Below are 57,320 nucleotides of genomic sequence, written 5' to 3' on the forward strand. Positions count from 1 at the left end.
GCACACCATCACCGGCCTCGACGCCCGCTATCGCCGGACCCGAGTGCTGGCCCCGGAACGCACGACCAGTGGACCCCAGCGAAGCCAATATTCAGCTCATGCTCTCTCCGCCTCCCAGGCGCTTAGCTGTGCATCTATGCGCACATCCATCCATGCCGGGAAATCTTCGTAATCCAGCGCCGCGAGTTCTTCTGCTTCCAAGCTTCTGTTCAGTTCTTCCCAGACCCCAGGCACCCAGGCTTCGAGGGGTTCGGAGTCTTCTGGGAGCTTCTCTCGGAAGGCTGTGAGCGTTTCTAAGAGGGCATCTACATCTGAGCGGGTGAGTTCCAGCACTTCAATAGTGCTGCGCTCCTGGGGCTCTCTGGCGGTTGCGCAAATAGCTTCCATGGTGGCATCCCACTCTTCGCGGCTGCGTGCGAGAGATTCGTGTTCGTAGGCTTCCTGTTCGTGTGTGCTCATGGCTGTTCTCCGTGGTTGTGGGCTCACCGGCTTTCTAACGTGTTCGAGTATTTTGCCAACGGGCGCAAAAAAGCCCCGGTGGGTCAGATTTCACCGGGGCTTTTCTACGTATGCGGTATACATAACGCGGGACTGAATCCGCTGGTTCTAATATCGGAGGGCTATGAGCATTTCAGCCGTACCGGTTCCAGCGTCTCGCCGTCAGCAGTGGTCAGCGTGGCAGTCGCAAAGTCCGTGCTGTCCGCAATGTTCTTGTTCGAGAAGAGATGGTCTCGTTTCATAACGTTCCCTGTGGTGAGCCCTGTATAGCCCACTCGGAGGCTCAGCGTGGAGCCAGCCGGAGCAGTCCATGACACGAACACGTTCCCGTTAGCGCGCTTGGAGCAAGTCAGAAGCTTCACGTTCTCACCGGGGCACTGAGAGCCCACATCCTTGTAGATTTCTCTGTCGTCGTTCCACATCACGCGGAGGCACGAGGTGTCGGCGTATCTGTCCGCCCACTCGAACCAGAAGTCTTGATGCTTGCGCCGCAGCTCGTTCATTGCCTGAGAGCGGTAGTAGATGTCATCGGGTTCATCGTTCAACGTGAACTCTTGAAGCACGGTGCGTGCGGTGCTGTCCACGGCGGCTTGCTTCGCCTGAGTTTGAAAGCCGTTGTAGAGCGGCACGGCGATGGCTGCGATCACGGCGATGATGATTACAACAACGATTAGTTCTATCAGTGTGAAGCCGGTGTCAGTGGTCACGTTCCTTTCTTTCATGGTGTTTCTCCTGCTTGGGGTTGTGCTGGTTTTCTAACGGCGCACGGGAGTACATAGGGAAAAGAAAAAAGAAACGGGGCGGATATGCGGGGTGTGTGGTGCCCTCAGGCTTAGCAACTTTCTACGCGGCGCGGAGACTGTCAGAGACTCCAAGGGCTTCCCGAAAGCTCTACGGTGTTCGGCGGTGCGGCTGTTACATAGGCGGTGTTCCCCCGTACAACGCGCCAGAGCACCTGAATGTTGCCCCGTGCTATTCACTCGTTCTTCCATGCCGGGAAGCGCTTCTGCGTGTTCACAGTTGTTGGCACCGTGGGCATTGTGTGCAGTGGTGGCATGTGTCCATGTCTGCAAAGTGCTGGTGTTCAGTTCCGGGCTCGGGCTGGAATGTGCTGGTTCTCAGATGCCGGCATCGGTGGCATCGGTGGCATCGGAGTGTGTGTTCTCAGATTCTCGTTCTCAGTGCTTACCCGGTAGCAAGCTGTGTGTTCACAGTTGTTGGCGGCGTTAGCAATGTGGAGGTTCACAGATTGGAGCTTGGGGCTTCAATGTTGTGGTTCTCAGTTCTTGCTCTGTGCTCTGTGATGTGTGGTCGGTTTCAACGGCAGCGGCGGTGAGTAGGTGGTTTCTTGATATGGCGGCGTCAGTGGTCATGTCTCTTTGGGGGTTGGGTGGGATCAGATAGCGGCGGGGTGCGTGTGTCTCGGGAAGGTGCCCTCTTTTTGCTCTTCGCCGTCCGGTGGATCGGTAGGGGGTGGGTACGTGGAGGCGACCCCCGTCGTTTCTCTGAGAGTTGTGTGCGTGTTTTTGGAGTCCTCACGGAGCTTCGTGCGCGTTTTCCCTGAGCGCTCACAGAGTTTTGTGCGCGTTCTATCTCGGGTGCTCACGGAGTTGTGTGGGCGCTTCGTGTTAGATACCACTGCGAAGCCCTCGAAGCATTTCGAGCAGCAAGCACCCCAGGAGGGAACGATCATGAGCGAAGGGAACCCATTTAGCACCAAGACAGGCGCAGCACGAAGCATGCCCAAGGTGGCACCGCAGCCGAAGGCGGCACAGAGCATGCCTCCACAGAAGCCGAAACCGACAGCAGCGCAGAAGTCGAGAGCAGGAGCAACACGGGTGCAGCATGCGGCAGCCCCGAAGCCTCAGACGCCAGTTCTGAACGCAGTTGCCGTGGAAGAAGCGAAGCAAGAAAGAGCCAATCCTGCACCACTCACCGAGAACGAAGTCGGAGACTTGGGCAAGGTTGGCAAGGACGGAGTGTTCTACCCCAAGGGGTGGAACAAGAAGAAGAAGAGCGTGCGCAAGTTCTACGGAGAGCAAGATTTTCTCGTTCTCGCGTTGTGCGCGCTTGCCGGGGTTATTACCAAGCGAATGGCTTTCCAGCTTCTGGGGGTGAAAGAAACCACGGCATACAACAGACTGGGCGCTCTCGTGCGCTCGGGAATGCTGGAAGCCGTTCAGGTGCCACCTACACAGGTGTATGTGTTGAAGCGCAAGGCACTGAGCCTCCTGAACTCCTACGGTTTTGAGGAAGAGCACGCAACGCTGATGACCGCCGAACAGGTGTTCGGCGGGAGAGAAACGAAGCACATTTTGGCGCGTGGGCAGTGGTTGGCTTCCACCATTGCCGCTATGCCAGAGGAAGACCGACTGCCCTACCTCACCGGGGAGAGCGGCGAGAGTGGCTTCTTCATTTCAGAGACGGCTATCAAGGCGGATGCCCTCACAGTGTGGGGAAAGGAAGACGGGGCTATTCAACGTGTGGGCGCAGTGCGGAGCGCACAGAGTTCGTGGAGGGCTTCTGGGCACTCCGAGGATTACTTGTTGGAGAACCTGCGTGCGTTTCAGTATTGCCAGAGCATTGACCGGCTCGGCAGACCGGACGGGGTTGTTTTCGACGGCGAAGGCAGGCACGCCGCTATCGAGATTGAGACAAGCAGGAAGAGCACGCCGGAGTATGACCGGATTCTCGGGTTCTTCGCCCAAGAGAACAACGGCAGCCCCTTCGCTGGGGTCATCTATGTGGTGACCGAAGAGAAAGTGGAGCGCGCGATAAAGCGCAGCAAGTTCTACGAGGAGCTTGCCGCACAGAACATCGTTCAGATACAGCGGTTGAAGAACGCTTACGGCGAAGAGGTACGCTCCACCCGCGACGTGTGGAAGCTCTGAGTTAGATATTCACCCAAGAGAAGTTCCTCCTTCTTGGGTTGACAAGAGCCCCGGTGAACCAAGCGTTCACCGGGGCTCTTGCTATGAGGTCAAGCCTCAGTGGGACTGCTCCTTGTGCTCAGCCAGCCCTTTACCGCCAGCCGACCGGATCTTCTTGGTGCTGCCCTTTGAGAGCTTCACCGCGTCCTTGCTTGCTTTCCGAGAACCTTTGCCCGGCACGTAATCACCCCCTCCCTATATCACATCCCATGATATCAGGCGAGTAGAACATATCTGCTATGACGTCCTGAGTCGAATAGCACATAGCTTCGACTGCCCATCAGGGTATAGCGCGCTGGGCACTGCTGGTTAGAAACCATAGTGCGCCCAATGAAGTTCATTGCGCGGCTGTTGGGCACATGTGCCAAGCAGATCTAAACCCTATTGGGAGGAAGGAACATGAAAGTTGCATACATAAGAGTTTCGAGCACTTCGCAGAACCCGGCACGGCAGCGAGAAGCCATAGGCGAAGTTGAGAGAGTGTTTGAAGACAAACTCAGCGGCAAGAACCGCCAGCGCCCAGCACTGCGGGAAATGATTGATTTCGTGCGTGAGGGTGATGAGGTCGTTATTGCCAGCATTGACCGCCTGGCGCGCAGCCTTGCAGACCTCTTCGGGATCGTTGAAGAACTCACGGGAAAAGGCGTGCGTGTCCGGTTCCTGAAAGAGAACCTGCTCATTAGCAACGAAGAGCAGGATTTCACCGGCAGGTTGGTTCTCTCTATTTTTGGTGCCATCGCAGAGTTCCAGCGCAAAGTTATTCGGGAACAACAAGCAGAAGGTATAGCAGTCGCGAAGCGAACCGGAAAGTACGCGAAGCCGGGGGCTCTAAGTGTGGAACAAGTGGCACAAGCTGAGGCATTGGTTTCTCAGGGCATACCCAAGGCAGAAGTGGCGCGGAGGTTAGGCGTGGGCAGAGAAACTCTCAGAACGGCTCTGAACCGTGCTGGCGCATATGCCTCCATGCCGAAAGCTGAGGGGGTGGCGGCATGAGGGTGTGCCACGGGCTCGGCGCAGCAGCCATGGTTTCCGAGCATGAAGAAGATTTTCCCCAGTGCTGTTTGCTGGTGGGGAACCCAGAAGAGCAGCGCGTTCACAGGAAGTACCTGCTGGTTGTTGGGCGCAAGTGCCGGTTCTGCGGCATCTTGAAGGTTATTACCAAGTGCCGCTTCAACATGTTCACCGGGCGTTTGGAAGAAGTGGTGTTGCCCGAATACAACGGCATGTTGGTTTCGGAGGTTGAGCAATGAATATTGGCGAGTATGACCAGATGCTTGCGGAGATGCTGAACGGTGCGGAACTCAGGTGGCACCTGATAGTGCGTGCGGAAGCCGAGAAGCGCGAGCTGAGGTTCCCGGAAGCCGAACTGCGCCCGGTGCTGGCTGAGTACATGGCAGGGCACTTCGTGCTTACCTGGCAGCTCTGGCGGCACAAGGTGGTTCTGCTGGCACGAGCGAGGGCGAACGGGGAGCTGGGGCAAGAGCACGTGGAAGCCAACATGTGGGCGCTCTACGTGGAAATGAGCGAAGCCGCGCGCACCGAGTTCGAGCACTACATAGACCTTCGGTTGTTGGAAGGGGTGTGCGTTTCGGTGCACTGCGGGTGTGGCACGGACTGGCGGGAGGTGTAGAGCAGCACGACGAAGAGCCCCGCTGGGTTGAGTTCCAGCGGGGCTCCCTTGTGCCCGTGCGTAGACTTTTCTCATGGCGATGCGAAAGTTCCCTCTTACTGACACGGACTCTCTCGGGCAGTTCTCAATGGTCAGCCCCGACGGTGAAATACAAACGGAAGTTGTCACAGGGACACTCAGGCTGGTTGATACAGAGGTGACCCTCGAAGTCAGTCCAGAGATCACGCCCATGATGGAGTATCACAAGGCTCCTAATGGAATGATTATTGGTCAGCCGAGAGCAAGTGAGCCCGCCGGTTTCACGGTCATTGGATCGCTGGCTATGACCCCAAGATTGGTTTCACTTTGGGGAACAGACATAGTCCGCACTACACGAGTTGACTTCGCAGCACCCGGAGAACTTGCCTCCGGAAATCAGGAAATGCGTGTGAGGTGGTGCCTTACGGGAGACGCCCTTCGTGACCCCGGCATGCTGTTCGATACTGCGTACTTGGACATCACGAATCTCCATGACTGGACTGCCAACTCCTACTTCACACGGACGATATCGAACTCCCACAATGGGATGCCACAGACGTGGACGCTCGATTTCCCTGAACGCGAATCGATCGCACTCCGAGACGGAGGCGAACTATCACTCTCAGCTCACGCACGAACCTCTGCGCCCTCCATAGGTGGGTTCGACGCACAGACGAATACCAAGGCAAAAATCGTCCTTCAACCAGGGGCTCCACTTGAAACGATAATGACCGAGTTCGCCACACCCCTGGAATCACTGATGACTATTCTCTCTGGCAAGAGAAGCCCCATACGTGGGGTTCAGTTGAGAAAGGGGGAGGAAACGGCGGTGGACGCCTACGGGATTGGCGTAGACGCTTCTGCCCCACAGTCCTCGGGCGAACTGCTGTTGCGGAAGGGGGATGTAGAACAGAGCCTGTTGGTCAACTGGCTGGGAGAAGCTGACCTACTCTCTCCGGTACCCCAGATCCTGGCGTCCGTATGGGCTGGCTCCATACCAACAGCCGAAACGGAATCGCTGACTCTTGCGACGACCACAGAAGCACTCCACGAACTGCTGTACCCGAAAGAAGAGCGTTTTACCGCCGAAGAGATTCAGGAGTCCAAGACAGCTATCGAAGCCGCAGAGATGCCCCCGAAGATCAAACAGTCACTCACGGGTGCATTGAACAACTACCGGTATGGGAAGCCCTACAAGCAGCGAGTAGAAGTGTTGGCGGAACCAGTGGCGAAGGCAGTGCCATCATGTATCGGCGATCTATCCAAGTGGAGAAACGCGGTTGTAGATGCCCGTCACCGACTGGCACACGGTGCCACGGGGGCTATCGGCGAGCCGGAGGAGTTCTTCCGCTTGGTGGCACTCACTCGATCCTTGCGCTGGATGCTTACCTTTCGGCTACTGCTTCACTGCGGAGTCTCGGCAGAAGAGCTTGGTGCGGCAGCGGCTCGCAGCGACAGATATAGGAAAGATCGCCGGAAGTGGGAACACTTCTGGACGAAGATCTACGCCACCGAAACTGAATAGTGTCGGTGGACTCAGCGCCAGCCGCGCTCTTGTCTGGGAGTCTCCGTGTAGCAAAACGACCTAACTAACGTCTCGCCATGGGCTCGACTCAGTCTCGCAAGCTGTCTGGGTTGCCGCGCTCGTAGGTCTCCAAGAAGTCATCGATGTGCCGAGCGTGACTGTGGTTGGCATCTGTGGGAACCCAAAAGAACTCGTAGCCGTCAAGGCGTGCTGACCGCAGATCCTCGGCGACCATGTCCAGGTAGTAGGGGAGTGACTCTCTACTCCCGTTGTGCTCGATGTCGTATTTGAGCGTGCGCCAAGAGCCTTGCTCAGCAGCAGCCGGCTCTGACTCGTGAACAAGCGTCCACTGAGTCCGACGGATTGGTAGGGGTTCCATAAAGTCCTCTCGTTGGTCGGGCTCTCACACTACGGCGACCGCCGAGAAACTGAAACGGCGTTGGCAAGATAACCGTATGAGAAACTTTCAAAGCGGTGCCAATCGCTACACGGAATGCTACATACGGCGGTAAAACCGCTAAATACCGGTGAATACGGGGGTGTTTCGAATCCCCTTACCTCCACCAGAGTGGGTCAGGTCCGGAGTCCGCACAGGACTCCGGACCTTTTTCGTGTGCCCACCCGGCTCGGCGCTGAGGAGCGTGTTGTTCTCTGTCAAGCCGGTGCGCACATACCCGTGAGGTGTCAGTGGCATGTCGGTGGCGGGTTCCCGGGCAGGAGTAAGGTGGAGGCAGACGTCACACCCACTCTCGGAGGTTCTCCCATGCAGCATCGTGTCCTCGGCCGCACCGGCCGCGAAGTGTCCACCATCGGTCTCGGCACCTGGCAGTTCGGCGGAGACTTCGGTCGCGTCGAGGAAGCCGATGCCAACGCCGTGATGGATGCCGCAGCCGAGCACGGCGTCACCATCTTCGACACTGCAGACGTCTACGGCGACGGCCTCTCCGAGCAGCTGATCGGCAAGTGGCTGACCAAGAACCCGGAATGGACGGGCCTGGTCGCCACCAAGATGATCCGCCGCGCCGAAGCACCCAGCCTGGCACACGCCACCGCCGAGAACTTCCAGGCCTGGATCGATCGATCCCGGAAGAACCTCGGCCGAGACACCCTGGACCTGGTGCAGCTGCACTGCCCCGATGACGACGTCTTCAGCTCAGACGCCGTCTTCGATCGTCTGGATGCCCTGGTCGAATCGGGTGCCATCGCGCACTACGGGGTCAGCGTGGAGACCGTGGACCAGGCGCTGAGCGCCATCGCCCGCCCCAATGTCGCCTCGGTGCAGATCATCCTCAACGCCTTCCGACAGAAGCCCCTGGAGAAGGTGCTGCCGGCGGCGAAGGAAGCCGGAGTCGGGATCATCGCGCGCGTCCCGCTCGCCAGCGGTCTGCTCAGCGGGCGCTACACGAAGGACACCACCTTCGAAGACACCGATCACCGCAGCTACAACCGCTCCGGTGAGGCCTTCGACATCGGCGAGACCTTCTCCGGAGTGGACTTCGGCACCGGTGTCGAGGCGGCCGCGCAGTTCTCCGAGCTCGCCGAGCAGGAAGGGCTGAAGCCGACGACGGCGGCGCTTGCCTGGATCATCCAGTCCTCCGGCGTGAGCACCGTCATCCCCGGGGCGCGCAACGCCGAACAGGCCCGCCAGAACGCCGAGGCAGGTTCCGCACCTCAGCTCTCGGACGATTTCCGCGCCGCCGTGCGGAAGCTCTACGCCGACAAGATCGCTCCCTCGGTCCACGAACGCTGGTGAATCCCGCCGCAGGGACGTCCCGCACTGAGCACCCAGACCAGACACCACCGAGCAGGAGAACCTATGCGCATCGCCGTCATCGGAGCCACGGGCAACGTCGGAACAGCGGTGCTGCGCCACCTCAGCACCCGTCCTGAGGTGGACAGCGTGCTGGGGATCGCGCGGCGACTCCCTGACACCGATGCCGCACCGTACGCAGAGGCGCAGTGGCAGCGCGCGGACATCCAGTACCCGGAGGTCGTGCCGGATCTGGCGAAGGCGCTCTCGGGCTGCGACGCGGTGATCCATCTGGCCTGGTTGATCCAGCCCAACACTCAGCGCAGCGTGCTGCGTCGAGTGAATGTGAACGGCACCCGGCACGTGCTCGACGCGGCGGCCCAGGCAGGGGTGCGCCACGCCGTCGTCGCCTCCTCGGTCGGGGTCTACTCCCCGGCCGAGGACGACGTGGCCCACGATGAGCAGTGGCCCACCGAGGGCATCCCCGGGTCTCACTACAGCGAGGACAAGGTCGCCCAGGAGCGCGTCATGGACGAGTTCCTGGCCGAGCATCCAGACTTCACCCTCGCCCGGCTGCGCCCGGGGCTGGTCTTCCAGCGCGCGGCAGGATCGGAGATCCAGCGCTACTTCGCCGGCCAGATGGCACCGGTGCAGCTCCTGCAGCTCCTCCGGCCCCCGGTGGTCCCGGTACCTGGCGGCATCCGTACCCAGGCGGTGCACGCAGATGACCTGGCCGCGGCCTACGCACAGGCCGCGATCCTCGGCGCCGAGGGCGCCTTCAACATCTGCGCCGATGACCTGCTCGACGGGGACGCCATCACGAAGGTCGTCTCGGGCGACAAGACTTCCGGACTGAAGCTTCCACTGCCTGGCGCAGCGCTGCGTCCGCTGATCAAGGCCGCGCACCGGGCTCGGATCCTTCCGACGGACGAGGGCTGGCTGGACATGGGGCTGCACGTCCCGGTGATGGACAGCTCCCGGGCCAAGAAGGAACTCCAGTGGGCACCGGCCTACTCGGGTGCGCAGGCGCTGGAGGAGCTCGTCGAGGGCATGGCCGCAGGCGTCGGTGCCGCGTCCGTGCCGCTGCGCCCCCGGAACCTCGACGAGTCCGAGCGGCCCGAGCTTCCCGGCGCCGAGCACGAGATCGGTGAAGAGGTGGACGCCCTGCTGCTGCGTCAGTACATGGCCGACCACCTGGCCGGGGCCACGGCCGGAACGAACCGGATCAAGCGGATGGCGGCGGACTATGTTGACACCCCGGTCTTCCCGGAGATCTCCGAGGTCGCCGAGGCCATCCGGCGTGAACGCGGCTTCCTGGTCAAGCTCATCCAACGTCAGGGCTTCCCCACCTCCCCTGCCTCCACCACCATCGCCTGGATGGGGGAGCGGGTCGGCCGGCTCAAGCCCAACGGCCGTCTCCCCGGCGGACGCTCTCCCTCCACTCTGGTGGTCGAGGCGGAGATGATGATCACGGCCGTGACGGGCAAGCTGCATGGGTGGAAGGTGATGCGGGACCACGCCGACGCGCTCGGGGTCGATCCGCAGGTGTTCGAGGGCCTGATCCTGGATGCCGAGAACCAGCGGGAGCAGCTGGAGTCGGTCCACGAATACGCGCGCCATCGGGCGTTCCGGAAGGACCGCCGCACCTTCGAGAAGACACGCTGAGCGACTAGTTCTGAACTACTCGTAATAACTAGTTGATCTTGCTAAGCTCAAAGGGTCCACCCCACAGGCCTGCTCGTGAAGAGTCAGGCTCGTCAGAGCGCCCTTCCGTCCACGACGCAAGGGACCTGGCTGCAGCGAAGAGGAGAGCGAATTGGCACAGACCGATCCGATCCTGACCACTCGACAGGGCCACCCTGTCGCCAATAACCAGAACCAGCGCACCGTGGGCAACCGCGGACCCGCCACGCTGGAGAACTACCAGTTCCTCGAGAAGATCAGCCACTTCGACCGGGAGCGCATCCCGGAGCGCGTGGTCCACGCGCGTGGATTCGTCGCCTACGGCGAGTTCGAGGCCACCGGCATGATCGGTGATGAGCCGGCGTCGAAGTACACCCGCGCCAAGCTCTTCCAGGAGGCTGGCAAGAAGACCGACCTGGCCATCCGCTTCTCCACCGTCATCGGCGGCCGTGACTCCTCCGAGGCGGCCCGCGACCCCCGCGGCTTCGCCGTGAAGTTCTACACCGAGGACGGCAACTGGGACCTCGTGGGCAACAACCTGCCCGTGTTCTTCATCCGCGACGCGATCAAGTTCCCCGACGTGATCCACTCGCTGAAGCCGGATCCCGTCACCTTCCGCCAGGAGCCCAACCGCATCCTGGACTTCATGAGCCAGACTCCCGAGTCGATGCACATGCTGACTCACCTCTTCAGCCCCCGTGGCATCCCGGCGACCTACCGCCACATGGAGGGCTTCGGCGTCAACACCTACAAGATGGTCAACGCCGAGGGCGAGACCGTCCTGGTGAAATACCACTTCCACCCGCGCGCCGGCGTGGCTTCGATGACTGAGGCTGAGTCTGCCAAGGTGCAGGGCCAGGACCTGGGCCACGCGTCGAAGGACCTCTTCGAGGCGATCGAACGCGGCGACTTCCCGCAGTGGGACGTCCACGTCCAGATCATGGAAGATCATGATCACCCCGAGCTCGGCTGGGATCCGCTGGATGACACCAAGATCTGGCCCGAGGATCAGTTCCCGCTGCGCAAGATCGGCGTCATGACGCTGAACCGCAACGTGGAGGACCACCACAACGAGAACGAGCAGATCGCCATGGGTACCGGTGTCCTGGTCGACGGTCTCGACTTCTCGGACGACAAGATGCTGGTGGGACGCACGTTCTCCTACTCGGACGCCCAGCGCCACCGTGTGGGTGCGAACTACCTGCAGCTGCCGGTCAACCAGCCCAAGGGCCGTGACGGCAGGGTCTACACGAACCAGCGCGGGGGACTGATGTCCTTCGGCAACGACGTGCACCCCGAGCAGAACCCGCACGTGAACTACGAGCCGTCCATCCACAACGGACTGCACGAGTCACCCGAGCCGCAGCCGAACAACCCGCCAGCCGTGGGCGGACACCTGGTCCAGGCGAACCTGGATCGTCGCAACGACTATCTCCAGGCTCGGGGCCGCTACAACACCATCATGGACTGGGAGCGCGATGAGCTCATCAACGTACTCACCGGCATGCTCGAGCAGTCCGAGCGCGATGTTCAGGAGCGCATGGTCTGGCACTTCTTCATGATCCACGACGACTATGGTCAGCGGATCGCGAAGAACATCGGCCTCACCGTCGAGGACGTGAAGCACCTGCAGCCCCTCGCGGTGCAGAACTTCACCGAGGAGGAGGAACAGCGCCTCGCGAACCTCGGAAACAACGGCGACACCATTGATCCCGCTCCGTGGGGCTCCTGGACCGGTTCCGTGGAGAACCGCCAGGCCGCCGGAGAGGACGTGCTCGCCGGCAAGCTGGGAAGCCCCAGCTACAGCGAGTGACATCCCGCTGCCTCTGAGCACCAGCTGAGACAGTGATGGCCGGGAACCCCGCGGGGTTCCCGGCCATCACTGTCTGCGGATCGACATCGCGGGACAGCCTGAGCCCTGTTCGTCAGTGTCGCGCTTTCTCTACGCTGCTCAGTGGTTGCGCAGCGCGTCGATCAGTTCGTTCTTCTTGAGCTCCGAGTATCCGGTGAGGCCGAGCTCCTTGGCCCGGTCCCGCAGCTGGGCCACGGTCCGGTCCTCGTAGTTCGAGGCCTCCCCGCCCTTCTCGCCCTCGCTGCTGCGACCTTCTTTCGCGGCGGCGTTGGCGATGCGAGCAGACTTCTCCTTGGAGTTGCCCTCCTCGCGGAGGCGTTCGTAGAGCTCCTCATCCTTCACGCTTGACCGTGCCATGATGAGAATCCTTTCCTAAATCGAGCGGGTACGAGGCGCAGCGGGTCAGAATCCCTTGCCGCCGGTCACGGGAATGACCGAGCCGGAGACGTAGGAGGCCTCTTCGCTGGCGAGGTAGACGTACGCCCCGGCAAGCTCGGCTGGCTGCCCCGGTCGACCCAGGGGAGTGTCCTGACCGAACTGAGCAACACCGTCGAACCCGGTGGCAGGGATCAGCGGAGTCCAGATCGGACCCGGTGCCACCCCGTTGACTCGGACGCCCTTCTCGGCAAGCTCGGCCGCCATGGACTCGATGAAGGCGACCTGTGCTGCCTTGGACATCGCGTAGTCGAAGAGCTCCGGTTTGGGACCGACCGCCTGGATCGAGGTGGTCACGATGATCGACGCACCCGGGTTCAAGTGGGGCACCGCCTCGCGAGTGATCACGATGTGCGCGATCAGGTTCGTCTCGAAGACCTTGCGGACCTCTGCCGTGGGTGTCGAGTCGACGCCGTGGCGCGCCCGCTGATAGGCCGCGTTGAGGATCAGCACATCGATGCCGCCGAGGTCTTCGACAGTGCGGCGCACGATGCCCACTGCGGCGTCCTCCTCGGTGATGTCCACCGGGTAGGTCGCGCACTGTCGGCCGGTCTCGCGGACGTGCCGCGCGGAGACCTGGGCATCTTCCTCTTCCTCGGGGAGATAAGCGATCGCGATGTCGGAGCCCTCGCGGGCGAAGGCGATGGCGACCGCGCGACCGATGCCTGAGTCGCCGCCGGTGATCAGCGTCTTTCGACCCTTGAGCCGGCCGTGGCCGACCCAGCTCTCTTCACCGTGATCCGGTTCCGGACTTGTCTCACCGGTCAGCCCGGGCTGATCGGACTGCTCCTGCTCGGGGAGGTCGCTGTGCCGGTACTTGGTCCGGGGATCCTGCTGGGTGTACGGATCTGTCGTCATGACTGAATCCCTTCGAGAGTGATGGGTCGGGCCCGGGGGCCGACTCAGGCGGGTGATGCGCTCGCTCAGACCGCTGACTTGGTGGGATCCAGGACGACCTTGATGCAGCCGTCTTCCTTCTTCTGGAACATCTCGTAGGCGCCGGGGGCGTCGCTCAGCGGCAGGGTGTGCGTGATGAAGTCATCCACACCCAGCGGATCTGCGGGGTCCTCGAGAAGCGGCAGGATCTTGTCGACCCAGTTCTTCACGTTGGCCTGACCCATCTTGAAGGTGATCTGCTTGTCGAACATCGTGATCAGCGGGAGCGGGCTGGCCGCTCCGCCGTAGACGCCGCTCAGCGAGATCGTGCCGCCGCGGCGGACGAGCTCGATCGCGGAGTACAGGGCCGCCAGGCGGTCCACGCCCACGGTCTGCATCATCGCCTTGCCGGCTGCATCCGGGAGGAACTGCGCCGAGATCTGGGCCGCCTTGGCGATGGGGGAGCCGTGGGCTTCCATGCCCACTGCGTCCACGACGCCGTCGGGACCGCGGCCGCCGGTGGCCTCGCGGATCTGGTTCAGCGACTCTTCGCCGATGTCGAAGACCATGACTCCGTGTCGAGCAGCCATCTCGCGGCGCTCCGCCACGGGATCGATCGCGTAGACCTTCATGCCGTGGTGCTTGGCGATGCGTGCTGCGAACTGGCCGATGGGGCCGAGTCCGATGATCGCGATGCTGTCCCCGCGCTTGAGCCCGGTGTAGGCGACGCCCTGCCAGGCGGTGGGGATCACGTCGGAGAGGAAGAGGTAGCGGTGGTCCGGGAGCTCGTTGCCCACCTTGATCGGGCTGTAGTCGGCGTGGGGCACCCGGAGGTACTCCGCCTGGCCGCCCGGCACCGCACCGTACATCGCGGAGAAGCCGTAGAGTGCGGCCCCCATGCCCTGATCGCGGACCTGGGTGACCTCACACTGGGTCTGCAGGCCGCGCTGACACATGAAGCAGCTGCCGCAGGAGATCTGGAACGGGATGACGACCCGGTCACCGGCGGTGAGGTTCGAGTCGGGACCCGCCTCGACCACGCGGCCCATGGGCTCGTGGCCCAGGATGTCGCCGGGGGTCATGAAGGGGCCGAGCACCTCGTAGAGGTGGAGGTCAGAGCCGCAGATCGCGGTGGAGGTGACCTCGATGATGGCGTCGTTGCTCTGCTGGATCTGCGGATCCGGAACCGTCTCTACACTTACCTTGTGATGGCCCTGCCATGTCACTGCTTTCACGTCGCGTCTCCTCCAAAGTTCTGTTGCGAGGCATACCGGGGAGAAATGTCATTCTTCAATCCCTTAATCCCCCTTACAGTCTCTACGGTATCGACTACGACCTGGACGTGGGCTGAACGGGAGCCGTGCGTTAGCCCCGCTGCGTCGAGCGTAGGCGCAGGAGCCACCCGCTCAGCATCCGCCGACCGATCAACAGGATGCTCAGCACGCCTAGTGCCACAAGGACGAAGGACCATTCGGCGCCTCCGCTGCCGCTGAACACGCGCGCCGTCATACCCAGGGCCACGGTGCCGAGGATCACCAGGACGGCGTCTGGCCAGAGCCGCGAGGGATGACGCCAGAAGCGCACCGCCAGCGAGCTGATCAAGAGTCCGAGCAGAAACGGTGCGGCCGTGCCCGACACGTCAGCCAGTGCGAGTCCGCTCTCGTGGGAGCGGTTGCCCAGCGCGGCGAAGCCCACCACCAGGAGGCCGTCCAGCGCCAGGAGCAGCCAGGGGAGTGCGGCAGGGCCGCGGCGCGAGGATGCCACGTGCTGGGAGGGGGAGGAGCGCATGTGCCGAGTCTAGGACGCCCCGACCGGATCCGTCGGGGCAGCCCGGTGATCGATCGAGTCGGTGCACGCATCGATGCGTTCGATCGCGGTGGTGAGCGTCTCGACGCTGTCCCAGAGCCTGGGGTGCTCGGCGTGGATCTCGTCGAGCGTGGAGCCCGAGGACTTCAGCGTGGCCAGGTCGAAGCTGGCATTGGTCCGCGCGCCGGCGACGGCGGCCCGCAGGGCACCGAAGGCGACGACGACGTCGGCGATCACCGCCCGCTTGCCGTGCTCTGCCAGCCAGGACAGGTCATCGATCGCGGCGACGGCGTGGTGGCCGAGCTCGGCCGAGGACTGGGCCGCCCCGATGGCGGCCCGACGGATCGCCTCGTCGCGTTCTGGGCCGGGGTCCACCTTGAAGGCGGCACCGAAGGCACGAGAGGCGGTCGCGTCGTCGTCGGCCAGCTGCAGGGCTGACTCGCGCAGGGTCGCGGCTCGAGCCAGTATGGCGGCCAGCCGGTCCGCGCGCTCTGGGTCAGCCTCGGTGTACCCGGCGACCATCGAGGTCAGTGACGCTGCGATCGCCAGCATCACCCCGGCCCCGGCTCCGCCGCCCGGTGAACCGGTGGACTGGGACAGACCTACGGTCCATTCATCGACCGTCGACCGCTGCGTGGTGATCTTCTCGGCATCAGACATGGGCCCAGTGTGTCCTAGAACTGCGCGGAGCGAAACGCAGCCGGGCTCGGGCTCAGGCCGCTCTCCAGGGGTCCTCGATGCCCAGGTACTGGGTGGTGGTGTACTCAGCGATGCCTTCGGCCCCGCCCTCGCGACCCAGTCCCGACTGCTTGACCCCGCCGAAGGGGGCGGCTGCATTGGAGATCACTCCGACATTGACACCCACCAGGCCGAATTCGATGCGATCACCGATGCGGAGCCCGCGGGAGAAGTCTTCGGTGAACACGTAGGAGGCCAGGCCGTACTCGGTGGAGTTGGCGAGGGCCACCGCCTCATCCTCGTCACTGAAGGTCAGCACCGGGGCTACGGGGCCGAAGATCTCTTCACCAATGACTCGAGCCTCGGCGGGCACGTTGCGCAGCAGGGTCGGCTCGTAGAAGTAGCCGGGACCGTCCCCGCGTCGGCCACCGACGACGACCTCTGCACCGCGCGCCACGGCATCACTGACAAGCTGCTCCACGGAGTCCCGGGCCTTGGCATCGATCAGCGGCCCGACGTCGACCCGGTCATCCGTCCCAGAGCCCAGGGTCAGCGCGGACATCTGCTGGGCCAGCCTCGCCACGAACTCCTCAGCGATCGACTCGTGGACCAACAAGCGGTTGGCCGCGGTGCAGGCTTCCCCCATATTGCGCATCTTGGCCGCCATAGCACCGGCGACCGCCTTGTCGAGGTCTGCGTCTTCGAACACGAGCAGCGGGCCATTGCCCCCGAGCTCCATCGACGTGCGCAGCACGTTTTCGGCGGCGACCTTCATCAGATGCTTGCCCACTGCGGTGGACCCGGTGAACGAGATCTTGCGCAGTCGCGGATCGGACATGATCGGCTCTGAGACGGTCGCGGCCGAATCGGTGGGGATCACATTGAGCACACCTGCAGGCAACCCGGCGTCGATCATGATCTGGGCGAAGTAATTGGCGGTGAGCGGGGTCAGTGCGGCCGGTTTCAGGATCATGGTGCATCCGGCGGCGATGGCCGGAGCGACTTTGCGCGTGGCCATCGCCAGTGGGAAGTTCCACGGCGTGATCAGCAGACACGGGCCCACCGGCTTATGGGTGACCACCATCCGCAGGTTGCCCTCCGGGACCGGTGCGTAGCGTCCGTAGTCCCTGACCGCCTCTTCGGAGAACCAGCGCAGGAACTCTCCGCCGTAGACGACCTCGCCGTGCGCCTGAGCCAGAGGCTTTCCCATCTCCAGGGTCATCAGGAGGGCCAGGTCCTCGGAGCGTTCGTGGACGAGGTCGAAGGCTCGACGCAGGATCTCGGCTCGTACCCGTGTCGGAGTTCGGGCCCAGGACTCCTGGGCGTGCGCCGCCGCGTCCATGGCCGCCGAGGCATCGGCGGCGGTGGCCGAGGCCACGGTCGTCAAGATCTCACCTGTGGCCGGGTTCTCGACCTTGAAGGTGGAGCCGTCAGAGGACTTCTGCCACTGTCCATTGATCAACAGCCCGGTCGGGGTCCGCGCCAGCACAGCGGCGGCGCGTTCCTTCTCGGGAGCGGACGCTGGGTCCTTGTCCAAGATGCTCATGCGATTTCCTCTCGAGTAGTCAATTGGTCAGTCCTTCTCGGCAAACGTGCCGTCGTCCTCACCCACGAAGAATCGACGTCCGTAGATGACCGCGCACAGGAAGGCGCCGACGGCCAGACCCCAGCCCGCTCCCATGAGGGCCAGGGCGCCTGCTGTCACGCCGGCGATCCCGAGGTCGCGCTGGCTGCGGGCCTGCATGATGCCGATGCGCACACTGACGAAGGCTTGGATGAGGAGGGTCAGGGCGAGCGCGACACCGAGGATCGGCTCGACGAGCGTGACGATCGGCAGCAGGAGAAGTCCTGTGTTGGTGCCCCAGCGGAAGGATCCCATCCCGCCGTAGAGGTTCTTCATCGCCTTCTTGCCCTCTTTGTAGCGCTCGGTGACCACCACCAGCATCGCGGCCCAGACGGGTCCCGCCATCGCCACGTCGGGACCGATGACTCCCATCAGCGCATTGCGGGCTCCGAAGATCATGTGTGCACGGTCAGGGTTGTATTCGACCTTCTGGTCGGGCCGGGCCTTATCGGCTTCCTTCAGAACCGCGTCTGCCTGCAGCGAATCCCCGAAGACGACGATGTAGGTGGCCAGCACCGTGGGGATGGCCAGGAGGAACATCGACAACGGGGGCAGGCCGAGGCCGAACACGGTGTATTCCTGCCACAGGGTCATGAAGTCCGGCTGGATGAGTCCCCACTCGACATCGGACCATTCAGCTTCTCCAGCCAGGGGAGCGACGACCACCGCGACCAGGATGCACGGAAGCACGCCGAGCTTGCCGATCTGCATGGCAAACCTGTTGCGTCCCCGCCACGACGCGAAGCCGCGGGAATACATGAGGAAGAAGGCGAGTCCCACGGCGATCGTGATCGTGACGGGGAAGTCATGGAACTCCCCGCCCTCGGCGAAGATCCGCTGGACGGCGGCGATCCCGGCGCCCATGAGGACGCCCGCTTTGATGGCCGCCGGAATGGCCTTGACCACCCGTCTGGCCAGGCCGGTGACTCCGAGCATGATGGAGAAGAGCCCCAACAGGATCTGGAAGGAGATCAGGGCATGGATTCGTTCCTCGCCCTCCGGGAAGGTCTCACAGTACGCCATCACCAGCGGGATGGCAGGAGTGATCCAGCCTGGCACCACCGGGTCGCCCAGGAGGTGGTGGGTCAGGTAGAGCAGCCCGTTGAGAAGCACGACGGCGAGCGCGACCTCGAAGGGCATGCCCAAGAGGTTGACCATGAGGGGGATGGCCGCCAGGTCGACGGCGCACATGAAGAGCCCCTGGGTGTAGTCAGGCCACTCGATCCGATAGTGCACGAAGGGCAGCCGGACATCGAAGGGTCCCGCCTTCCAGTGCGGCGAGGTCGCCGGGTCCCGCGGCCCGTCATCCTCGGGAGTCGATCCAGTGTTCTGCAGGGTGTCTGACATGGCTAGTCTCCCAGTCCTTCGAATTCGATGACCTGCCGGACGGCTCGGCCTGCGGCCAGGTCGTCCATCGCCTGATTGATGTCTTCCAGTCGGATGCGGGAACTGATGAGCTTCTCCACGGGCAGCCTGCCCTCGCGCCAGAGTTGTTCGTAGTGCGGGATATCCCGGCTGGGCACTGAGGACCCGAGGTAGGACCCGATGATCGTGCGGGCCTCGGAGGTGATTCTCAGCGGCGAGATCGTGGCGACGGCCGAGGGATGCGGCAGGCCTGTGGTCACCGTGCGTCCGCCGGGACTCGTGGCGCCGAACGCCGTCTCGAAGGCCATGGGGTTGCCGGCACATTCGATCGCGTGGTGGGTCCGGATCTCCTTCTGCTCCACCTCCTGGGGGGTGTAGACCTCGTGGGCGCCCAGCGCGCGCGCCATGGTCAGCTTGTCCTCTGACATGTCTACGCCGACCACGCGTTCACAGCCCTCGGCCAATGCTGTGATGAGCGCGGCCATGCCGACGCCGCCGAGGCCCACGATCATCACGCTCTGTCCTGGCGCCGGTCGGGCGGCGTTGATCAGTGCACCGCCACCGGTGAGCACCGCGCAGCCGAGCACCGCGGCCACCGCCGGAGGGACGTCCTGACCCACGGGCACGACCGAGGCACGGTCGGCCACGACGTGGGTGGCGAACCCAGAGACACCCAGGTGATGATGCACGGGGTCGCCCCTGCGGCTGAGCCGGCGGGCGCCGGAGAGCAGAGTCCCCTCGTTGTTGGCCCGGGAGCCCGGGGTACACGGCAGCTGACCTCCGACCAGGCAGTTTTCACACCGCTCGCAGCGCGGCAGGAAGGTCATCACCACGCGCTGTCCCACCGGGATGTCCTCGACGTCCTCGCCCACCGCTTCAACGATTCCCGCGGCCTCGTGTCCCAGCAGCATCGGCACCGGCCGCGCGCGGTCGGCGTTGACCACCGAGAGGTCGGAGTGACACACGCCGGCGGCCTCCATGCGGACCAGCAGCTCCGACGGACCCGGTCCCTCCAGGTCCAGAACGTCTACGCTGATCGGCCTGCTTTCCGCGTACGGACCAGAACGGCCGACTTCTTCCAGTACTGCGCCAGTGATGCGCATGAGAGTCCCGCTTCCTTCCCCCTGAGGAGGATTGTGATGATGCTCACGACTCGAAGCGATACAACCAGGATCGGGGGAGCGAGTCCACCGTCGGGCATGGCACTAGTGGCCACAATCCGGCATAGAATATGTCCATGATTGACATGCCCTCCAGAAACCGGGAAGCGTTCCTCCGAGCGCTGCTGGATATCGCGGCAGAACTCTCCAGCCTCCACGATGTGGAAGCGGTGCTGCTCTCGATCGTCCGGCACACCCGGCAGCTCGTCGGGTCGGATATGGCGTACATCAGTCTCAACGACCACTCGACCGGTGAGACCTATATTCGGCAGTCAGACGGCGTGGTGACCAGCGAGTACCGCACCATTCGGATGCCGATCGGCACGGGGATCCTGGGGATGGTGGCTTCAGGAGACGCCCACTATCAGACCACCGACTACCTCAAGGACGAGTCGGTGCCGCACATCGCCCGGATCGACGAGATCGTAGGAGCGGAGGGGGTGCGGACCATCATGGGGGTCCCGGTCCTCGTCCGCGGACGAGTCATCGGTGCTCTGCTGGCCGCGGAACGCACCCCGAGGGTGTTCAGTCCTGACGAGGTGGACATGATGACCTCCCTGGGTGCGCATGCGGCCATCGCGTTGGACAATGCCCAGAAATACGGGCAGGCGCTGGAGGACGCCGAGGCTCTGAGCCGCCAGAACAACGAGAGTCTCCAGGAGGTCCTCTCGTTGAGACGCACGTCTGAGTTCGACGACGAACTCATGCACCAGCTCCTGCAGGGGGAGACCGAGGAAGGGGTGCTCCGCGTCACGGCCGCTGCGCTGGGCGTCTCGGTGTGGCTGCTCGATGAGTCAGGCAGTGCCGTCTCCATGCGCTCACCCTCAGCAGCCCCTCTGGGGAACAGCCCCGGCCTGCAGGTGCCGATCTCGATGAGCGGCAACAAGCTTCGACGCTCCCTGAACGCCGCCGCAGCCACAGGCCGCGCACAGCTGCTGCACGGCTCCGACGAGGCGGTGCTGGGCACCCTGGCGCCGGTTCGCAGCGGTCGCAGCCCGATGGGGTTCCTCTTCACCTCGGCGGAGCTGGCACCGGCCCAGCAGGCCCTGCTGGAACGCTCAGCAGTCCACTGCGCCTTGGCGCTGTTGTTCGTCCAAGCCGAGGAGGATGCGCAGCACCGCATGCAGCTCGACGTGTTCGAGGAGCTGCTCTCGGGAGACACGATCTCCGCCCTACGGCTTGACCGAAGGCTTCGACCTTGGGGACTGACTTCGAGGGAGCCCGTGCGGGTCGCCGTGATCCGCCACCAGCAGGTATTGGCACGAGATTTCCAGCGTGCCATCCGAGCGATCACCAGCACACGGTTCATTGCTCCGGCGCAGGAGGATCTGTGCGTCATCTTCACCGAGCCGGAGTGGGTGACGGATCTGGAGAGCTTGGAACGGAGTCGAGGAATGGGACTGCTGGCCGCGGTCACGGGCCCGATGACAGACATCACGGAACTGCCAGCCTCGTTCAGGCAGGCGCAGTCGGCTCTGTCGGTGCTCGAATACTCGGGGCGGACAGGAATCATCGATTCGAGCTCGGTAGGGCTGGTGGGCACGGTGATCCATCTGGCTCAGGAGTCGCGCAGCGTCGACCTCACCGCCGAGGTGCGGGCTCTGACGCAGTATGACGAGACCCGAGGAACCTCGCTGTCGAAGACTGCGCTGAGATTCTTCGACTCCGATCGACGCATCGATCGGACTGCGGAGTCCCTCTACGTCCATCGCAACACGGTCAAGCAGCGTCTCGGGGCGATCGAGAAGCTGCTGGGCGCTGGATGGGACAGCGCCCCCCGATCCCTGGATGTGCACCTGGCACTCCGGGCATGGTGGCATTCATCCTCGGCGCGTGACGACCGAACTGGGACACGCGCGCGCTGATGCGGAGACCGTGGACCCAGGGGAGTGGACGCCGAGGCCGCGGTTGAGCGACGCCGACTGCGGGGACGTCGTCCCACAGCACTGACGAGTTCCACCCTTGACTTCTCTGCTGGGCGTCGTCACTCTTGTCGACAACGGGAGGGGCATCCATCCGCTCCCGGTCCAATGGAGGATTCCGATGATCCGTGCCAGGTCGTTGATGCGCTCCGCGACCTCCGGAGACCCGGTGACTCGTCTTGAGCTGTTCTTCGACCTGGTCTTTGTCTTCGCGCTGTGGCAGCTGTCCCATCACCTGCTGGAGCACCCCTCCTGGGTCGGGGCCGGTGAGACGTTCGTGCTCCTCCTTGCGGTCTACAAGGTGTGGGTCTACACCAGCTGGTCCGCGACGCTGCTGGACACATCCCGGCTTGAAGTGCAGTGGATGCTGCTGATCGTCATGCTTGTCACGCTGTTCATGAACGCCTCGCTCGGCGAGGCGTTCGACGCCTTCGGCTGGCTCTTTGCTGCGAGTTATCTCCTGGCCCAGCTGGGCCGGGGCGCCTTGATGCTCACGACAGGACTAGACCGCACCACCCACAACCATTTCGTGCGCACTCTCATCTGGGGGTGCATGAGCGCCCCGTTCTGGATCGCCGGGGCTTTCTTCGGCCCGGAGCTGCGCCTGGTCTTCTGGGCTGTCGCCGCCGCGATCGATCTGGGCGGCCATATGCTGGCCCACCGGCTGCCGGGGCAGAGGACCGAAGGGCGCCGGGTCCCGCTCCCGGGGGAGCGGATCTTTGAGCGATTCGGACTGTTCTACCTGATCGCGCTGGGCGAGACGATCCTTTCCACCGGCCAGGGGATTGCAGGCAATCTGGATGACCCCTTGATACTCGTGACCGGCACCATGAGTCTCGCCGGAAGCGTCGCCATCTGGTGGTGCTACTTCCAGGGCCTCGAACAGGAGATTCTGCGGAAGCTCGACGCCGTGGATGATCAGTTCCGGCCCGGAATATTGGCTGGCAACATCCTGGTCGTGCTGCTCGCCGGCTTGATCCTGGTGGCGGTCGGTGATCGGCTGGTGATCAGCGACCCCGGCACCCGCCCTGATCTGTCCACGGTTCTGCTCGTCTACAGCGGACCGGTCCTTTTCCTCGCCGCTCGAGGCTTCCTGATTCGACAGGTGCTGGGCCGGCGCGCACCCTCTGATCTCGCCGGCATCGGAGCACTGGTGGTGCTGGGATGTCTGAGCGTCTTCCTTCCCGCGTTCCTCGCCGCAATGGGGGCCGTACTTCCACTGATCGGCGTCGCAGCCTACGACACCCTCGATCGCCGTCGTCGAATCCAGCGGGCAGCTCGCTGAGGATCCAGTCGATCAGGCGCGCAGAGCTGTGGAGCATTGGTCTGCCGCAGGGGTGAGGGGGCGAAGTGCGTCCGAGAGGGGCTCCAGGAGGGACAACCTGACATAATGTAGATTATCGGCGTTAGAGTAACACCGTGCTGTGCTCGTGTTCTTGCCGACTGGCTGCCGACGCTCCGGCTCGCTGGCCGCCCGACAGCACGCCTCCCGGGATCATCGCCCGACATCAACCGCGAAACCGATCGCCAGCCACGGCCGTCGTCCCCGTCCCCGTGCCGGGACCAACCCGCTGTGCATTGCATCAGCGTCACGTGATCCGCAGGCGTAGCGAGAGCATCGTCAGGTGTTCCATCGACACCCGCCGCCCCGCATGGAAGCCGCGCTGAGGCGCACCTGGCCTCGTGCGCCCACTCAAGGACTACGGCCCCACGAACAGGCCGTCCTCCGGCTAGCCTTGAGACCGTGACCTCACCCTGGCCTCTGACCTGCCCTGCGTGCGCAGCCCCGCTCAAGCCGACCCCGGAGTCGTCTGCGGCGATCCAAGCGCTCAGCTGCCCCACGGGGCACCGTTTCGACGCAGCCCGACAGGGTTATGTCAACCTGCTCTCGGGTCGCGGGACGCGGTTCACACCTGATTCGGCGCAGATGATCATGGCGCGCGAACGCGTTCAGCACGCCGGAGTCTTCGCGGCTCTGAGCACCGAGCTGGCACGGCTGTTCGCGCTGGAGGTGCCCGCCGATGGACTCACAAACAGGCCCGATCCGACGCTGCTCCTCGACTGCGGCGCCGGCACCGGGCACTACCTGCACCAGCTGCTCGACACGACTCCGCATGCGCGGGGCATCGCGCTGGATCTCTCCGTCGCCGGGCTGAAACGGGCAGCCCGCCACCCTCGAACCCTCGCCCTGGCCTGGGACCTCTGGCAGCCGCTCCCCCTCACGTCAGATTCGGTTGACCTGCTGCTCGACGTCTTCGCACCCCGCAACGTGAGCGAGTATGCCCGCGTGCTCCGTCCGGGTGGACTGGCGGTGGTCGTGACCCCGGGTGACGCGCACCTGAGAGAGCTGCGGGCGGCAGGTCTGCTCACGGTCCAGGGCCAGAAGCTGCAGCAGCTCACCGACCAGATGGCCCCCGCGTTCGGCGGCGCGGAGCTCAACGCCCAGGTCACCGCCACGGTCCCGGTGGACGCAGAGCTCGCCGCTGACCTGGTGTTCATGGGTCCCGCCGGACATCACCACGAACATGACGCACTGCGCGAGGGTCTGCTGGCCAGCGGCGTGTCACAAGTCACCGTCGACCTCGACGTCAGCCTGTGGCGCGGATAGTCTGAAGTCACGCGTATATGGGCTGATGAGGAGCTGAGATGATCGAATGGTTCGGCGATAACCTCTGGGCGCCCTGGCTGGCACTGGCACTCGGACTGCTGGTGCTCGAAGCCATCACCCTCGATCTGCTCTTCCTGATGCTCGCGGTGGGAGCCGGCGCCGCCACAACAGTGGCGCTTGCCGGCGGTGAACCCTGGCTCCAGGTGCTGGTCGGCTGCGCCACCGCCCTGCTGATGCTCGGAGCGGTCCGGCCGATCGCTCTCAAACACCTCAAGAAGGGCCCGGCGAACCAGCTGACGAACATCGACCGGATGACCGGGATGGAAGCTCACGCACTGGAGGCCGTCACCGGTGACGCCGGCCTGGCCGAGGTGGACGGCGATACCTGGACCGCCCGGACCACCGGCGACGTCCGGATCGAACCCGGCATGGACGCCGTCGTCGAATCGGTGGAGGGCGCCACCGTCTACCTGCGCCCGACGCGACAGATCAACTGGGATGAAGCTGGACCCGACACCTTTGGGCCCAACACTCCCCGACCGGAAGGCGCCTGAGAGACCTTCAGGCGCGCCACTGATACAGAACGGAACGTCATGGAAGTCACTGCACTTGTAGTCCTCCTGGTCCTCGTCGCCCTGGTGGTGATCATCATCGCGCGCAGCGTGCGCATCGTCCCGCAGGCCCGTGCCGGACTGATCGAACGCCTCGGCAAGTACCAGCGCACCCAGGGACCGGGACTCACCCTGCTCGTACCCTTCGTCGATCGGCTGCTGCCGATGCTGGACATGCGCGAGCAGGTCGTCTCCTTCCCGCCACAGCCGGTGATCACCGAGGACAACCTGGTGGTCTCCATCGATACGGTGGTGTACTTCCAGATCACGGATCCGAAGGCCGCCACCTACGAGATCCAGAACTACATCATCGCGGTGGAGCAGCTCACCACGACCACCCTGCGCAACGTGGTCGGTGGACTGAACCTCGAAGAGGCGCTGACCTCGCGTGACCGCATCAACGGCCAGCTCCGTGGCGAGCTGGACAAGGTCACGGGACGCTGGGGCATCCGCGTCGCCCGAGTGGAGCTCAAGGCCATCGAGCCGCCGCACTCCATCCAGGACTCCATGGAGAAGCAGATGCGCGCCGAGCGCGAACGCCGCGCCGCGATCCTCACAGCCGAAGGCACCAAGCAGGCTGCGATCCTGACCGCTGAAGGTGAGCGTCAGGCCTCGATCCTCGCCGCCGAAGGTGACGCACAGGCTCGCATCCTCGGCGCCAACGCCGAGGCGCAGGCCATCGAGACCGTCTTCAACGCGGTCCACGATTCCGAGCCGGGCCCGGAGCTGCTGTCCTACCAGTACCTGCAGATCCTCCCGGAGATCGCCAAGTCCGAGTCCAACACCATGTGGATGATCCCTGGCGAGTTCGGCGACGCGCTTAAGAACCTCGCCGGAGCCTTCGGCGGACCCGAATCTGCGCAGCAGTCAGGCATCAGTCTGGAAGATCGCGAGACCGAACGTGCAGCTCGCTCGGAGCGGCTGAAGCAGCGTCGTCTGGAGAAGGCCCAGGAGTCCGAGCAGAACAAGGGCAAGCCGGCCATCTCCTCCGCCATCGCCGATATGGCCGAATCGGCCCGCAGCACCTCGGTCACCGACGAGAACCCGCACTACACGAGCCGCCAGGAGATCGAGCAGGAGGCCCGCAAGGCGCAGGTCGGCAACGCAGAGGTCGCGGAGTCACGCACGCAGACCCCGGCATCGGAAGCCGCCGAGCTCACCGAACAGCCGGTCTTCCAGCAGCAGCCGGAACCTCTGGAAGACCCGCAGCGCTGAGACGAGATGGGAATAACTCCGGGGTGCTCTAGAGTTGTAGCCTAAGAACGACTCTGCCCATCACACTGGAGGATTATCGATGAGCGATCGCAGTCTGCGCGGAATGCGCCTCGGCGCGCAGTCCATGGAAACCGAACAGGGCGTCGAGCCGGCGCCTCGCCAGGAGATCGAGTATCTCACCGAGGACGGCGAGCGGATGCGGGTGATGTTCTCCGCAGAGGCCGACGTCCCCGCCACCTGGGTCTCCCCCACCGGCAAGGAGGGCCTGCGCGTCGACGTCGACAGGCCCGAGGCCGAGCCGGTCAAGCCGGTCAGAAGCCACTGGGACATGCTGCTGGAACGACGTTCCACAGAAGATCTCGAAGTGATCCTGCAGGATCGGCTCAAGCTGCTCAAGGAGCGTCGCGGCGAGGCCGCCTGACCCTCCTGCGCTGACCAGACAGCGACGGCGTCCCTCCCGAGTAATCGGGACGGACGCCGTCGCTCTCTGGTCTGTGCTGAACCTCAGGCTGTGCTGAACGGGAGCCTGTGCTGAACCTCAGCGCCGGCGCAGCTTCTGCCCCAGCGTGCGCGCGCGGGCGCTGAGTCCCCAGCGGGTGACGTTGATCATCGCTTCGACAACGATGTTCGAGCTCATCTTGGACTCGCCCTGGGTGCGCTCCACGAACGTGATCGGCACCTCGGCGATGGTCTTGCCCATTCCTGCCACCCGGAACGTCATATCGACCTGGAAGCCGTAGCCGACAGACTCGATGCTGCTCAAGTCGATCTCCTCGAGCACCGAACGCCGGAACGCCCTGAACCCTGCGGTGATGTCGCGGACCTTCAGGCCCAGCATGGTCCGGGAGTAGAGGCTTCCCGCGCGTGAGATCGCGATCCGGTGCAGCGGCCAGTTGACCACCGAACCGCCCGGCACCCAGCGCGATCCGATCACCAGATCCGCCTCGTCGATCTTCGCGAGCAGCTTCGGCAGCTGCTCGGGCTGATGCGAGCCGTCCGCGTCGAGCTCGACGAGCACGTCATAGCCGCGCTCGAGTCCCCAGCCGAACCCTGCGATGTAGGCGCCGCCGAGCCCGTTCTTCGCGGTGCGGTGCAAGACGTTGATCTGAGGGTCCTGGGCGCTGAGCTCATCGGCGAAGTCTCCGGTGCCGTCAGGGCTGTTGTCATCGACGATGAGCACGTCCGAGGTCGGAACTGCCGCCCGCAGACGGGCGACGGTGCCCGGCAGGGCGTCGATCTCGTCATAGGTCGGGATGATCGTCAGGATCTTCACGAGTCGCTTCGCGTCCTTCTGGGGGTTGTGGAGCTGGTGACAGATGGTCGGGGACAGTCTACGGTCACGCGCCGGCGATCATGTCTGCGCCCCTGCTCCGGCGTGGGAGGCAGGCTGGGAGACCTCGACGCCGTCGATCACGGTGGAGAGCAGCCTCGGCAGCGTCTCCCCGTCGAGGTAGGGCAGCAGCGGCGTCCGCGCGCGCACATCGGTGCTCCACGCCGCGGTCCGGGAATCCGGGGTCTGCACGGCGAGCGAGTCCACCTCCCAGACCGTATAGGTGGCCCGTGCGCCAGGATCCAGCTGCGCCGACGTGGCAGGGGTCCCGCTGGTCTCGGGCAGCGACCGGTAGGCGCCGCGAGTCTGCGCATTGAAGCCCGCCCGCACCGAGACCGGATCGCTCTCGTGGTGGACGTGCGCCGTGACCGCGGCCCAGGGGCTCTGACCGTCCTCCGCGACGGCGCTCACCGGCACGCCGACGCTCAGCGCGGTGGCGAGGTGACCTCGACCGCGCAGCACCACCTGCACACCGGTGTTCAGCAGCGCCTCCCAGTCCTCGCGCACCGCCGAGTCGAAGCCGTGAAGCACCGTAGGAAGCCCGCCGGGTGGGCTCTGCCGCTTGGCGCGCATCTCACTGGTGGAGTCCACCAGCGCGGCGACCATATCCGCCGCCGGGGTGATGCTCTGATCTGTCTGAAGGACCAGCTGACGCTGGGCCTGGGCGGCGGCGAGCCGGATGCTCAGCAGCTGCTCGAGCACCTCGTGGGCGAGCAGCTGCAGGGCCGCCGGGCGACCCAGGATCGCGTCCACGGTCCGGAGCAGCTCCGCGGCGGCGCGCACGGCGTCGAGCCGGTCTGCCACCCCCATGTCGGTGAGCCCGGTGAGCGTGAGCACCGGATAGGCGCGCACCCGGTGGTCGGCGGCGGCACGGAACGCGGCATTCAGCGATTCCTGCACCGCGTCGGCCTCGGTCAGCGCGGCCACGGGCAGCTCCACGCTGAGCCGAGCCGCTCCGCAGCCCTGGGCCGCCGCCGCGTCGAGGGCGGCGGGGACCCGATCGGCCCAGGAGCTGTGCCCGGAGGCCGGGCCGGTGGAGACGGCGGCGGTCGCGTCAGCACCTGTGGCGGCGATCTCGCTGGAGTCCTCGAGGTTCACCCAGCCGACGAACGCCGGGGCCACCAGGGCCCGGTCGAGATCCTGGATGACCAGATCGGGATCCTTGCGCTCGGCGGCGGTCTCGTCCGATCCCACCCAGGCGATCAGTCCGTCCTCGACCAGCATCGCGTCCGCGTAGGGCTCGGACGGGGAATGGATCGTGCCGTTGGTCAGCAGGCGCGGCGGGTGAGCGGCACGGGTACTAGTCATCAGTTGGTTCCTCCAGGTCCTGATAGGCCACCGAGGAGTATGCCACCACTCCCCTGCCGATCAGCTGCACTGCCTCATGACAGCGCGCCGAGAGCTTGGCCGGGGTGTGTGGGATCTTGCTCAGCTGGTCCAGGGTGTCGATGCACTGCTTGGTCCAGCGCACGAAGTCTCCGGCGGCCAGCGGGGAGTCATCCAGCGCGCTGCGCAGACTCTTGCCCCCGGCCCAGGCGTACATCGGCAGGACCAGGCCCAGCTCCGGGGCGGCGGTGGGCTCGAGGTGGTGCCGCTTCTCCAGGGCTTCAAGTTCAGCGTGAACCTCAATCCCGGTCTGCGCGGCCTGACCCAGGCGCTTGGTCGGCATCACCGGCATCGCCCCCTCGTCCTCACGCTTGGCCTGGTAGACCAGCACGGTGACGAAGGCGGCGAGCTCCTGGGCGGTGAGTCCGGAAAGGACCCCGCGCTCCATGAGCAGTCCGGTGAACAGGTCTCGCTCGCCGTAGATCCGGCGCAGCTGCTGGCCGCGGTCGGTCACGGCGAACTCGGTGGCGAACCACTCCTCTGCGGTGAATCCCGGACGCTGCAGCGCGGGCTCGGGAGAGATCAGCTGCTCCGGGTTCTCCGGGGGCACATGCGGCATCAGCTCCGGGTCCACGGCCTCCATGTGTCCGAGCTCGTGGAGCACGCCGCAGACCCGGTCGAAGGTCTTCGCGATGGATCCCGTGCGCCGGTCGATCTTCAGCTTGAGCTGGTCGATCTCACGCTGAAGCTTCCAGGCCCGCTCGGCCCAGCGGGCGTGGTCCTCCCGATCGCTGCAGCCATGGCAGGGGTGGCGCTGCAGGGCGCTCTGCAGCTGCTCCAGCGACTCCGACTCGGTCTCCTCCTCACGGAAGCCGAAGCCCGCGGTGGGGGCGTTGGAGCGGGGTGGGACCCGCTCATGCAGCGCGGCGCGCATCGAGGCGGCGAGGTCCCGGCGCACCTTGGGCACCTTCACCTGGGGCTTGCGCGGGAGCCGGATGCTGGCGATGACCTCGGGGGGCTGGACGAAGTCATCGGCTGTGACGTTGCGGAACTTGCCGTCGGCGGTGATCACCCCGGGACGCGGGTCGTGCTCAGGGGCGCTGTGGACCACCAGGGATTCCCCGAAGCCGCGCCTGCCGCCGACCTCGATGACATCACCGGGCTGCAGCGCGGCGAGGACCCGGATGATCTCGCGGCGACGCTGCCGATGGCGGGCCTTGGCCTGGTCCTTCTCCGCCTCACCGAGACGACGACGCAGCGCGGCGTATTCACGGAAGTCCCCGAGATGGCAGGCCATCGCCTCTTCGTAGCCGGCCATGGAGGATTCACGCTTCGCCACTTCCCGGGCGACGCCGACCACCGAGCGGTCGGCCTGGAACTGGGCGAAGGAGGATTCCAGGATGGTGCGCGCTCGACGTCGTCCGAACTGCGCGGTGAGGTTCACCGCCATGTTGTAGGAGGGCTTGAAGCTGGAGTTCAGCGGATAGGTCCGCTTCGAGGCCAGCCCCGCGACCTGTCGCGGGTCCATGCCCGGCTGCCAGACGACGACGGCGTGACCCTCCACGTCGATTCCGCGCCGGCCGGCGCGGCCGGTGAGCTGCGTGTACTCCCCCGGCGTCACGTCCACGTGGGACTCGCCGTTGAACTTGTCCAGCTTCTCCAGCACCACGGTGCGGGCGGGCATGTTGATCCCCAGGGCCAGGGTCTCGGTGGCGAAGACCACCTTGAGCAGCCCTTCGGCGTAGAGCGCCTCGACGAGCTCCTTGAACGGGGGAAGCATCCCGGCGTGGTGCGCGGCGACTCCGTTGATCAGCGCCTCGCGGAAGCTCTCGAAGCCCAGGATGGCGAGGTCCTCGGCGGGAAGGTCCCAGCCCATCTGCTCCACCCGGGAGGTGATCTCGGCGGCCTCCTCCCGCGTGGTCAGCACGATGCCGGCGTTGAGGCACTGCTCCACCGCGGCCTCGCAGCCGACGCGGGAGAAGATGAAGCCGATGCAGGGCAGCAGGCCGTCGCGGTCCAGCGCCCGGATCATCTTGGGCCGGTTCAGCCGCGGGCGTCCTGCGCCGGATCCCGAGATCCCGGAGGTCCCAGAGGGGGCGGAGCCGCCGCGGCCGCCGGATCCTCCCCGGCTGGAGGAGGCGCTGCTGCGCAGCTCCTGACGCTGGCCGCCGGGTCCGCTCTTGCCGGGGCCTCGTCCTGCGCCGCGACCCGGGCCGCGACCGTTGCCCCGGGACCGGTACCCGCCGCTGCGTCGCGACGTCGGGCCCTGGCCCTGGTGCGCCAGGCGCTGCAGCTCCGGATTGACCAGCGTCGGGGCGTCGTCGTCCTCCTCATAGATGAAGAGGTCGTGCAGCTCGTTCTCGACGAACATGTGCTGCCACAGCGGCACCGGTCGGTGCTCGGAGACCACCACGGAGGTCTCCCCGCGCACCGTGTCCAGCCAGGCGCCGAACTCCTCGGCGTTAGAGACCGTGGCGGACAGGGCGACGACCTGAACGTGTTCAGGGAGGTGGATGATCACTTCCTCCCAGACGGCGCCGCGGAACCTGTCGGCCAGGTAGTGGACCTCGTCCATCACGACGTAGCCCAGATCCCGCAGCGTCGCGGAGTCCTGGTACAGCATGTTGCGCAGCACCTCGGTGGTCATCACGACGATCTGCGCCTCGGAGTTGATCGAGGTGTCGCCGGTGAGCAGGCCCACCTTCTCGGTGCCGTGGGTCTCCGCGAGCTCCTGGTACTTCTGGTTCGAGAGCGCCTTGATCGGCGTCGTATAGAAGGTCTTGGTGCCGTGGGCCAGACCGAGATGGACCGCGAACTCCCCGACGATGGTCTTGCCCGCGCCGGTGGGGGCCGCAACCAGCACCGCCCTTCCAGCTTCCAGGTGCTGGCAGGCCTGGACCTGAAACTCATCGAGGTCGAAGGCCTGAGCCTGGCGGAAGGCCCCGAGCTCGGTCTTGGCCTCTGCTGCTCGTCGACGTGACTGTGCGTAGCGCTCGGCCGGTGAACTCATGCTTCCAGCCTATGACATCGCCGCCGGGTGGATTTCACATGGCGACTCCGCCCGCGAGGCCGGTCCGTCCGGGCCCGGCCCGGCTGGGGCAGCTGGCTAGACTGCAGCGATGACCACGGCGCACTCCCCCCGGCGACAGATCCTGCTCGGGGCGCTGCTGCCGGCGTTCATCTTCAGCGTCGGCGCCGGCGCGATGATCCCGATCCTAGCCCCGTTCGCCGTGGAGCGCGGCGCCACCCTCGCGGTGGCGGGAATCATCGCCGCGATGCTTCCCCTGGGTCAGATCCTGGCCGATCTGCCCGCCGGAGCGCTCGCGGCCCGCGTCGGGGACCGCCGGGCCATGCTGCTCGCCGCCGGGGCCGCTGCCATCGGGTTCCTCGCGGCGGGGCTCGCTCCCTCGCTGGTCACCCTGGGTGCCGCCGTCGCCCTGGTCGGGGCCGCGAATGCGGTCTTCCACCTGGCCCGACACTCCTACCTCACCGAGGTCACCCCGGTGCATCAGCGCGCCCGGGTGCTCTCCACGCTGGGCGGCGTGCACCGGATCGGGCAGTTCATCGGGCCCTTCCTCGGTGCCGGTGTGATCCTGCTAGGAGATCTCCGTGCGGTGTTCCTGCTGGCCCTGCTCACGGCGGTTGCCGCAGGCGTCACGGTGTTGCTGGCCGCGGAGATCGACACCCGTCCGGAGCGGGCCCCCGGAGTCGCCCGGGCCGGATTCGGCACGGTGATCGGCACCCACCGGGACCTGCTGCTCACCCTCGGCGTCGCGTCGATGCTGGTCGGCGCGATCCGCGGCGCCCGGCAGCAGGTGCTCCCGCTCTGGGGCGAACACATCGGTCTGGACCCCACCACCATCTCGCTGCTCTTCGGCCTTGCGGGCGGCATCGACATGCTGCTGTTCTATCCGGCCGGCAAGATCATGGACCGGTTCGGCCGGCTCTGGATCGGGGTGCCCTCGATGGTCTGCCTCGGACTGGCGATGGCGCTCGTGCCGCTGGCGCATTCGGTGCCGGTGCTCGCCGGGGTGGCGGTGCTGCTGGGCGTCAGCAACGGGCTCGGCTCCGGGGTGATGATGACCATCGCCTCCGACATCGCACCCGCCGACGCGCGCCCGCAGTTCCTCGGTGCCTGGCGGCTCATGCAGGACCTCGGGATCGCCGCCGGGCCGCTGACCCTGGCGGCCGGAGCCGCGCTGGGTTCACTGGCGGCCGGCATATGGGTGGCTTCGGCCATGGGGCCGCTGGCCAGTGCCGGCCTGCTGCGCTGGCTCCCCCGGTATTCCGTGCACGCCAGCCGTCGAACCCGGCGGGCCGCCGGACTGGAATGACCGCCGGACTGGAATGACCGCTGGCCGGCATGACGCAGGACTGTCATGACGCAGGGCCGGACGGCCGCCAGACCGCTGTCGGCTGATCAGCGGTGGGCGCCAGGCGGGCGGTGCTGCGCCGGACCAGCAGATCAAAGCTGAGATCCAGCTTCTCGGGCTGCGCCCCGCCGGCCTCGACCGTGGCGAGGATGAGCTTCGCCGCCGTCGCTCCCTGGTGCTGCGCATGCTGGTCCACGGTGGTCAGCTCGAAGAGCCCGCCGAGCTCGTGGCCATCGATGCCCACCACGGAGAGGTCTTCCGGGACTCTCATGCCCAGCTCGCGCGCCGCGAGGATCGCCCCGATCGCCATCTCGTCCGAGGCGGCCACCAGTCCGGTCATCCCGGTGCCGGGCATGCCCAGAAGCTGCCGTGCGGCGTGGAAGCCCCCGGGGATCGTGAAGTCTGCCTCCCCGATGAGTGCCGGGTGGGTCTGTAGGCCACGTCGTCGCAGTGCCCGGTCGAAGCCCTCCCGACGCTGACTGGGGACTTTGTAGTCGGCGTCGAACCGTTCGGCGCCGCCGAGGAAGCCCAGCACCTCGTGGCCGAGCTCCAGCAGATGCGCTGTGGCCAGTTCCGTGATCGCGAGATCATCGATCGCGACGCCGGGCAGCACCCCGGGGGTGCCGCCGATGATCACCACGGGGATCTCGAGTCGTGTGAGCTCCTGCTCCTCCCAGTCGCTGAGCTCCAGGGCCACGACGACGACCGCGTCGACCCGCCGTCGGCGGAGGAACGCGCTGAAGATCTCGCGACGCACCTCGGGGTCGCCGGTGACGTTGTACAGGGTCACGTCATAGCCGGCGCTGGTGGCCTCGTCGGAGATCCCGGTCAGCACGGTGTTGAAGAACCACCGGTGCAGCTCCGGCATGATCACCCCGAGATTGCGCATCCGCCCGGAGGCCAGGCTGGAGGCCGCCGAGGAGGCCACGTAGTCCAGCTCGGCGGCCACCTTCTGGATCTTGGCGCGCGTGCTCGTCGAGACGTTCCCGCGTCCGCTCAGGGCGCGGGACACCGTGGCCGCGGAGACCCCGGCCGCTCTCGCGACGTCGTCGAGGCTCGTCATCAGCCGGCGTGCCGGCGAAGCCAGACGGTGCAGTCTGCGGGAACCTCGACCCCGTGCAGCTCTGCGGTGGAGAGCAGCACCTCGTGCTGCGCCGGCAGCGGGACCGGCTGGGTCCCGGTGTTCGCGAGCACCACGACATCTCGGTTGGCGAACATCAGCGCCGCGTCCTGGTTCCCGGGCAGCCAGCGCAGCTCGCCCAGACCCAGGTCGTGCTCGGCGCGCAGGGCGAGCATCTGCCGATAGAGGTTCAGCGTGGAGTCCGGGTCGCTGAGCTGCACGTCTCGGGCCAGGCTCTTCCACCGGTCCGGCTGCGGCAGCCACGGCGCGCCGCCGCTGGTGAACCCGAAGCTCTCAGCCTCAGCGGCCCAGGGCAGCGGGACCCGGCAGCCGTCGCGTCCGTAGCGCTCCCCGGCGGTGCGGAACCAGGTCGGGTCCTGACGCGCGTCGTCGGGCAGGTCGTGGACCTCGTCGAGGCCGAGCTCCTCGCCCTGGTAGATGTAGGCGGAGCCGGGCAGCGCCAGCATCAGCGCGGTTGCGGCGCGCGCTCGAGCCAGACCGGTCTGCCGATCCGGCAGTCCCGGGAAGTCTGGGCCGATGCCCGTCCCCTGCGGGTTCTCCCCGGTGAGCGCGAGCCTGGTGGCGTGGCGGACCACGTCGTGGTTCGACAGGACCCAGGTGCTCGGCGCCCCCACCGAGTTGAACGCGCTCAGCGAGTCGTCGATGACGACGCGCAGCTGCTCCGCCTCCCAGGGGGTCTCCAGGTACTGGAAGTTGAAGGTCTGGTGCATCTCATCGGGACGGACCCAGAGCGCGGCCTTCTCCACGGAGGACACCCACGCCTCGCCGCAGAGGGCGCGGTCTCCGGTGTACTCCTCGAGGACCAGTCGCCAGTCGCGGTAGATCTCGTGCACCTCGGTCTGTTCGAAGTACGGTGCGGGGGCCCCCTCCCCGCCCATCGAGGCACCGTCGGCGTCGGGGGTGTAGTCCGGGAAGTCCTGGTCCTTGACCAGTCCGTGGGCGACGTCGACGCGGAATCCGTCCACGCCACGGTCCAGCCAGAAGCGCAGGATCCGCCGGAACTCCTGCTTGACCTCCTCCTTGGACCAGTCGAAGTCCGGCTGGCTGGAGTCGAAGAGGTGCAGGTACCACTGGCCCGGCGTGCCGTCGGGCTCGGTGATCCGGGTCCAGGCCGGTCCGCCGAAGATCGACTGCCAGTTGTTCGGCGGCTCCTCTCCCTGCGCCCCGGTGCCGTCGCGGAAGATGTAGCGGGCGCGCTCGGCGCTGCCCGCCGCCGAGGTCAATGCCTGCTGGAACCACTCGTGCTGGTCCGAGGAGTGGTTCGGCACCAGGTCGACGATGACCCGGATGCCGAGCCCGTGCGCCCGAGCCAGGAGCGCATCAAAGTCGGCGAGCGTGCCGAAGATCGGGTCCACGTCGCAGTAGTCGGTGACGTCGTAGCCGGCGTCCTTCTGCGGTGAGGTCATGAAGGGGCTCAGCCAGATGGCGTCCACGCCGAGCTGATCCAGCTCGCCGAGCCGGGCGGTGATGCCCGGAAGATCCCCGATGCCGTCGCCGGAGGAATCGCTGAAGGAGCGCGGGTAGATCTGGTAGATGACCGCGCTGCGCCACCACTCGGCGGCGGCCGCGCGGTCAGCGGTGGCCCGCTCGGCGCGCGGTGCGACGTCGATGGGGGCTTCGGGATTGCGCAGGTCCTGGTGAACAGTCATGGGTCCAGCATATCTGCAAGCGCTTCCACGTGTGCAGTCCGGCGGCACAACCGCTTCCAGCGGCGCTAGGCGGTGCGCTCCGGATGAAAAACGACTGATGATGCGGCATAAATGCTGGTCAAGCGGACTCGCGCGAGGAATCCGAACGACACGGTGAGAGAGTTGCGTGGATCACGTTCTGTCCCCATACTGGAAGCGCTTGCACTCAGGATGGCGGGGTGATCGACTCCGCTGCTTCACAGAGAGGGACACCGATGACGGTGAACACCGGAAGATTCACGACGATGACCGCGCTCCTGGGGCTGGGAGCACTCGCGCTGACCTCCTGCGGCTCCGGAGACGACTCCGCGGACGCAGGATCAGCTGAATCGGCAGACACCGCGTCGACCGACGCTGAGTCGACGGACACGGAGTCGACGGACGCCGCAGAAGGCGAGGCCGGTGAGTCCGGTGAAGCCGCCTCCGGCAGCCTGACCATCTGGGCCGACGCCAACCGCGCCGAGGTCCTCAACGAGGTGGCCGAGGACTTCGAGACCGACACCGGGATCGCGGTGGAGATCGTTCAGCAGGACTTCGAGGAGATCCGGGACCAGTTCGTCTCCCAGGTCCCCACCGGTGAAGGCCCCGACATCGCCGTCGGCGCCCATGACTGGCTCGGCGTGCTGGTGAACAACGGCGTCGTCGCCCCGGTGGAGCTCGGCGACACCGCCGAGGACTTCGAGCAGATCGCCGTGGACGCCTGGACCTACGAGGGTCAGACCTACGGCCTCCCCTACTCCATCGAGAACATCGCGTTGCTGCGCAACACCGAGCTCGCCCCCGAGGCTCCAGCCGACTTCGACGAGATGATCCAGATGGGCGAGGAGGCCGGAACCGAGTATCCGTTCCTGGTCGGCCTGGACCCCAATGAGAGCGACCCGTACCACCTCTACCCGTTCCAGACCTCCTTCGGCGCCCCGGTCTTCGGCACCGCCGAGGACGGCAGCTATGACTCCTCGCAGCTGGCGATGGCCGACGCCGGCGGGGAGGAGTTTGCCAGCTGGCTGGCAGAGCAGGGCGAGGCCGGGGTGCTGAACCTCAACATCGACGGCGACCTCGCCCAGGAGAGCTTCAACGACGGCAACTCCCCGTTCTTCCTCACCGGCCCGTGGAACGTGGACGGCGCGCAGGAGGCCGGCATCGACGTCGCGGTGGATCCGATCCCGGCAGCCGGGGATCAGGATGCGCAGCCCTTCGCCGGGGTCCAGGGCTTCTTCCTCTCCGCACAGAGCGAGAACGTCGTGGCCGCCAGCAACTTCCTGATCAACTATGTCGGCACCGCCGAGGTCCAGACGGCGCTGTATGAGACCGGCGGACGCGCCCCGGCGCTGACCGAGTCCTTCGAGCAGGCGCTGCGCGAGGACGAGATCGTCGCCGGCTTCGGGGAGGTCGGCACGGAGGCCGTGCCGATGCCCGCCATCCCGGAGATGGGCGCGGTCTGGGACGACTGGGGCTCCAGCCAGGCCGCCATCATCAAGGGCGACGGCGATCCGGTGGACCTCTGGCAGACGATGTCTGAGGACATCGCCTCGGCGATCGACTGATCGATGAGCGCACCGACCACCACCAGACCCGATGACCGCACCGCCGATGGGCGCCGGGCCCGGCGCACGGCCGAGACCGCGAGCATCGGATGGAAGCTGCTGCTGCTGAAGATCACGGCGCTGGGGCTGCTCAACGCGGTCTCGGTCTACGCCGCGATGGTGCTCTTCTTCAACGAGAGGTGGCTCATCGGCACGCTGGTGGTGGTCGGGGGCGCCTTCCTGACCTGGATCTACTTCCAGCGAGGGGCGCTGCCGGCGAAGTACCTGGCCCCGGGCGTGGTGTTCCTGCTGATCTTCCAGGTCTTCGTGATCCTCTACTCCGGCTATGTCGCGTTCACCAACTACGGCACCGGGCACAACAGCACCAAGGATCACGCGATCCACGCCATCATGCTCCAGACCCAGGATCGGGTGCCGGACTCACCGACCTACCAGCTCACCGTGGTCGAACGCTCCGGCGAGCTTGGCTTCGCGGTCACCACCGAGGCCGGCGAGATCCTGCTCGGCTCCGCCGAGACGCCCCTGGAGGAGCTTCCGGACGCCGTGGTCGAGGACGGTCGCGTGGTGGGGGTGCCGGACCACGAGGTGCTGAGCTTCGCCGAACTCGTGGAGCGCCAGCAGGAGCTCACCACGCTGGCGGTGCCGCTCTCGGAGGATCCCAATGCCGGGGCGCTGCGCACCCAGGACGGTCAGCGCGCGTATGTCTACACCTCCCGATTCGTCTACGACGAGGCCGCCGACACCATGACCAACACCCAGACCGGCGACACCTACGCCGACGGCGGGGAGGGCGCCTTCGTCACCGAGGCCGGCGAGGAGCTGATGCCCGGCTGGCGGGTCAACGTGGGACTGGAGAACTTCGTGCGAGCGGTCACCGAGGAGTCGATCCGCGGCCCGCTGCTCTACGTCACCGCCTGGACCTTCGCGTTCGCGTTCCTGTCCGTGGCGAGCACCTTCATCCTCGGCCTGTTCCTGGCGATCGTGTTCAACGACCCCCGGATGAAGTCCCGCAGGTACTACCGGCTGGTCATGATCCTGCCCTACGCCTTCCCTGGGTTCCTCTCCGCGCTGGTCTGGGCCGGCATGATGAACCAGGAGTTCGGGTTCATCAACAACGTGCTGTTCGGCGGGGCGGCGATCCCCTGGCTCAGCGATCCCTGGCTGGCGAAGTTCAGCATCCTGCTGGTGAACCTCTGGCTCGGCTTCCCCTACATGTTCCTGGTCTGCACCGGAGCGCTCCAGTCGATCCCTGAGGAACTCACCGAGGCCGCGCAGATGGACGGGGCGAAGCCGTTCCAGGCGTTCCGGCAGATCAAGTTCCCGCTGCTGCTGGTCTCGATCGCACCGCTTCTGATCTCCTCCTTCGCCTTCAATTTCAACAACTTCAACCTGGTCTACATGCTCACCGGCGGCGGTCCCCGCGACATCGAGGCCGGCATCAATGTCGGCTCCACCGACATCCTGATCTCGATGGTCTATAAGGTCGCGTTCGTCGGATCCCAGAGCGACTATGGCCTGGCCAGCGCCTTCTCCATCCTGATCTTCTTCATCGTTGGAACGATCTCCGTGATCGCCTTCCGGCGCACCCGAGCTCTTGAGGAGTTGAACTGAGATGGCCCAGTCACTGCGCCCACCCACCCGCCGTCCCGCGGCCGTCCAGCCCGCCACCCGCCGGCCCGATGCCGGCCGCCCCACCAGCCGACGCCCAGTCGCACGTCCGCGGCCGTTCCGCCGCTGGTTCGCGCAGACCGGCTGGCGGCACCTGGTCGGCGTCGCCGTCGTCGTCTTCGCCGCGTTCCCGCTGGTCTATGTCTTCTCCGCCTCGCTGAACCCCGGCGGGACGCTGATCACGGCGAACACCTTGTTCGGGAATCTGAGCCTGCAGAGCTATGTGGATCTGTTCAACCGGCCGCAGCAGCCGTTCGCGGCCTGGTACGTCAACACGCTCTTCATCGGGTTCAGCGCCTCCGCCGGCAGCGTGATGCTCGGCGCCCTGGCCGCCTATGCCTTCTCCCGGATGCGCTTCACCGGACGTCGCTTCGGGCTGATCACGATCCTGCTGGTGCAGATGTTCCCGCAGCTGCTGGCCATGGTGGCGATCTTCCTGCTGATGCTCTCGATCGGGGAGATCTTCCCGGCCATCGGGCTGAACAGCCAGATCGGGCTCATCATGGTCTACCTCGGCGGCGCGCTGGGCGTGAACACCTATCTGATGTACGGCTTCTTCAACACCATCCCGGTCTCCATCGACGAGGCGGCCAGGATCGACGGGGCAGGGCACGCCCGGATCTTCTTCACGATCATCCTCCCGCTGGTCTCCCCGATCTTGGCAGTGGTCGCGCTGCTGTCCCTGGTGGCCACGCTCAGCGAGTTCGTGATCGCCTCTGTGCTGCTGCGCGACCCGGACAAGCAGACCCTCGCGGTCGGCCTCTACCAGTTCATCTCGCAGGAGACCTCGCAGAACTGGTCGATCTTCGCTGCGGGGGCGGTCCTTGCGGCGATCATTCCGGTGGCGCTGTTCCTGGCGCTGCAGCGCTACATCGTCTCGGGCCTGGTCGCCGGCAGCGTGAAGTGAGCGAGGCCTGCGACCTGCTCCAGACCCGCTGAGCTGGACCGGGACCTCAACGCCCGCGAGCTGGGCGGCCGTCCTCGCCGCGTCAACTAGGGTGGGTTCCGCCGTCCGGACCGGGCGCGCGATCGTCGAGGAGTGAACCAGTCGAGGAGACGACCATGAGTCCCAGCAGCCAGCGCATCGCCACGGTGTATGACCAGGTCATCGCGCGGAATCCCGGGGAGCATGAGTTTCATCAGGCGGTCAGGGAGGTCTTCGACTCCCTCGGCCGGGTGCTCACCAAGTTCCCCGAATATGTCGAGGAATCGATCCTGGAGCGGATCTGTGAGCCGGAGCGGCAGATCATCTTCCGCATCCCCTGGACCGATGACACCGGCCGGGTCCACATCAACCGCGGCTTCCGGGTGCAGTTCAACTCCGCGCTGGGACCCTATAAGGGCGGACTGCGCTTCGACCCCTCCGTGATGCTCGGCACCGTGAAGTTCCTCGGCTTCGAACAGATCTTCAAGAACGCGCTGACCGGGCTGCCCATCGGCGGCGGCAAGGGCGGCAGCGACTTCAACCCCAAGGGCCGCAGCGACGGCGAGATCATGCGCTTCTGCCAGTCCTTCATGACCGAGGCCTACCGGCACATCGGCTCCTCGGTCGACGTCCCGGCGGGCGACATCGGCGTCGGGCGCCGCGAGATCGGCTACCTCTTCGGCCAGTACAAGCGCATCGCCAACCGCTATGAGGCCGGGGTCATCACCGGCAAGGGAACGTCCTGGGGCGGCTCCCTGGTGCGCACCGAGGCCACCGGCTACGGGACGGCGTTCTTCACCGAACACATGCTCGGCGTCAGCGGTCGGTCCTTGGACGGCTCCAAGGTGCTGGTCTCCGGATCAGGCAACGTCGCGTTCTACGCCATCGAGAAGATCCACGCCCTGGGCGGCCTCGTCGTCGGCGCCTCGGACTCCTCCGGCGCCGTCCACGATTCCGAGGGCATCGATCTGGAGCTGATGCGCGAGATCAAGCAGGTCCAGCGTGGACGGATCAGCGAATACGCCGAGCGGCGCGGCTCCGCCGAGTTCATCGAGGCCAGACCGGTCTGGGCGGTTGCGGAGAAGCACGACGTCGACGTCGCACTGCCCTGCGCCACGCAGAACGAGCTCGACGACGACGACGCGCGGCTCCTGCTCAAGGCCGGGGTCAAGGCGGTGGTCGAGGGCGCCAACATGCCCACCACGCCGGCGGCCATCGAGCGGTTCCGCGAGGCCGGCGCGCTGTTCGGACCGGGCAAGGCCGCCAACGCCGGCGGTGTGGCGACCTCGGCGCTGGAGATGCAGCAGAACTCCATCCGCGACTCCTGGACCTTCGAGTACACCGAGGCTCGGCTCGCAGAGATCATCGAGAACATCCATGCTCGCTGCGCCGGCACCGCCGAGGAGTACGGGGTCCCCGGAGACTACGTCGCGGGAGCGAACATTGCCGGATTCACTCAGGTGGCCGACGCCATGATCGCCCAGGGCGTCATCTGAGCCGCCCCCGAACGGGCCTCGGGCTCGGCCGGTGAGCACCGGCCGAGCCCGAGGTCACAGTCTCAGCCGCTGCTCACTGAGTCAGCAGCCTCCACGGACTCACCCGGTGGTGACCGGGGCGAGCGCCTCGGTCTCCTCGTCGGTGAACAGCCGGGAGCGGATGATGAACCGGTGACCCGTGGGTCCCTCGATGCTGAATCCGGCTCCGCGGCCGGGAGCGACATCGATGGTGATGTGCGTGTGCGACCAGTACTGGAACTGCGCCTGTGAGATCCAGACCGGTACCGGCTCGGGAGTCCCAGGCTCCAGCCGGCCCAGCAGCACGTCCGACGGGCCGGTGAGGAAGGTTCCCTGGGTGAAGCACATCGGGGCCGAGCCGTCGCAGCAGCCTCCCGACTGGTGGAACATCAGCGGCTGGCCGTGGGTGTCCCGCAGCTGCCGCAGCAGCTCCGCGGCCGCGTCGGTGACGTCGATCCGTGAGGTACTCATGACTCCATCATGCTCCTCTCCCTTCGCCCGTGCCTAGAAGAACCCGAGCTTGTCTTCGCTGTAGCTCACCAGCATGTTCTTGGTCTGCTGGTAGTGCGAGAGCATCATCAGGTGGTTCTCCCGGCCGATTCCGGAGTTCTTGTAGCCTCCGAAGGCGGCGTGGGCCGGGTACTGGTGGTAGCAGTTGGTCCAGACGCGCCCGGCCTGGATGTCCCGCCCGGCCCGGTAGGCGATGTTCGCCTCACGAGACCAGACCCCGGCACCGAGGCCGTAGAGGGTGTCATTGGCGATCTCGATGGCCTCGGCGTAGTCCTTGAACTCGGTGACCGAGACCACCGGGCCGAAGATCTCCTCCTGGAAGATCCGCATGGAGTTCTGACCCTTGAAGATCGTCGGCTCCACGTAGTACCCCTCGGAGAGGTCTCCACCCAGATCCACCCGGTTTCCACCGGTGAGGACCTCTGCGCCCTCCTGCTGGCCGATGTCGATGTAGCTCAGGATCTTCTCCAGCTGATCGTTGCTGGCCTGGGCGCCGACCTGGGTGTCGGTGTCCAGCGGGTTCCCCTGCTTGACCAGCTTGGTCCGCGCCACGGCCTTCTCGAGGAACTCGTCGTAGATGCTGGACTGGATCAGCGCACGCGAGGGGCAGGTGCAGACCTCGCCCTGGTTCAGCGCGAACATCGTGAAGCCCTCGAGCGCCTTGTCGTAGAAGGCGTCATCGGCCCGGGCGACGTCTTCGAAGAAGAGGTTCGGGCTCTTGCCGCCGAGCTCCAGCGTCATCGGGATCAGGTTCTGCGAGGCGTACTGCATGATCAGCCGGCCGGTGGTGGTCTCACCGGTGAACGCGATCTTGCGAATCCGTGGGCTGGAGGCCAGCGGGGCGCCGGCCTCGGCGCCGAAGCCGTTGACCACGTTGAGCACCCCGGCCGGCAGCAGATCTCCGATGACCTCCATCAGCAGCAGGATCGAGGCGGGGGTCTGTTCCGCAGGCTTGAGCACCACGGCGTTGCCGGCCGAGAGCGCTGGGGCCAGCTTCCACACGGCCATCAGGATCGGGAAGTTCCAGGGAATGATCTGCCCCACGACGCCGAGCGGCTCGTTGAAGTGGTAGGCGACCGTATCGCCGTCGATCTCACTGATCCCGCCCTCCTGCGCCCGGATCGCGCCGGCGAAGTAGCGGAAGTGATCGACTGCCAGCGGAAGGTCTGCGGCAAGGGTCTCGCGCACCGGCTTGCCGTTCTCCCAGGTCTCGGCCACGGCGAGCATCTCGAGGTTCTCCTCGATCCGGTCCGCGATCTTGTTCAGCACCACCGCCCGCTCCGCCACGGAGGTCTTGCCCCAGGCCGGGGCCGCCCGGTGAGCGGCGTCGAGGGCGAGCTCGATGTCTTCGGCCTTCGACCGGGGGATCTCCGTGAAGCTCTTGCCGGTGACCGGGGAGGGATTCTCGAAGTATTCGCCGCCGACCGGCGCGACCCACTCTCCCCCGATGTAGTTCTCGTAGCGCGACTTCCAGTTCACCAGTGCGCCGTCGGTTCCAGGCTGTGCGTAGATGGTCATCTTGGGTTCCTTCCACTAGCTCCGCGCGTGACCGATCCGCTCCGGGTGCCGAAGTCTCACCGGTCGACGCTGTGATCTGTCTCACATATATCCACAGTAGAACTGGCGAGGTTGCACGGCCGTTGCATGGATAGACTGTGAGCCAGCGCACACCCACCCGTTGTGCGCCGAACTGGCCACCTCTTATCCGAGGGAGCGTCGAAGGAGTGTCGATGGAGGCTCTGCCCACCGAGCCGAAGACCTGGACAGCGCTTCCTGATGCGCTGCGCGAATCGTGGCTTCGCTCCGCCGGAGGAGTGCGGGACCCGTTGCGCGCCCTGCCGCCCATCGAGTTCGACGACGCCGCGCTGCGCGAGTACCGCAGGAGCCACCCGCTGCGACTGGTGCGCCCGGTGCTGCAGCGGCTGCTGATCGAACCGGCGACCGAGGCGGGGCTGATCGTGGCCATCGGCGACGCCGAAGGCCGACTCCTCTGGGTCGAAGGCGCCCGGGAGACGCTTCGCCAGGCGGAGCGTTCGGCGTTCCAACCTGGAGCGAACTGGTCCGAGACGGCGATCGGCACCTCCGCCCCCGGCCTGGCACTGGCGACCGGGCGCGGTGCCCAGGTGCACCGCGAGCAGCACTTCTCCTACACAGCACATCGGTTCTCCTGCTCCGCGGTCCCGGTGCGCGACCCGTCCACGGGTCGACTCTTGGGCGTGGTGGACCTGACCGGAGATGCCCAGGCGGTGGCGGTGCATTCGCTGCCGCTGCTGCTCGCCGCGGTCTCCGCCGCGGAGACGGAGCTGAAGCTTCACCCCGGGTTCAGCATCCAGGCGACGCCGCCAGCGCTGACCACGCTCGGGGCGGGCGCGGCAGTCCTCGCCGGCTCCGGAGCTCAGCAGCAGCTGAGCCTGCGCCATGCGGAGATCCTGTTCCTGCTCGGATGGCAGGCCGAGCGCGGTGCCGACCGCGGGCTCAGCGCGGAGGAGCTGTCCGAGCTGCTCTACGGCGAGGCCCACCACGAGGTCGCGGTCCGGGCCGAGCTGGTCCGACTGCGCCGTCTGCTGACCAGGCACCACTCCCTCGGCATCGACCTGCTCTCCCGCCCCTATCGACTCAGCGCCCCCGTGCGACTCGACGCGCGGGAGGCCTACGAGGCACTCACCACCGGGGACCGAGGGCGCGCGCTCGACCTCTACCGCGGCCAGCTGCTGCCGGGCAGCGAGGCACCCGGGGTCCTGCGAGTCCAGCGCGAACTCTCGGCACTGCTGCGTGAGGCGGTGCTCTCCGACGGCTCCGCCGAGGATCTGTGGCGCTACCTGCAGCTGCCCGATGCCGCCGATGACCAGGAGGCGATCAGGACCGCGCTGAGGGTGCTGCCGTCAGAGAGCCCGCGCCGGGCGGCGCTGGTGGCCCGAAGCACGCTCTAGGAACTCCCCCTCGTGCGCGAAGCCCGTACGCGGGGTCGTAGACTCCTCAGTCATGTCCGCATTCTCCGCCGGGCCCGCATCGGGCGACCTCCCGGGCCACGCCCGGCCCTACACAGTGCTGGATCCCCGCGCCGAGATCACCCATGAGATCGAACGTCGCCGCTCGCGGTTCCGCACCCACCTGTTCCGCGCCGAGACCGAGGAGCAGGCGCAGTCCTGGGTCGAGCAGCTGCGCCGGGGAAGCCCCGATGCGCGGCATCATTGCAGCGGCTGGGTCATCGGTGCCGACCGGCGGATCCAACGCGCCCACGACGACGGCGAGCCCTCCGGCACCGCGGGCGCGCCGATCCTCGCCGCGCTGCTGAAGACCGAGATGCCCGGCGGCGATGCCGACCTCAGCGATGTCACCGCCGTGGTGCTGCGCTGGTTCGGCGGCACACTGCTGGGACCGGGTGGGCTGGTCAGCGCCTACTCAGATTCGGTGACCGGGGCGCTGACCAGGGCCCGCGAGCAGGGTCAGCTGCGGAGACGAGCTCATATGCGACTCTTCGACGTGCCGGCCCCCATCACCGAGGCGGGCCGCTGGGAGAACGAGCTTCGCGCCGCCGGCACGGCGGTGTCCGCGACCGACTACAGCGAGGACGGCACCCAGGCGAGGATCCGGCTCTCGGTGCCCGACACCGAGGTGGACCTTGCCGACCTGCACCGCAGAATCGCGGCGCTCAGTGCCGGATCGGTGACCCCGGAGGCCGCCGGACAGCGCTGGGTGGACCAGAGTCGGATCCGGTGAAGGGCCGCGGGGCCCAGCACTGAGCGACCGCTCAGAAGGGCTCGGACTGGCTAGGCTGGGCCCGGATGGGCTCAGGTGTCGAACACGGTGGAGGCCGACTGGCGTCCGACCGAGGCCACCAGCTCCTCGGCCAGCACGCGCAGCTTCACATTGCGGTGGCTCGACGCCTTGCGCAAAATGGCGAAGGCCTCCTCCTGGCTGCAGCGGTTCTGCCCCATGACCACCCCGATGGCGATGTCGATCGCCGTGCGCGACTCCATCGCGGCCTGGAGGTGCTCAACGTTCTCCGAGTACGCGGCCAGGCGCAGCGCGATCACGCCGACCTTGGAGGCGAGTTCCGCATAGCGCCGAGCCGCCTCGATCTCTGCCGGACCGAACGCCTCCGGCGTGCTGGTGTAGAGGTTCATCGCCGCCGCGGCCTCAGACTGCAGAGTCAGCGGCAGGGCGAGCACGCTGCGCATGCCGAACTCCCGCACCGCCGCCATGTAGCCCGGCCAGCGCCGCTCCGAGCGCACATCGGCCACGCTGATCACGGTATTGGTCCGCTGCGCCTCCAGGCAGGGCCCCTCATCGAATCCTGCCTGCACCTCGTCCAGGCGGGCGGCCTCCGGGCTGCTCGCGGCCACCACGACATTGCGCTTGGACCGGTCCAGGATGATGCTGCACAGTACGGGCTGGTTCCCGCTGAAGCGCTCCGCCGAGACCTGGGCCAGCCCCTGAAGGAAGCTCGAGATGTCGCTGTCCTGCTGGAGCAGCCCCTGCAGATCGGCCGAGACGTCACGGGTCGCGGCCTCCGTGTCGACGGCGTCCAGCACGGCGTCGTCGACGTTGTCGGTGTCCAGGTACTGCTCGGTCAGCTTGGGCTCTGTGCTCATAGGTGATCTCCGCTCCGAGGTGGGCGCCGCCCTCAGCGACGCCCCAAGTTTACTTGAAACGCTCCGAGACGTCCGTGGGATGCCCAGGCGCGGGGCCGAGACGCCGAGGAAGCTGTTGCCGGCACACGCTGACCTGGTCCGATGGCCCCGCCTGCGTGGTTCCGGCGCCGCGCGGCCGGGGTCGTCCAAGACCTCACCACGGGGAATCACGGGGGTTCCCCCGTAGTCCCTGCGGGGGTTCGCCCACCACTGTGACGCCGGGCCCGACTCCCCGCCTAGCGTGGTCAACGCACCGTAACAAGGCGCCCCTGCCGTTCCAGGGGCGCCCCTGGACATCAGCGATGGCGGACCTCGGGGAGCTGCAGCGCCGACCGGCGATCACCGTCCCCCGCGACCGACGGACCCGACCTTTGGAGCAGATCTATGAAATTTGGCAACCGCATCCCCTGTGACTACTTCGAGACGAAGGGGAAGGGTGAGAGCGATGTGACGATCCACGCGGGGTCCTTCCACCTGGCACTCCACGATGCCGGGATCGAGATGGCCAACATCATGACGTACAGCTCGATCCTCCCCAAGAGCGCGGTCATGAAGGAGTACCCTGGCCGCGACGCGATCGCCCACGGCGAGGTGATGGAGTCCATCGTGGCCCAGTTCTCCTGCGGCCCCGGTGAACGGGCGACCGCGGGGATCATCTACGGTCTGCTCCACGATGAGAACGGCGAGAAGCAGGGCGGCCTGGTGTGCGAGTTCGGCGGGGGCATGGCCGAGGAGGACGTCAGGCCGCACCTGCGCGACATGCTCGACGAGCTCTACTTCAACGGCTACGAGCACCTTGAGCTGCGGGACATCCGCTATATCGTCGAGACGATCGTCCCCACCAAGGCCTACGGAACCGCACTGGCGGCGCTGTGCTTCATGAACTACACCTTCCCGCCGGTGGCCGAGGATTGAGCGACGCCGCGCATTGCGATTGCTGTCACAGATCCTCGACGGGTTCCCGGGTCTCTGCTCTGTGGCTACACTGGGAAACGAGTTCAGCAGTGGGCTCACCTCATCACTCCCCAGGAGCAGACATGATCCGCCCACTGCTAGGCGCGCCGCACGACTTCGCGGCTTCCGCATCGAACACTCTCGACACGCCGGTCGCATCGGGGTCAGAGACGGTACGCCACTACCCCCGGAGGAGTGTGGCCATGACCGACATCGCAGACATCATGGCGCCGCTAGGTGCCACCATCCTGGGCACACGGTCGCTGGCCGATGCCGCCCAGGTACTCGAGGAGTCCGACCCGGCAGTGGTGCTGAACCTGTCCTACCGGGCCGTGGGACTCATCACCCGGGCAGATCTGCACGCGGTGCAGCAGCAGGACCCGCAGGGGTGGGCGAAGCGCCGCTGCGTGGCCCTGGCCCGGACGGATGATCACACGGTCCAGCGCAGCACCCCCATCCGGGAGCTGCTGGTCAGCTCGGCGCTCGACTTCTCACGACCGCTGCTCGTCCTGGATGAGGACCAGCCGGCAGGGATCCTGCTTCCCGAGTGCATCAGCGCATGGCGTCGTGAGCACCAGTCGATCAGGGCCGGCAGGATCAGCCCATCAGGGGAGACCCGATGAAGGGATCGATCCAGAGCCCGATGAAGAGCAGGGTGAGGTAGAGGATCGAGAGGTGGAAGACCTTCATGGCCTTCTTGTCCGTGAGGGTCCCGTTCTCGGCCTGCCGGTGCAGCACGTGGGCCTCGTAGATGAACCATGCCCCCGAGGCCAGCGCGAAGGCGGTGTAGGTGATGCCCGCCCAGCCCATCGGGATCAGCAGCAGCGAGCACATGACGGTGGCCCAGGCGTAGAGCACCACCTGGACTGAGACGGTCCGCGCGGTCGCGACGGCGCCGAGCATCGGCACATCCGCGGTCTGGTAGTCCGTCCGGTACTTCATCGACAGCGGCCAGTAGTGCGGCGGGGTCCACAGGAAGATGATCACGAAGAGCACCACGGCGGGCCATTCCAGCGTCTCGCGGACCGCGGCCCAGGCGATGACCACCGGGAAGCAGCCGGCGATGCCGCCCCAGATGATGTTCTGCTCGGTGCGGCGCTTGAGGATCATCGTGTAGACCACGACGTAGAAGAAGATCGCGGCCGCGCCGAGACCGGCAGCCAGCGGGTTGGTGCCGAACCAGAGGACCGCGATCGCGGCGGCACCCAGCACCGAGGCGAAGATCAAGGCCTCGCGCGGGCTGAGCTCGCCGGTGACCAGCGGACGCTTCTTGGTCCGGTTCATCAGCTTGTCCATATCGCGATCGATATAACAGTTGAACGCTCCGGCGGACCCTGCGGCCATGGCGCCGCCGACCAGTGTGGCGAGTGCGAGCCAGAAGTCCGGGACGCCCTGCTGCGCGAAGAACATCGTGGGCAGGGTGGTGACCAGAAGCAGCTCGATGACGCGAGGCTTGGTCAGCGACCAGTACGCGGCCGCCTTGCGTCGCCATCGAGGCTGCGCCGTCTCCGCGCCTTGGGCAGCGGAAGCCGCACGGGCTGCGGAATCGCCGGTCGGGGCGACAGAAGTCTGTTGGGTCACGTCTCAGCTCACAGGGGGTCGAGGTGCACTCGTCGTCGTCGTTCAGTGTACCGGTCGTCAAAGGGGTCATGAGGGCCGACCGGCCTGTTCGACGAATTATTTCTACACGAGGTAGAAATAGCTGGTCGTGGACCGGGCCCTCAGGGTCAGGCGTCGATGCGGTCGCGGTCCAGCGCCTGGGACCCTTCGATGATGAAGTCCTTGCGCGGGGCCACCACGGAGCCCATGAGCAGGTCGAACACCCGTTCGGCGGCCTCGGCGTCCTGGACCCGGATGCGGCGCAGCGCGCGATGCTGCGGATCCATGGTCGTCTCGGAGAGCTGATCGGCGTCCATCTCGCCGAGTCCCTTATAGCGCTGGATCGGCTCCTTATAGTTCAGCCCCTCCTGCTCCAGCTGCCCCAGCAGTCGATTCAGCTCCGCCTCCGAGTAGGTGTATTTGACCTCGTTGGCCTTGCGCCCCTGGTGGATGACCTCGACGCGGTGCAGCGGGGGCACCGCCGCGAAGACGCGCCCGGCTTCGATCATGGGGCGCATGTAGCGGAAGAACAGCGTCAGCAGCAGGGTCCGGATATGGGCGCCGTCGACGTCGGCGTCGGTCATCAGCACCACCTTGCCGTACCGGGCGGCCTCGATGTCGAAGGAGCGGCCCGAGCCGGCGCCGATGACCTGCAGCAGGGCGGCGCACTCGGTGTTCGAGAGCATGTCCGCCACGGAGGCCTTCTGGACATTGAGGATCTTGCCGCGGATCGGCAGCAGCGCCTGGAAGTCGGAGGAGCGGGCGAGCTTCGCGGTGCCCAGGGCGGAGTCGCCCTCGACGATGAACAGCTCCGTCTCCGCCACACCCTTGGACCGACACTCGACCAGCTTCGCCGGCATCGAGGAGGTCTCCAGGGCATTCTTCCGGCGCTGGGTCTCCTTGTGCATCCGGGCCGAGATGCGGGACTTCATCTCGGCGACGACCTTCTCCAGGACCGCGGTCGCCTGCTGCTTGTCGCCGCGCTTGGTCGAGCTCAACCGGGTCTCGAGCTCCTTGCTGACCACCTTGGAGACGATCTGGCGGGCCGCGGGGGTGCCGAGGATCTCCTTGGTCTGTCCTTCGAACTGAGGTTCGGCTATGCGCACGGTCACCACGGCGGTGAGCCCGGCCAGCACGTCGTCCTTCTCAAGCTTGTCGCTGCCGGCCTTGAGCTTGCGCGCGTTGGACTCCACCGTCTTGCGCAGAGACTTCAGCAGGGCCTGTTCGAAGCCGGTCAGATGGGTGCCGCCCTTGGGGGTGGCGATGATGTTCACGAAGCTGCGCACGGTGGTGTCATAGCCGATCCCCCAGCGCAGCGCGATGTCCACCTCGCAGTCGCGTTCCACGTCCTCCATGTGGCTGCGGCCGTCGGCGGCGAGCACCGGAATACGCTCGGTGAACTTCCCGTGTCCCTGGATCCGCCAGATGTCGGTGACCGAGGCGTCGGCGGAGAGATGGTCGGCGAACTCGCTGATGCCGCCGTCGTACTGGAACACCTCCTCCAGCGGCTCGGCGCCCCGCTCGTCACGCACCGTGATGCGCAGCCCCGGGACGAGGAACGCGGTCTGCCGGGCGCGGTTGGCGATCTCGACGTCGTTGAAGCCGGCGTCGGAGGTGAAGATCTGCCGGTCGGACCAGTAGCGGATGGTGGTGCCGGTGACCCCGCGCTTGGCCTTGCCGATGATGTCCAGCGGTGAACCGTCCAGGGCGGGGGTGAACTGCGCCTCCGGGTCGGGCCGGGAGCCGGAGAAGACCCCGGGCTCGCCTCGGCGGAAGGAGAGCTGATGAACCTTTCCGCCGCGGGTCACCTGGGCGTCGAGCCGGGCCGAGAGCGCGTTGACCACCGAGGCGCCGACGCCGTGGAGTCCGCCCACGGCGTTGTAGGAGCCGCCGCCGAACTTTCCGCCCGCGTGAAGCTTGGTGAAGACCACCTCAAGGCCGGAGAGCCCGGTCCGGGGTTCGATGTCCACCGGAATGCCGCGACCATCGTCGCTGACCTCGACCGAATCATCGGGATACAGGGTGATGTTGATGGTGGAGGCGTGGCCGGCGAGGGCCTCGTCCACGGAGTTGTCGATGATCTCCCAGAGGCAGTGCATGAGTCCGCGGGAGTCGGTGGAACCGATATACATCCCGGGACGTTTGCGGACGGCTTCGAGACCTTCGAGCACCGACAGATGCCGGGCGTCATACTCCGAGCGCTTGGCCACGCAGTGTCCTCCTGTGGTGGGGGTGAATCAATGTCATCGTAGTGGGGTGAGGCACCGGGGCCCCGCAGAAGCGCCGCAGTCGGTACGCGCACAGCGAAAGCGTGGCGTTTTCACGCGGCCGCTGCGAATGAAACCGCCCGGTTCGTGGTTCTATGGAACACCAAGAGATCTTCGGTCGGGCCGTCCCGGCTGCAAGAGCTCTGGAGAATTGACCTGAGGAGGCGAAGAGCATGACCGGCACAACTGGCACCGTGGAAAACCAGCCCACTACCTTGACTGCCCTTGACCGTTGCGACCGCTGCGGCGCGCAGGCTTACGTGCGAGCGGCGCTCTCATCCGGCGTTCTGCTCTTCTGCAATCATCACGGCCGGCAGGTCGAAGATTCACTGCGACCCAAGACCATCGAGTGGATCGATGAATCAGATCGCCTCGTGACCGCCAAGTAGCGCGGAAGCAGACGAAGAAGGGTGCGGCCCGGAGAAATCCGGGCCGCACCCTTCTTCTGTGTCCGCCGAAGCTCAGCTGAGCTTCGGCGGACAGGGGTCCTCAGTGGAGCAGGGACTCAGTCGAGGTAGTCGCGCAGCACCTGTGAGCGGCTCGGGTGGCGCAGCTTCGACATGGTCTTGGACTCGATCTGCCGAATCCGCTCGCGCGTCACGCCATAGACCTTGCCGATCTCGTCGAGAGTCTTCGGCTGACCGTCGGTGAGGCCGAATCGCATGGCCACCACACCGGCTTCGCGCTCGGCGAGGGTGTCCAGGACCGAGTGCAGCTGTTCCTGCAGAAGCGTGAAGCTCACTGCGTCGGAGGGCACGACGGCCTCGGAGTCTTCGATGAGGTCACCGAACTCGGAGTCGCCGTCCTCGCCGAGCGGGGTGTGCAGCGAGATCGGCTCGCGGCCGTACTTCTGCACCTCGACGACCTTCTCCGGAGTCATGTCGAGTTCCTGCGCCAGCTCCTCCGGGGTGGGCTCGCGGCCCAGGTCCTGGAGCATCTGGCGCTGCACACGGGCGAGCTTGTTGATGACCTCCACCATGTGCACGGGGATGCGGATGGTGCGAGCCTGGTCGGCCATGGCGCGGGTGATCGCCTGGCGGATCCACCAGGTGGCGTAGGTCGAGAACTTGAAGCCCTTGGTGTAGTCGAACTTCTCCACCGCGCGGATCAGTCCGAGGTTGCCCTCCTGGATCAGGTCCAGGAAGAGCATCCCGCGACCGGTGTACCGCTTGGCCAGCGAGACGACTAGGCGCAGGTTGGCCTCCAGCAGGTGGTTCTTGGCCCGCTTGCCGTCTGCGACCACGAGCTCGAGGTCACGGCGCAGCCGCCGATCGGTGATCTTCTGGTTGTTGAGCTTGTGCTCGGCGAAGAGCCCGGCCTCGATGCGCAGCGCGAGGTCGACCTCTTGTTCGGCGTTGAGCAGCGCGACCTTGCCGATCTGCTTGAGGTAGTCCTTGACCGGGTCAGCGGTGGCGCCGGCGGAGACCACCTGGATCGCCGGGGCGTCATCCTCATCGGCGTTGGAGATGACGAAGCCGCGCCCCTTGGACTCTTCTTCCTCACCCTCCTTGGCCTTGACCGACTCCTCGGTGATGGCTTCGGGGTCTTCACCGTCGGCCACGGCCTTCGCCACAGCCTTCTCCAGCGCCGCGGTGGGTGCGGCCTTCTCCTCGGCATCGACTTCGGCGAGGACCTCGTCGACCGGATCGGCGGCCTTCTTGCGGCCACCGGTCTTCTTCGCGGGCACCTTGTCGGTGGACGCGGCGGCCGCCTTCTTCTCTGCCGCGGTCTTCGCCGCAGTGGTCTTGGCGGCCGTCGACTTGGCCGCGGTGGTCTTGGCGGCCGGGGCCTTCTTGGCGGGCGCCTTGGCGGTGGAAGAGGCGGGGCTCTTCTTCGCTGCGGTGGACTTCGCGGCGGTGCTGCGAGCTGCAGTGCTCTTCTTGGCGGGCGTCTTCTTCTCAGCCTCTGCAGCGGCCGCGTTCTCTTCGGTGGACTTGGACGCAGTAGTGGGCACGGTGACCTTCCGACTTAGACATGTGATGCAGATGCGATGAACTTGTCGGTCAACACACCTATGACCCTGTCAAGGCCATTTCGGAAATCGCACTCGGCTGAGGAGCTGTCAACAGCTCCCCGGTTGGGTGTGATCCCTCGATGGTTGCAGGGTCTCAATGCTTGACAACATAGCGTGTTCCGCCCGCATTCCCAATCTGAGCGATTTTATTCGGCTAATCCGGATCCGCCATAGAGTTCCTGGACCAGGACCAGCTGTGCTGCTTGACCCGCGCCCAGAGGCATACCCCTTTGAACTGCATCAGCGATTCGATGACCTGGCAGAACTGGTTCTGCGGGAACTCCGTCAGGCACCGGTCGACGTAGGAGCCTGCCGCGCTGCCGCGGCCCCTCACCCATTCGATCCATCCCATCAGACACAGCAGGTTCTCCCGCTCGGGACCGCGGGCGTAGGGCACCAGTTCGCGCAGCACCGATTCCAGCGCGTCCACGCGCCGCCAGTCGGGGCGGCTCCCCGTCTCGCCGAAGAACGACTTCGCACAGTCCTGCAGCATCGCTTCCTCGGCGGCATCCCCTGGAATCACCGCAGGAACCTCGCGCGCCCGATGATCGAGGTGCAGCCCGAGCAGCGCATGGTCGAGGCTCAGGGCGGCCAGTGGAATCAGCAGGTCCCGACCGGACCCGCTGCGCAGCTGCCCGAGGAGCTCGGTGAGCCGCTCGGCCCGGGCTGCCGGGTCCATCAGCTGACTGCCGGACTTCCGCTGATTGCCGGACTTCCGCGCGGAGTCCAGCTGCTCCCGCAGGGCAAGATCCCAGGCGTACAGCCGGCGCCGCGGGGTGTGCTGGTCCCGCCCCTCCGGATGGCCTCGGCGGAGTTCAGCGAGGTACGCGGTGAGCGTCGGGTCGGCGCCGGGTGCACCGTCGAGAAACGCGTCGGCCGCGCGGTCCAGCGGCTGGGTCTCACGGCCTGGCCCGGCACCCAGGGGCCCGCCCAGGTGCGGGAGGGTCAGATCCGAGAGGCGGCGGCCCGGAAGGTTGCAGCAGCCGGGGTCTGTGCAGAGCGGGTCACGGACGTGGTCTCCCGAGACGAACCAGGTCTGGACGATCCGAACGCAGTACTCGGAGTCGAGCATCATGGTCAGCGCATCCAGACAGGCACGCCACACGTCGTCCTGCTCGGGCGTGACGGGACCCTCGCCGATGAGCACCACGAGCGCCGCCTCAGGCGTCGGAGCGGAGCCCTCCCCTGCCAGGCAGTCCGCGACGAGCCGGGCGGAGGTGAACGGATCCTGCAGTGCCGGTGGCAGGTCGATGCGCATGTGCCCGCCGGTGTAGCCCCGGAGCAGGCCGATGACGATGAGCGACTCCTGCGGCAGGCGTCCGAAGGTGTGCCGCACCAGGGCCATGCAGTGGCCGGGATCCTGGACCGAGAGCGGGCCCTGCGTGACGGGAGTGTGAGCGTCCATGGAGCCAGACTGCGGGACTCGATGGGCAGTTCGACGCTGGGAACCCGCACTGTGGAGAAGCCGCCGGCCGGGATCCAGTCGGCGGCTTCTGGGGAAGACTGAGCGGGGGCGCGCTACTCGGGGCGGTCGTGCCCCTCTGGGTCAGACTCCGGGTGCTCCTGGGACCTCGGAACATCCGTCGGAGCGTCCTCGGGTCCGTCATGGACCTCGCCCTCGGGTGCTGTGGCCTCGGGTTCTGATCCGGGCGCCGCGGCGGGGTCCGGATCAGCAGGGTCTGACTCCCCTGCGGGGTCCTTCAGCGCATCTCCGAGCAGGTCCTGAATCGCTCCGGTGCGGGCCGCCTCGGCGTCGGCCGCCGGATCATGATGGCGCAGGTAGGCCTCCACGGCGGCACCGAGCTCTTCGGCGTCGGGCACGGCGTCGTCGTCCTTGACCAGCAGCGAACGCTGCTGCGGGGTGGCGTACTCGTCGAAGTTGCGTTCCAGCCGGTCGACCATGCCCTGGATCTCGGAGTTCTGCGCCACCTGTCGGGTGATGTCCTGCTCCACCATCCGGGAGGACTCGCGCAGCTCATCGGTGGGCAGCATCAGCTCCAGCGCGGCACCGGCGTACTCGAGCGCGGACACCGCCACGTGCGGGAAGCGTCCCCCGGCGAGGTAGTGCGGGACGTGCAGCGTGTAGCCCACCACGTCCCGATCGGCCTCGGCGACCCGCAGCTCCAGGAACTGGCTCAGGCCGGCCTCGATCTGGGCGCTGGGGCCCCAGGTGGAGATTCCTTCGATCAGGTCCTGCCGGTTGCCGTGCGCGGTGACCCCGATGGGCCGGGTGTGCGGGGTGGGCAGGCCCAGCGCGTCCACCAGCACGACCAGCTTCACGTCGAGCCGGTCCACCAGCTGCAGCACCGCGGAGGACACACGTTCCCACTGGTAGTCGGGCTCATCCCCGGTCAGGAAGAGGAACGGGCGTCCCAGGGCGTCGCGCACCTCGTAGAGCTCCAGCGAGGGCGCCTCGAAGTTGCTGAACCGGTTGTCGGTGAAGGTGATCTGCGGGCGGCGGGACCGGTAGTCGAAGAGCTCGTCGACGTCGAAGCTCGCGAGCCGTCGGTGCGGCAGCGCGCCGAGCAGCGACTCGGAGAGCTGCTCGCTGAGGCTGCCGGCATCGGTGTGGCCTGACCAGGAGACCAGCAGGCTCAACCGATCCGCGGGCGACTGGTCGCCGCGCAGCACCAGGGCACCGCCTTCGGCGCTCACGCTGGACTCGTGCCCGTCCTGGGCGCCGAGGTTGATGGAGGCGTCCGACTCGTCGCTTCCATCGGCTGCGGGATGGACATGCAGCAGATCCAGGGGGTCCTTCACCTGAGGGGTCCTCTTTCCGATATGGGGTCCGAGCTGCGCCGCAGGCCCTTCGGCCGCGCCAACATCTCGGTGAGTCGTATATACAACAGGATGCCACCTGCAGGCATTCCCGTGGTGAAAGTGGTTAGGATCGATTATCAAGAGCAACCAAGACGACATACCCCGATTCCACCACCGACGGAATCAGACAGGACCACTGTGATCCACGATTTCCAGCCCCGCCTCTCAGCCGTCTCCACCCCCGTGGAGAAGACCGACACCGACGCCCTGGTGCTCGGCGTCGCCAAAGGGCCGCAGGGACCGATCCTGCTCCCCAACCCGCTCGCCGATGACGCCGCGAAGGGCGTCGCGGACTCGCTGAAGGCGCTGGGCGCCACCGGAGCGGCAGACCAGCTGCTCCGCCTCCCCGGCATGGACGGCTTCAAGTCCGAGACCCTGGTGCTCATCGGTGTGGGGCCGCTGACCGGTGAGGCCACCGGCGGCATCACCCTCGAGGCGCTGCGCCGGGCCGCCGGATCCGCCGTGCGGCAGCTCGGAAGCATCGGCTCCGTCGCCCTGGCCCTGCCCTCGGCCTCGGTGGAGCAGGTCGGCGCCATCGCCGAGGGAGCCGCCATCGGTGCCTACTCCTTCAACCACTTCCGCAGCTCCGAGGAGGCCCGCACGGCCACCCCGGTCAGCGACATCCAGGTGCTGACCGAGCTCAAGGACAAGGCGACCCGTCCGGCCATCGACCGGGCCGCCGTCGTCGGCTCCGCGGTGCGCGCCACCCGTGACCTGGTCAACACCCCGCCGAGCCACCTCTACCCGGAGAGCTTCGCCGACATCGTCGCAGAGCTCGGTGACCGGACCAAGGCCCCGGCCCAGCAGGGCGGCACTGCCCGGGCCGC

Annotated in this window: 48 protein-coding genes and 1 pseudogene (1 of these 49 running past the window's edge); 26 read left to right on the top strand and 23 right to left on the bottom strand. The window is 66.2% G+C overall.

Going from position 1 to position 57,320, the window contains the following annotated elements:
• Nucleotides 1–96: 96 nt before the first annotated feature.
• Together BCL67_RS00005 and BCL67_RS00010 are read right to left on the bottom strand one after the other, a co-directional pair.
• Nucleotides 97–459 carry a hypothetical protein gene (locus tag BCL67_RS00005; RefSeq protein ID WP_106121433.1) on the bottom strand — a complete coding sequence of 121 codons (363 nt, stop codon included), beginning with the start codon at nt 457–459 and terminating at the stop codon, nt 97–99.
• A gap of 161 nt (nt 460–620) precedes the next feature.
• Nucleotides 621–1,220, bottom strand: a complete 600-nt coding sequence (locus BCL67_RS00010) for a prepilin-type N-terminal cleavage/methylation domain-containing protein (protein ID WP_106121434.1) — start codon at nt 1,218–1,220, stop codon at nt 621–623.
• Between the two features lie 969 nt (nt 1,221–2,189).
• On the opposite strand from BCL67_RS00010, the gene BCL67_RS00015 reads away from it, so the two are divergent.
• The 8 genes from BCL67_RS00015 (at nt 2,190) to BCL67_RS00055 (ending at nt 11,847) form a co-directional block, all read left to right on the top strand.
• The gene (locus tag BCL67_RS00015; RefSeq protein ID WP_146131033.1) at nt 2,190–3,389 is read left to right on the top strand and encodes a hypothetical protein; all 1,200 of its coding nucleotides are present in this window, start codon (nt 2,190–2,192) and stop codon (nt 3,387–3,389) included.
• Between the two features lie 438 nt (nt 3,390–3,827).
• Nucleotides 3,828–4,421, top strand: coding sequence for a recombinase family protein (locus BCL67_RS00020; protein WP_106121436.1), 594 nt, complete (start codon nt 3,828–3,830; stop codon nt 4,419–4,421).
• Nucleotides 4,418–4,678, top strand: a complete 261-nt coding sequence (locus BCL67_RS00025; protein ID WP_146131034.1) for a hypothetical protein — start codon at nt 4,418–4,420, stop codon at nt 4,676–4,678. The genes BCL67_RS00020 and BCL67_RS00025 overlap by 4 nt, the downstream gene beginning before the upstream one ends.
• On the top strand, nt 4,675–5,058 hold the full coding sequence (locus tag BCL67_RS00030) for a hypothetical protein (RefSeq protein WP_106121438.1): 384 nt from the start codon (nt 4,675–4,677) through the stop codon (nt 5,056–5,058). Before BCL67_RS00025 ends, BCL67_RS00030 begins: the two co-directional genes overlap by 4 nt.
• Before the next feature lie 73 nt (nt 5,059–5,131).
• Nucleotides 5,132–6,601 carry a HEPN domain-containing protein gene (locus BCL67_RS15130; RefSeq protein WP_146131035.1) on the top strand — a complete coding sequence of 490 codons (1,470 nt, stop codon included), beginning with the start codon at nt 5,132–5,134 and terminating at the stop codon, nt 6,599–6,601.
• 763 nt (nt 6,602–7,364) lie between these two features.
• A complete protein-coding gene (locus BCL67_RS00045) occupies nt 7,365–8,354 on the top strand; it encodes an aldo/keto reductase (protein ID WP_106121441.1) in 990 nt (329 codons plus the stop codon).
• 63 nt (nt 8,355–8,417) lie between these two features.
• Nucleotides 8,418–10,016, top strand: a complete 1,599-nt coding sequence (locus tag BCL67_RS00050) for an NAD-dependent epimerase/dehydratase family protein (RefSeq protein WP_106121442.1) — start codon at nt 8,418–8,420, stop codon at nt 10,014–10,016.
• Nucleotides 10,017–10,167: 151 nt separating this feature from the next.
• Nucleotides 10,168–11,847: a catalase gene (locus BCL67_RS00055; protein WP_106121443.1), complete on the top strand. Its 1,680-nt coding sequence runs from the start codon at nt 10,168–10,170 to the stop codon at nt 11,845–11,847.
• A 138-nt stretch (nt 11,848–11,985) separates the two neighbouring features.
• On the opposite strand, the gene BCL67_RS00060 is transcribed toward BCL67_RS00055, so the two are convergent.
• The 8 genes from BCL67_RS00060 to BCL67_RS00095 all read right to left on the bottom strand — a co-directional run bounded on the left by BCL67_RS00060 (nt 11,986) and on the right by BCL67_RS00095 (nt 19,773).
• Nucleotides 11,986–12,243: a DUF7218 family protein gene (locus BCL67_RS00060; RefSeq protein WP_106121444.1), complete on the bottom strand. Its 258-nt coding sequence runs from the start codon at nt 12,241–12,243 to the stop codon at nt 11,986–11,988.
• 45 nt (nt 12,244–12,288) lie between these two features.
• Nucleotides 12,289–13,179 carry an SDR family oxidoreductase gene (locus BCL67_RS00065; RefSeq protein ID WP_106121445.1) on the bottom strand — a complete coding sequence of 297 codons (891 nt, stop codon included), beginning with the start codon at nt 13,177–13,179 and terminating at the stop codon, nt 12,289–12,291.
• Between the two features lie 65 nt (nt 13,180–13,244).
• Nucleotides 13,245–14,432, bottom strand: coding sequence for an alcohol dehydrogenase catalytic domain-containing protein (locus BCL67_RS00070; RefSeq protein WP_106121446.1), 1,188 nt, complete (start codon nt 14,430–14,432; stop codon nt 13,245–13,247).
• A 130-nt stretch (nt 14,433–14,562) separates the two neighbouring features.
• Nucleotides 14,563–14,985: a DUF3054 domain-containing protein gene (locus BCL67_RS00075; protein ID WP_106121447.1), complete on the bottom strand. Its 423-nt coding sequence runs from the start codon at nt 14,983–14,985 to the stop codon at nt 14,563–14,565.
• A 9-nt stretch (nt 14,986–14,994) separates the two neighbouring features.
• Nucleotides 14,995–15,663, bottom strand: coding sequence for a cyclodeaminase/cyclohydrolase family protein (locus BCL67_RS00080; RefSeq protein WP_106121448.1), 669 nt, complete (start codon nt 15,661–15,663; stop codon nt 14,995–14,997).
• A gap of 52 nt (nt 15,664–15,715) precedes the next feature.
• Nucleotides 15,716–17,227, bottom strand: a complete 1,512-nt coding sequence (locus BCL67_RS00085; protein WP_106121449.1) for an NAD-dependent succinate-semialdehyde dehydrogenase — start codon at nt 17,225–17,227, stop codon at nt 15,716–15,718.
• 27 nt (nt 17,228–17,254) lie between these two features.
• Nucleotides 17,255–18,652, bottom strand: a complete 1,398-nt coding sequence (locus tag BCL67_RS00090) for a solute carrier family 23 protein (RefSeq protein WP_146131036.1) — start codon at nt 18,650–18,652, stop codon at nt 17,255–17,257.
• Nucleotides 18,653–18,654: 2 nt separating this feature from the next.
• On the bottom strand, nt 18,655–19,773 hold the full coding sequence (locus BCL67_RS00095) for an alcohol dehydrogenase catalytic domain-containing protein (protein ID WP_106121450.1): 1,119 nt from the start codon (nt 19,771–19,773) through the stop codon (nt 18,655–18,657).
• A gap of 134 nt (nt 19,774–19,907) precedes the next feature.
• On the opposite strand from BCL67_RS00095, the gene BCL67_RS00100 reads away from it, so the two are divergent.
• The 7 genes and pseudogenes from BCL67_RS00100 to BCL67_RS00125 all read left to right on the top strand — a co-directional run bounded on the left by BCL67_RS00100 (nt 19,908) and on the right by BCL67_RS00125 (nt 26,607).
• Nucleotides 19,908–21,695 (top strand): helix-turn-helix domain-containing protein, encoded by a 1,788-nt coding sequence (locus BCL67_RS00100; RefSeq protein WP_181255820.1) that lies wholly within the window; start codon nt 19,908–19,910, stop codon nt 21,693–21,695.
• Nucleotides 21,696–21,873: 178 nt separating this feature from the next.
• Entirely contained in the window at nt 21,874–23,037 is a 1,164-nt protein-coding gene (locus BCL67_RS00105; protein ID WP_106121452.1) for a low temperature requirement protein A, read from the top strand.
• A 459-nt stretch (nt 23,038–23,496) separates the two neighbouring features.
• Nucleotides 23,497–23,628, top strand: a pseudogene (locus BCL67_RS15945) (putative RNA methyltransferase); the annotation flags it as partial.
• Nucleotides 23,629–23,685: 57 nt separating this feature from the next.
• On the top strand, nt 23,686–24,360 hold the full coding sequence (locus BCL67_RS00110; RefSeq protein ID WP_181255821.1) for a methyltransferase domain-containing protein: 675 nt from the start codon (nt 23,686–23,688) through the stop codon (nt 24,358–24,360).
• A 38-nt stretch (nt 24,361–24,398) separates the two neighbouring features.
• Nucleotides 24,399–24,914 carry an NfeD family protein gene (locus BCL67_RS00115; RefSeq protein WP_106121454.1) on the top strand — a complete coding sequence of 172 codons (516 nt, stop codon included), beginning with the start codon at nt 24,399–24,401 and terminating at the stop codon, nt 24,912–24,914.
• Between the two features lie 39 nt (nt 24,915–24,953).
• Nucleotides 24,954–26,186: an SPFH domain-containing protein gene (locus BCL67_RS00120; RefSeq protein WP_106121455.1), complete on the top strand. Its 1,233-nt coding sequence runs from the start codon at nt 24,954–24,956 to the stop codon at nt 26,184–26,186.
• A gap of 79 nt (nt 26,187–26,265) precedes the next feature.
• Nucleotides 26,266–26,607 (top strand): RNA polymerase-binding protein RbpA, encoded by a 342-nt coding sequence (locus tag BCL67_RS00125; RefSeq protein WP_106121456.1) that lies wholly within the window; start codon nt 26,266–26,268, stop codon nt 26,605–26,607.
• Between the two features lie 117 nt (nt 26,608–26,724).
• Here the strand turns inward: BCL67_RS00125 and BCL67_RS00130 are convergent, their stop codons facing one another.
• The 3 genes from BCL67_RS00130 to BCL67_RS00140 all read right to left on the bottom strand — a co-directional run bounded on the left by BCL67_RS00130 (nt 26,725) and on the right by BCL67_RS00140 (nt 31,852).
• The gene (locus BCL67_RS00130) at nt 26,725–27,459 is read right to left on the bottom strand and encodes a polyprenol monophosphomannose synthase (protein WP_106121457.1); all 735 of its coding nucleotides are present in this window, start codon (nt 27,457–27,459) and stop codon (nt 26,725–26,727) included.
• A gap of 78 nt (nt 27,460–27,537) precedes the next feature.
• On the bottom strand, nt 27,538–28,824 hold the full coding sequence (locus BCL67_RS00135) for a hypothetical protein (RefSeq protein WP_106121458.1): 1,287 nt from the start codon (nt 28,822–28,824) through the stop codon (nt 27,538–27,540).
• Complete coding sequence (locus BCL67_RS00140; protein ID WP_106121459.1) at nt 28,817–31,852, bottom strand: DEAD/DEAH box helicase; 3,036 nt, start codon at nt 31,850–31,852, stop codon at nt 28,817–28,819. The genes BCL67_RS00135 and BCL67_RS00140 overlap by 8 nt, the downstream gene beginning before the upstream one ends.
• Before the next feature lie 109 nt (nt 31,853–31,961).
• Between BCL67_RS00140 and BCL67_RS00145 the strand changes: the two genes are divergently transcribed.
• Nucleotides 31,962–33,176: an MFS transporter gene (locus tag BCL67_RS00145; protein ID WP_106121460.1), complete on the top strand. Its 1,215-nt coding sequence runs from the start codon at nt 31,962–31,964 to the stop codon at nt 33,174–33,176.
• Nucleotides 33,177–33,219: 43 nt separating this feature from the next.
• Here the strand turns inward: BCL67_RS00145 and BCL67_RS00150 are convergent, their stop codons facing one another.
• Nucleotides 33,220–34,278, bottom strand: a complete 1,059-nt coding sequence (locus BCL67_RS00150; RefSeq protein ID WP_106121461.1) for a LacI family DNA-binding transcriptional regulator — start codon at nt 34,276–34,278, stop codon at nt 33,220–33,222.
• Nucleotides 34,278–36,005 (bottom strand): glycoside hydrolase family 13 protein, encoded by a 1,728-nt coding sequence (locus tag BCL67_RS00155; protein ID WP_106121462.1) that lies wholly within the window; start codon nt 36,003–36,005, stop codon nt 34,278–34,280. The genes BCL67_RS00150 and BCL67_RS00155 overlap by 1 nt, the downstream gene beginning before the upstream one ends.
• Nucleotides 36,006–36,289: 284 nt before the next feature.
• Between BCL67_RS00155 and BCL67_RS00160 the strand changes: the two genes are divergently transcribed.
• From BCL67_RS00160 to gdhA, 4 genes are all read left to right on the top strand, one after another.
• Nucleotides 36,290–37,588 (top strand): sugar ABC transporter substrate-binding protein, encoded by a 1,299-nt coding sequence (locus BCL67_RS00160; protein WP_106121698.1) that lies wholly within the window; start codon nt 36,290–36,292, stop codon nt 37,586–37,588.
• A 3-nt stretch (nt 37,589–37,591) separates the two neighbouring features.
• Nucleotides 37,592–39,199 (top strand): ABC transporter permease subunit, encoded by a 1,608-nt coding sequence (locus BCL67_RS00165; protein ID WP_106121463.1) that lies wholly within the window; start codon nt 37,592–37,594, stop codon nt 39,197–39,199.
• A 1-nt stretch (nt 39,200) separates the two neighbouring features.
• Nucleotides 39,201–40,163, top strand: a complete 963-nt coding sequence (locus BCL67_RS00170; protein WP_106121464.1) for a sugar ABC transporter permease — start codon at nt 39,201–39,203, stop codon at nt 40,161–40,163.
• A gap of 155 nt (nt 40,164–40,318) precedes the next feature.
• Nucleotides 40,319–41,677 (top strand): NADP-specific glutamate dehydrogenase, encoded by a 1,359-nt coding sequence (gene gdhA, locus BCL67_RS00175; protein WP_106121465.1) that lies wholly within the window; start codon nt 40,319–40,321, stop codon nt 41,675–41,677.
• 99 nt (nt 41,678–41,776) lie between these two features.
• Here gdhA and BCL67_RS00180 read toward each other — a convergent pair whose 3' ends face one another.
• Both BCL67_RS00180 and adh read right to left on the bottom strand, forming a co-directional pair.
• Nucleotides 41,777–42,166, bottom strand: coding sequence for a DUF779 domain-containing protein (locus BCL67_RS00180; protein WP_106121466.1), 390 nt, complete (start codon nt 42,164–42,166; stop codon nt 41,777–41,779).
• A 33-nt stretch (nt 42,167–42,199) separates the two neighbouring features.
• Nucleotides 42,200–43,723 carry an aldehyde dehydrogenase gene (gene adh, locus BCL67_RS00185; protein WP_106121467.1) on the bottom strand — a complete coding sequence of 508 codons (1,524 nt, stop codon included), beginning with the start codon at nt 43,721–43,723 and terminating at the stop codon, nt 42,200–42,202.
• 212 nt (nt 43,724–43,935) lie between these two features.
• Between adh and BCL67_RS00190 the strand changes: the two genes are divergently transcribed.
• Both BCL67_RS00190 and BCL67_RS00195 read left to right on the top strand, forming a co-directional pair.
• Nucleotides 43,936–45,135 carry a GAF domain-containing protein gene (locus BCL67_RS00190; protein WP_106121468.1) on the top strand — a complete coding sequence of 400 codons (1,200 nt, stop codon included), beginning with the start codon at nt 43,936–43,938 and terminating at the stop codon, nt 45,133–45,135.
• 52 nt (nt 45,136–45,187) lie between these two features.
• Nucleotides 45,188–45,925 carry an IMPACT family protein gene (locus tag BCL67_RS00195; protein ID WP_106121469.1) on the top strand — a complete coding sequence of 246 codons (738 nt, stop codon included), beginning with the start codon at nt 45,188–45,190 and terminating at the stop codon, nt 45,923–45,925.
• Between the two features lie 71 nt (nt 45,926–45,996).
• Here BCL67_RS00195 and BCL67_RS00200 read toward each other — a convergent pair whose 3' ends face one another.
• On the bottom strand, nt 45,997–46,800 hold the full coding sequence (locus BCL67_RS00200) for a GAF and ANTAR domain-containing protein (RefSeq protein WP_181255823.1): 804 nt from the start codon (nt 46,798–46,800) through the stop codon (nt 45,997–45,999).
• Nucleotides 46,801–47,223: 423 nt separating this feature from the next.
• On the opposite strand from BCL67_RS00200, the gene BCL67_RS00205 reads away from it, so the two are divergent.
• On the top strand, nt 47,224–47,754 hold the full coding sequence (locus tag BCL67_RS00205) for a pyruvoyl-dependent arginine decarboxylase (RefSeq protein WP_106121471.1): 531 nt from the start codon (nt 47,224–47,226) through the stop codon (nt 47,752–47,754).
• Between the two features lie 242 nt (nt 47,755–47,996).
• The gene (locus tag BCL67_RS00210) at nt 47,997–48,416 is read left to right on the top strand and encodes a CBS domain-containing protein (protein WP_106121472.1); all 420 of its coding nucleotides are present in this window, start codon (nt 47,997–47,999) and stop codon (nt 48,414–48,416) included.
• Here the strand turns inward: BCL67_RS00210 and BCL67_RS00215 are convergent.
• Both BCL67_RS00215 and BCL67_RS00220 read right to left on the bottom strand, forming a co-directional pair.
• Nucleotides 48,391–49,374, bottom strand: a complete 984-nt coding sequence (locus BCL67_RS00215; RefSeq protein WP_106121473.1) for a heme o synthase — start codon at nt 49,372–49,374, stop codon at nt 48,391–48,393. The genes BCL67_RS00210 and BCL67_RS00215 overlap by 26 nt on opposite strands.
• 146 nt (nt 49,375–49,520) lie before the next feature.
• The gene (locus BCL67_RS00220) at nt 49,521–51,602 is read right to left on the bottom strand and encodes a DNA gyrase/topoisomerase IV subunit B (RefSeq protein ID WP_106121474.1); all 2,082 of its coding nucleotides are present in this window, start codon (nt 51,600–51,602) and stop codon (nt 49,521–49,523) included.
• 230 nt (nt 51,603–51,832) lie between these two features.
• On the opposite strand from BCL67_RS00220, the gene BCL67_RS00225 reads away from it, so the two are divergent.
• A complete protein-coding gene (locus BCL67_RS00225; protein ID WP_106121475.1) occupies nt 51,833–52,048 on the top strand; it encodes a DUF7455 domain-containing protein in 216 nt (71 codons plus the stop codon).
• Between the two features lie 116 nt (nt 52,049–52,164).
• On the opposite strand, the gene BCL67_RS00230 is transcribed toward BCL67_RS00225, so the two are convergent.
• The 3 genes from BCL67_RS00230 to BCL67_RS00240 form a co-directional block, all read right to left on the bottom strand.
• Entirely contained in the window at nt 52,165–53,646 is a 1,482-nt protein-coding gene (locus tag BCL67_RS00230) for an RNA polymerase sigma factor (RefSeq protein ID WP_374955614.1), read from the bottom strand.
• Nucleotides 53,647–53,827: 181 nt separating this feature from the next.
• Entirely contained in the window at nt 53,828–55,078 is a 1,251-nt protein-coding gene (locus BCL67_RS00235; protein WP_106121477.1) for a DUF4192 family protein, read from the bottom strand.
• Between the two features lie 113 nt (nt 55,079–55,191).
• On the bottom strand, nt 55,192–56,433 hold the full coding sequence (locus BCL67_RS00240) for a PAC2 family protein (protein WP_258174632.1): 1,242 nt from the start codon (nt 56,431–56,433) through the stop codon (nt 55,192–55,194).
• 198 nt (nt 56,434–56,631) lie between these two features.
• Here BCL67_RS00240 and BCL67_RS00245 point away from each other — a divergent pair, with 198 nt between their 5' ends.
• Nucleotides 56,632–57,320, top strand: the 5' portion of a protein-coding gene (locus BCL67_RS00245; protein WP_106121479.1) for a leucyl aminopeptidase. It continues 901 nt past the right edge of the window; 689 of the gene's 1,590 nt are visible here — the first part of the coding sequence; the start codon lies at nt 56,632–56,634; the stop codon falls past the right edge of the window.

This window comes from Nesterenkonia sandarakina (assembly GCF_003003175.1).
GTDB lineage: Bacteria > Actinomycetota > Actinomycetes > Actinomycetales > Micrococcaceae > Nesterenkonia > Nesterenkonia sandarakina_A.

Bases quoted from the DNA above. Each gene is read 5' to 3' on its own strand.
- BCL67_RS00090 (WP_146131036.1), bottom strand. From the start codon at position 18,652: ATGTCAGACACCCTGCAGAACACTGGATCGACTCCCGAGGATGACGGG.
- BCL67_RS00125 (WP_106121456.1), top strand. From the start codon at position 26,266: ATGAGCGATCGCAGTCTGCGCGGAATGCGCCTCGGCGCGCAGTCCATG.
- BCL67_RS00205 (WP_106121471.1), top strand. From the start codon at position 47,224: ATGAAATTTGGCAACCGCATCCCCTGTGACTACTTCGAGACGAAGGGG.
- gdhA (WP_106121465.1), top strand. From the start codon at position 40,319: ATGAGTCCCAGCAGCCAGCGCATCGCCACGGTGTATGACCAGGTCATC.
- BCL67_RS00095 (WP_106121450.1), bottom strand. From the start codon at position 19,773: ATGCGCATCACTGGCGCAGTACTGGAAGAAGTCGGCCGTTCTGGTCCG.
- BCL67_RS00045 (WP_106121441.1), top strand. From the start codon at position 7,365: ATGCAGCATCGTGTCCTCGGCCGCACCGGCCGCGAAGTGTCCACCATC.
- BCL67_RS00170 (WP_106121464.1), top strand. From the start codon at position 39,201: ATGGCCCAGTCACTGCGCCCACCCACCCGCCGTCCCGCGGCCGTCCAG.
- BCL67_RS00235 (WP_106121477.1), bottom strand. From the start codon at position 55,078: ATGGACGCTCACACTCCCGTCACGCAGGGCCCGCTCTCGGTCCAGGAT.
- BCL67_RS00085 (WP_106121449.1), bottom strand. From the start codon at position 17,227: ATGAGCATCTTGGACAAGGACCCAGCGTCCGCTCCCGAGAAGGAACGC.
- BCL67_RS00155 (WP_106121462.1), bottom strand. From the start codon at position 36,005: ATGACTGTTCACCAGGACCTGCGCAATCCCGAAGCCCCCATCGACGTC.
- BCL67_RS00115 (WP_106121454.1), top strand. From the start codon at position 24,399: ATGATCGAATGGTTCGGCGATAACCTCTGGGCGCCCTGGCTGGCACTG.
- BCL67_RS00225 (WP_106121475.1), top strand. From the start codon at position 51,833: ATGACCGGCACAACTGGCACCGTGGAAAACCAGCCCACTACCTTGACT.
- BCL67_RS00200 (WP_181255823.1), bottom strand. From the start codon at position 46,800: ATGAGCACAGAGCCCAAGCTGACCGAGCAGTACCTGGACACCGACAAC.
- BCL67_RS00100 (WP_181255820.1), top strand. From the start codon at position 19,908: ATGATTGACATGCCCTCCAGAAACCGGGAAGCGTTCCTCCGAGCGCTG.
- BCL67_RS00020 (WP_106121436.1), top strand. From the start codon at position 3,828: ATGAAAGTTGCATACATAAGAGTTTCGAGCACTTCGCAGAACCCGGCA.
- BCL67_RS00195 (WP_106121469.1), top strand. From the start codon at position 45,188: ATGTCCGCATTCTCCGCCGGGCCCGCATCGGGCGACCTCCCGGGCCAC.
- BCL67_RS00145 (WP_106121460.1), top strand. From the start codon at position 31,962: ATGACCACGGCGCACTCCCCCCGGCGACAGATCCTGCTCGGGGCGCTG.
- BCL67_RS00135 (WP_106121458.1), bottom strand. From the start codon at position 28,824: ATGACTAGTACCCGTGCCGCTCACCCGCCGCGCCTGCTGACCAACGGC.
- BCL67_RS00180 (WP_106121466.1), bottom strand. From the start codon at position 42,166: ATGAGTACCTCACGGATCGACGTCACCGACGCGGCCGCGGAGCTGCTG.
- BCL67_RS00210 (WP_106121472.1), top strand. From the start codon at position 47,997: ATGACCGACATCGCAGACATCATGGCGCCGCTAGGTGCCACCATCCTG.
- BCL67_RS00060 (WP_106121444.1), bottom strand. From the start codon at position 12,243: ATGGCACGGTCAAGCGTGAAGGATGAGGAGCTCTACGAACGCCTCCGC.
- adh (WP_106121467.1), bottom strand. From the start codon at position 43,723: ATGACCATCTACGCACAGCCTGGAACCGACGGCGCACTGGTGAACTGG.
- BCL67_RS00105 (WP_106121452.1), top strand. From the start codon at position 21,874: ATGATCCGTGCCAGGTCGTTGATGCGCTCCGCGACCTCCGGAGACCCG.
- BCL67_RS00080 (WP_106121448.1), bottom strand. From the start codon at position 15,663: ATGTCTGATGCCGAGAAGATCACCACGCAGCGGTCGACGGTCGATGAA.
- BCL67_RS15130 (WP_146131035.1), top strand. From the start codon at position 5,132: ATGGCGATGCGAAAGTTCCCTCTTACTGACACGGACTCTCTCGGGCAG.
- BCL67_RS00120 (WP_106121455.1), top strand. From the start codon at position 24,954: ATGGAAGTCACTGCACTTGTAGTCCTCCTGGTCCTCGTCGCCCTGGTG.
- BCL67_RS00165 (WP_106121463.1), top strand. From the start codon at position 37,592: ATGAGCGCACCGACCACCACCAGACCCGATGACCGCACCGCCGATGGG.
- BCL67_RS00025 (WP_146131034.1), top strand. From the start codon at position 4,418: ATGAGGGTGTGCCACGGGCTCGGCGCAGCAGCCATGGTTTCCGAGCAT.
- BCL67_RS00050 (WP_106121442.1), top strand. From the start codon at position 8,418: ATGCGCATCGCCGTCATCGGAGCCACGGGCAACGTCGGAACAGCGGTG.
- BCL67_RS00005 (WP_106121433.1), bottom strand. From the start codon at position 459: ATGAGCACACACGAACAGGAAGCCTACGAACACGAATCTCTCGCACGC.
- BCL67_RS00110 (WP_181255821.1), top strand. From the start codon at position 23,686: ATGGCGCGCGAACGCGTTCAGCACGCCGGAGTCTTCGCGGCTCTGAGC.
- BCL67_RS00075 (WP_106121447.1), bottom strand. From the start codon at position 14,985: ATGCGCTCCTCCCCCTCCCAGCACGTGGCATCCTCGCGCCGCGGCCCT.
- BCL67_RS00190 (WP_106121468.1), top strand. From the start codon at position 43,936: ATGGAGGCTCTGCCCACCGAGCCGAAGACCTGGACAGCGCTTCCTGAT.
- BCL67_RS00010 (WP_106121434.1), bottom strand. From the start codon at position 1,220: ATGAAAGAAAGGAACGTGACCACTGACACCGGCTTCACACTGATAGAA.
- BCL67_RS00030 (WP_106121438.1), top strand. From the start codon at position 4,675: ATGAATATTGGCGAGTATGACCAGATGCTTGCGGAGATGCTGAACGGT.
- BCL67_RS00065 (WP_106121445.1), bottom strand. From the start codon at position 13,179: ATGACGACAGATCCGTACACCCAGCAGGATCCCCGGACCAAGTACCGG.
- BCL67_RS00150 (WP_106121461.1), bottom strand. From the start codon at position 34,278: ATGACGAGCCTCGACGACGTCGCGAGAGCGGCCGGGGTCTCCGCGGCC.
- BCL67_RS00160 (WP_106121698.1), top strand. From the start codon at position 36,290: ATGACCGCGCTCCTGGGGCTGGGAGCACTCGCGCTGACCTCCTGCGGC.
- BCL67_RS00015 (WP_146131033.1), top strand. From the start codon at position 2,190: ATGAGCGAAGGGAACCCATTTAGCACCAAGACAGGCGCAGCACGAAGC.
- BCL67_RS00140 (WP_106121459.1), bottom strand. From the start codon at position 31,852: ATGAGTTCACCGGCCGAGCGCTACGCACAGTCACGTCGACGAGCAGCA.